52 protein-coding genes and 1 pseudogene (2 of these 53 cut by a window edge) are annotated in these 56239 nt (G+C 64.4%); 26 read left to right on the top strand and 27 right to left on the bottom strand.

The features are described from left to right. On the bottom strand, positions 1 to 1075 hold the 5' portion of the coding sequence (locus tag B015_RS0117060; RefSeq protein ID WP_018428939.1) for a PQQ-dependent sugar dehydrogenase. Its footprint begins 59 nt before the window's first position; only the first 1075 of its 1134 coding nucleotides appear in the window; the start codon lies at positions 1073 to 1075; the stop codon falls past the left edge of the window. A 275-nt stretch (positions 1076 to 1350) separates the two neighbouring features. Here B015_RS0117060 and greA point away from each other — a divergent pair, with 275 nt between their 5' ends. The 9 genes from greA to B015_RS0117015 all read left to right on the top strand — a co-directional run bounded on the left by greA (position 1351) and on the right by B015_RS0117015 (position 9334). Then, complete coding sequence (gene greA, locus B015_RS0117055; RefSeq protein WP_018428938.1) at positions 1351 to 1824, top strand: transcription elongation factor GreA; 474 nt, start codon at positions 1351 to 1353, stop codon at positions 1822 to 1824. An 88-nt stretch (positions 1825 to 1912) separates the two neighbouring features. After that, positions 1913 to 2953, top strand: coding sequence for a glycosyltransferase family 4 protein (locus B015_RS0117050; protein WP_026227392.1), 1041 nt, complete (start codon positions 1913 to 1915; stop codon positions 2951 to 2953). A 394-nt stretch (positions 2954 to 3347) separates the two neighbouring features. Next, positions 3348 to 4457: a glycosyltransferase gene (locus tag B015_RS0117045; protein ID WP_245262207.1), complete on the top strand. Its 1110-nt coding sequence runs from the start codon at positions 3348 to 3350 to the stop codon at positions 4455 to 4457. A 27-nt stretch (positions 4458 to 4484) separates the two neighbouring features. Next, on the top strand, positions 4485 to 5249 hold the full coding sequence (locus B015_RS0117040) for a glycosyltransferase family 2 protein (RefSeq protein WP_018428935.1): 765 nt from the start codon (positions 4485 to 4487) through the stop codon (positions 5247 to 5249). Then, positions 5246 to 6076: a glycosyltransferase family 2 protein gene (locus B015_RS0117035; RefSeq protein WP_018428934.1), complete on the top strand. Its 831-nt coding sequence runs from the start codon at positions 5246 to 5248 to the stop codon at positions 6074 to 6076. Before B015_RS0117040 ends, B015_RS0117035 begins: the two co-directional genes overlap by 4 nt. Further along, positions 6073 to 6921, top strand: a complete 849-nt coding sequence (locus B015_RS32230) for a glycosyltransferase family 25 protein (RefSeq protein ID WP_018428933.1) — start codon at positions 6073 to 6075, stop codon at positions 6919 to 6921. Before B015_RS0117035 ends, B015_RS32230 begins: the two co-directional genes overlap by 4 nt. Continuing rightward, on the top strand, positions 6921 to 7691 hold the full coding sequence (locus tag B015_RS31130) for a glycosyltransferase family 25 protein (RefSeq protein WP_157632773.1): 771 nt from the start codon (positions 6921 to 6923) through the stop codon (positions 7689 to 7691). The genes B015_RS32230 and B015_RS31130 overlap by 1 nt, the downstream gene beginning before the upstream one ends. Then, complete coding sequence (locus tag B015_RS0117020) at positions 7688 to 8431, top strand: hypothetical protein (RefSeq protein WP_018428931.1); 744 nt, start codon at positions 7688 to 7690, stop codon at positions 8429 to 8431. Before B015_RS31130 ends, B015_RS0117020 begins: the two co-directional genes overlap by 4 nt. 54 nt (positions 8432 to 8485) lie before the next feature. After that, positions 8486 to 9334: a glycosyltransferase family 25 protein gene (locus B015_RS0117015; RefSeq protein WP_018428930.1), complete on the top strand. Its 849-nt coding sequence runs from the start codon at positions 8486 to 8488 to the stop codon at positions 9332 to 9334. 42 nt (positions 9335 to 9376) lie between these two features. On the opposite strand, the gene B015_RS0117010 is transcribed toward B015_RS0117015, so the two are convergent. The 4 genes from B015_RS0117010 to B015_RS0116995 all read right to left on the bottom strand — a co-directional run bounded on the left by B015_RS0117010 (position 9377) and on the right by B015_RS0116995 (position 13366). Next, positions 9377 to 10216 carry a polysaccharide pyruvyl transferase family protein gene (locus B015_RS0117010; protein WP_040456285.1) on the bottom strand — a complete coding sequence of 280 codons (840 nt, stop codon included), beginning with the start codon at positions 10214 to 10216 and terminating at the stop codon, positions 9377 to 9379. Positions 10217 to 10225: 9 nt separating this feature from the next. Continuing rightward, positions 10226 to 10936, bottom strand: coding sequence for a TylF/MycF/NovP-related O-methyltransferase (locus B015_RS32225; protein WP_018428928.1), 711 nt, complete (start codon positions 10934 to 10936; stop codon positions 10226 to 10228). Between the two features lie 281 nt (positions 10937 to 11217). Further along, positions 11218 to 12804, bottom strand: coding sequence for a sulfatase-like hydrolase/transferase (locus tag B015_RS0117000; RefSeq protein ID WP_018428927.1), 1587 nt, complete (start codon positions 12802 to 12804; stop codon positions 11218 to 11220). A gap of 91 nt (positions 12805 to 12895) precedes the next feature. After that, on the bottom strand, positions 12896 to 13366 hold the full coding sequence (locus B015_RS0116995) for an Lrp/AsnC family transcriptional regulator (RefSeq protein WP_018428926.1): 471 nt from the start codon (positions 13364 to 13366) through the stop codon (positions 12896 to 12898). Positions 13367 to 13652: 286 nt separating this feature from the next. On the opposite strand from B015_RS0116995, the gene trxB reads away from it, so the two are divergent. Together trxB and B015_RS0116985 are read left to right on the top strand one after the other, a co-directional pair. Further along, positions 13653 to 14627 (top strand): thioredoxin-disulfide reductase, encoded by a 975-nt coding sequence (gene trxB / locus B015_RS0116990; RefSeq protein WP_018428925.1) that lies wholly within the window; start codon positions 13653 to 13655, stop codon positions 14625 to 14627. 33 nt (positions 14628 to 14660) lie between these two features. Next, entirely contained in the window at positions 14661 to 15557 is an 897-nt protein-coding gene (locus B015_RS0116985) for a LysR family transcriptional regulator (RefSeq protein ID WP_026227390.1), read from the top strand. Between the two features lie 9 nt (positions 15558 to 15566). Here B015_RS0116985 and B015_RS0116980 read toward each other — a convergent pair whose 3' ends face one another. The 3 genes from B015_RS0116980 to B015_RS0116965 form a co-directional block, all read right to left on the bottom strand. Then, positions 15567 to 16064, bottom strand: coding sequence for an isoprenylcysteine carboxylmethyltransferase family protein (locus tag B015_RS0116980; RefSeq protein WP_026227389.1), 498 nt, complete (start codon positions 16062 to 16064; stop codon positions 15567 to 15569). Positions 16065 to 17247: 1183 nt separating this feature from the next. Next, entirely contained in the window at positions 17248 to 18207 is a 960-nt protein-coding gene (gene msrP / locus B015_RS0116970; protein ID WP_018428921.1) for a protein-methionine-sulfoxide reductase catalytic subunit MsrP, read from the bottom strand. 388 nt (positions 18208 to 18595) lie between these two features. After that, positions 18596 to 20644, bottom strand: coding sequence for an elongation factor G (locus B015_RS0116965; protein WP_018428920.1), 2049 nt, complete (start codon positions 20642 to 20644; stop codon positions 18596 to 18598). A gap of 392 nt (positions 20645 to 21036) precedes the next feature. Between B015_RS0116965 and B015_RS0116960 the strand changes: the two genes are divergently transcribed. After that, positions 21037 to 22626, top strand: a complete 1590-nt coding sequence (locus B015_RS0116960) for an ABC transporter substrate-binding protein (RefSeq protein ID WP_018428919.1) — start codon at positions 21037 to 21039, stop codon at positions 22624 to 22626. Between the two features lie 53 nt (positions 22627 to 22679). On the opposite strand, the gene B015_RS0116955 is transcribed toward B015_RS0116960, so the two are convergent. The 3 genes from B015_RS0116955 to B015_RS0116945 all read right to left on the bottom strand — a co-directional run bounded on the left by B015_RS0116955 (position 22680) and on the right by B015_RS0116945 (position 25556). Beyond that, on the bottom strand, positions 22680 to 23594 hold the full coding sequence (locus B015_RS0116955) for a pyridoxal-phosphate dependent enzyme (RefSeq protein ID WP_018428918.1): 915 nt from the start codon (positions 23592 to 23594) through the stop codon (positions 22680 to 22682). A 120-nt stretch (positions 23595 to 23714) separates the two neighbouring features. Next, entirely contained in the window at positions 23715 to 24086 is a 372-nt protein-coding gene (locus B015_RS0116950) for a DUF4180 domain-containing protein (RefSeq protein WP_018428917.1), read from the bottom strand. Between the two features lie 48 nt (positions 24087 to 24134). Continuing rightward, positions 24135 to 25556 (bottom strand): MFS transporter, encoded by a 1422-nt coding sequence (locus tag B015_RS0116945; protein WP_026227388.1) that lies wholly within the window; start codon positions 25554 to 25556, stop codon positions 24135 to 24137. A gap of 135 nt (positions 25557 to 25691) precedes the next feature. On the opposite strand from B015_RS0116945, the gene B015_RS0116940 reads away from it, so the two are divergent. After that, entirely contained in the window at positions 25692 to 26588 is an 897-nt protein-coding gene (locus tag B015_RS0116940) for a LysR family transcriptional regulator (protein ID WP_026227387.1), read from the top strand. Here the strand turns inward: B015_RS0116940 and B015_RS0116935 are convergent. Further along, entirely contained in the window at positions 26585 to 27031 is a 447-nt protein-coding gene (locus B015_RS0116935) for an Rrf2 family transcriptional regulator (protein WP_026227386.1), read from the bottom strand. The genes B015_RS0116940 and B015_RS0116935 overlap by 4 nt on opposite strands. 201 nt (positions 27032 to 27232) lie before the next feature. On the opposite strand from B015_RS0116935, the gene B015_RS0116930 reads away from it, so the two are divergent. Then, positions 27233 to 28126, top strand: a complete 894-nt coding sequence (locus B015_RS0116930) for an NAD(P)/FAD-dependent oxidoreductase (RefSeq protein ID WP_018428913.1) — start codon at positions 27233 to 27235, stop codon at positions 28124 to 28126. A gap of 70 nt (positions 28127 to 28196) precedes the next feature. Here the strand turns inward: B015_RS0116930 and B015_RS0116925 are convergent, their stop codons facing one another. From B015_RS0116925 to B015_RS0116910, 4 genes are all read right to left on the bottom strand, one after another. Next, positions 28197 to 30086 carry an MFS transporter gene (locus B015_RS0116925; RefSeq protein ID WP_026227385.1) on the bottom strand — a complete coding sequence of 630 codons (1890 nt, stop codon included), beginning with the start codon at positions 30084 to 30086 and terminating at the stop codon, positions 28197 to 28199. A gap of 298 nt (positions 30087 to 30384) precedes the next feature. Beyond that, positions 30385 to 30555: a hypothetical protein gene (locus tag B015_RS33600; protein ID WP_018428911.1), complete on the bottom strand. Its 171-nt coding sequence runs from the start codon at positions 30553 to 30555 to the stop codon at positions 30385 to 30387. Between the two features lie 139 nt (positions 30556 to 30694). Then, positions 30695 to 31039 carry a hypothetical protein gene (locus tag B015_RS0116915; protein WP_018428910.1) on the bottom strand — a complete coding sequence of 115 codons (345 nt, stop codon included), beginning with the start codon at positions 31037 to 31039 and terminating at the stop codon, positions 30695 to 30697. Positions 31040 to 31291: 252 nt separating this feature from the next. Further along, positions 31292 to 32494 (bottom strand): pyridoxal phosphate-dependent aminotransferase, encoded by a 1203-nt coding sequence (locus B015_RS0116910; RefSeq protein ID WP_018428909.1) that lies wholly within the window; start codon positions 32492 to 32494, stop codon positions 31292 to 31294. A 287-nt stretch (positions 32495 to 32781) separates the two neighbouring features. Between B015_RS0116910 and B015_RS0116905 the strand changes: the two genes are divergently transcribed. Next, positions 32782 to 33681: an EAL domain-containing protein gene (locus B015_RS0116905; protein ID WP_018428908.1), complete on the top strand. Its 900-nt coding sequence runs from the start codon at positions 32782 to 32784 to the stop codon at positions 33679 to 33681. Continuing rightward, the gene (locus B015_RS31120) at positions 33678 to 34517 is read left to right on the top strand and encodes an EAL domain-containing protein (protein ID WP_018428907.1); all 840 of its coding nucleotides are present in this window, start codon (positions 33678 to 33680) and stop codon (positions 34515 to 34517) included. The genes B015_RS0116905 and B015_RS31120 overlap by 4 nt, the downstream gene beginning before the upstream one ends. Before the next feature lie 618 nt (positions 34518 to 35135). Here B015_RS31120 and B015_RS0116895 read toward each other — a convergent pair. Then, positions 35136 to 35345, bottom strand: coding sequence for a cold-shock protein (locus B015_RS0116895; protein ID WP_018428906.1), 210 nt, complete (start codon positions 35343 to 35345; stop codon positions 35136 to 35138). A 285-nt stretch (positions 35346 to 35630) separates the two neighbouring features. Between B015_RS0116895 and B015_RS0116890 the strand changes: the two genes are divergently transcribed. After that, on the top strand, positions 35631 to 35960 hold the full coding sequence (locus tag B015_RS0116890; RefSeq protein WP_018428905.1) for a hypothetical protein: 330 nt from the start codon (positions 35631 to 35633) through the stop codon (positions 35958 to 35960). A gap of 149 nt (positions 35961 to 36109) precedes the next feature. Here B015_RS0116890 and B015_RS0116885 read toward each other — a convergent pair whose 3' ends face one another. Next, positions 36110 to 36691: a methylated-DNA--[protein]-cysteine S-methyltransferase gene (locus tag B015_RS0116885; RefSeq protein WP_018428904.1), complete on the bottom strand. Its 582-nt coding sequence runs from the start codon at positions 36689 to 36691 to the stop codon at positions 36110 to 36112. A 174-nt stretch (positions 36692 to 36865) separates the two neighbouring features. Between B015_RS0116885 and B015_RS33890 the strand changes: the two genes are divergently transcribed. Then, positions 36866 to 37927, top strand: a complete 1062-nt coding sequence (locus B015_RS33890) for a lytic transglycosylase domain-containing protein (protein WP_026227384.1) — start codon at positions 36866 to 36868, stop codon at positions 37925 to 37927. A gap of 8 nt (positions 37928 to 37935) precedes the next feature. Beyond that, positions 37936 to 38418, top strand: a complete 483-nt coding sequence (locus B015_RS0116875) for a GNAT family N-acetyltransferase (RefSeq protein WP_018428902.1) — start codon at positions 37936 to 37938, stop codon at positions 38416 to 38418. A 223-nt stretch (positions 38419 to 38641) separates the two neighbouring features. Here the strand turns inward: B015_RS0116875 and B015_RS0116870 are convergent, their stop codons facing one another. The 6 genes from B015_RS0116870 to B015_RS0116845 form a co-directional block, all read right to left on the bottom strand. Beyond that, the gene (locus tag B015_RS0116870) at positions 38642 to 39007 is read right to left on the bottom strand and encodes a hypothetical protein (protein ID WP_018428901.1); all 366 of its coding nucleotides are present in this window, start codon (positions 39005 to 39007) and stop codon (positions 38642 to 38644) included. Positions 39008 to 39261: 254 nt separating this feature from the next. Continuing rightward, positions 39262 to 39732 (bottom strand): DUF559 domain-containing protein, encoded by a 471-nt coding sequence (locus B015_RS32600; RefSeq protein ID WP_343122985.1) that lies wholly within the window; start codon positions 39730 to 39732, stop codon positions 39262 to 39264. Positions 39733 to 40081: 349 nt separating this feature from the next. Beyond that, positions 40082 to 40456 (bottom strand): hypothetical protein, encoded by a 375-nt coding sequence (locus B015_RS0116860; RefSeq protein ID WP_018428899.1) that lies wholly within the window; start codon positions 40454 to 40456, stop codon positions 40082 to 40084. Between the two features lie 333 nt (positions 40457 to 40789). Beyond that, positions 40790 to 44284, bottom strand: a complete 3495-nt coding sequence (carB, locus tag B015_RS0116855; RefSeq protein WP_018428898.1) for a carbamoyl-phosphate synthase large subunit — start codon at positions 44282 to 44284, stop codon at positions 40790 to 40792. A 245-nt stretch (positions 44285 to 44529) separates the two neighbouring features. Further along, the gene (locus B015_RS0116850) at positions 44530 to 45531 is read right to left on the bottom strand and encodes a hypothetical protein (RefSeq protein WP_018428897.1); all 1002 of its coding nucleotides are present in this window, start codon (positions 45529 to 45531) and stop codon (positions 44530 to 44532) included. Positions 45532 to 45630: 99 nt separating this feature from the next. Continuing rightward, on the bottom strand, positions 45631 to 46635 hold the full coding sequence (locus tag B015_RS0116845) for an NADP-dependent oxidoreductase (RefSeq protein WP_018428896.1): 1005 nt from the start codon (positions 46633 to 46635) through the stop codon (positions 45631 to 45633). A 130-nt stretch (positions 46636 to 46765) separates the two neighbouring features. Between B015_RS0116845 and B015_RS0116840 the strand changes: the two genes are divergently transcribed. Continuing rightward, complete coding sequence (locus B015_RS0116840) at positions 46766 to 47362, top strand: TetR/AcrR family transcriptional regulator (RefSeq protein ID WP_018428895.1); 597 nt, start codon at positions 46766 to 46768, stop codon at positions 47360 to 47362. 12 nt (positions 47363 to 47374) lie between these two features. Here the strand turns inward: B015_RS0116840 and B015_RS31115 are convergent. Beyond that, positions 47375 to 48527, bottom strand: a pseudogene (locus tag B015_RS31115) (alpha-hydroxy acid oxidase). Between the two features lie 163 nt (positions 48528 to 48690). Between B015_RS31115 and B015_RS0116830 the strand changes: the two are divergent. After that, positions 48691 to 49368: a TetR/AcrR family transcriptional regulator C-terminal domain-containing protein gene (locus tag B015_RS0116830; protein WP_018428894.1), complete on the top strand. Its 678-nt coding sequence runs from the start codon at positions 48691 to 48693 to the stop codon at positions 49366 to 49368. Positions 49369 to 49377: 9 nt separating this feature from the next. Here the strand turns inward: B015_RS0116830 and B015_RS0116825 are convergent, their stop codons facing one another. After that, positions 49378 to 49719, bottom strand: a complete 342-nt coding sequence (locus B015_RS0116825) for a helix-turn-helix transcriptional regulator (RefSeq protein WP_018428893.1) — start codon at positions 49717 to 49719, stop codon at positions 49378 to 49380. Between the two features lie 140 nt (positions 49720 to 49859). Between B015_RS0116825 and B015_RS0116820 the strand changes: the two genes are divergently transcribed. Beyond that, complete coding sequence (locus B015_RS0116820; RefSeq protein ID WP_018428892.1) at positions 49860 to 51032, top strand: MFS transporter; 1173 nt, start codon at positions 49860 to 49862, stop codon at positions 51030 to 51032. 75 nt (positions 51033 to 51107) lie between these two features. Further along, positions 51108 to 51824: a class I SAM-dependent methyltransferase gene (locus tag B015_RS0116815; protein ID WP_157632772.1), complete on the top strand. Its 717-nt coding sequence runs from the start codon at positions 51108 to 51110 to the stop codon at positions 51822 to 51824. A gap of 9 nt (positions 51825 to 51833) precedes the next feature. On the opposite strand, the gene B015_RS0116810 is transcribed toward B015_RS0116815, so the two are convergent. Further along, positions 51834 to 53180 (bottom strand): Nramp family divalent metal transporter, encoded by a 1347-nt coding sequence (locus B015_RS0116810; RefSeq protein ID WP_018428890.1) that lies wholly within the window; start codon positions 53178 to 53180, stop codon positions 51834 to 51836. Between the two features lie 178 nt (positions 53181 to 53358). Between B015_RS0116810 and B015_RS0116805 the strand changes: the two genes are divergently transcribed. The 3 genes from B015_RS0116805 to B015_RS0116790 form a co-directional block, all read left to right on the top strand. Next, complete coding sequence (locus B015_RS0116805; protein ID WP_018428889.1) at positions 53359 to 53958, top strand: TetR/AcrR family transcriptional regulator; 600 nt, start codon at positions 53359 to 53361, stop codon at positions 53956 to 53958. A gap of 98 nt (positions 53959 to 54056) precedes the next feature. Then, positions 54057 to 55259, top strand: coding sequence for a DUF418 domain-containing protein (locus B015_RS0116795; RefSeq protein WP_018428887.1), 1203 nt, complete (start codon positions 54057 to 54059; stop codon positions 55257 to 55259). A gap of 116 nt (positions 55260 to 55375) precedes the next feature. Beyond that, a protein-coding gene (locus B015_RS0116790; RefSeq protein WP_018428886.1) for a neutral zinc metallopeptidase crosses the window boundary here: on the top strand, positions 55376 to 56239 show its 5' portion. The gene runs 48 nt beyond the window's last position; 864 of the gene's 912 nt are visible here — the first part of the coding sequence; it begins with the start codon at positions 55376 to 55378; its stop codon lies off the right edge, out of view.

Raw genomic sequence — 56239 nt, 5'->3', positions numbered from 1 at the left:
TCGCACCATCGGGTGCCTCGACCACGTCGCGGATGCGGCCGAAGCTGTCCTGCAGCATCCGTTCCTCCGACAGGATCTTTCCGCTCGCGTCGCGGTGCAGGCGGACCAGCATCTGGTACTTCAGCGCGCCCACGAGAAGGTCGCCCTGCCATTCGGGAAACATCTTGCCCCGGTAGCTGACCAGTCCTGACGGCGCGATCGAGGGGTCCCAGTAGTAGAGCGGCTGCTCGTAGCCGGGGGCGGCCGTTCCGATGCCGATCTTGGTGCCGTCGTAATCGGTGCCGTAGGTGATGATCGGCCAGCCATAATTCTTGCCGGCTTCGGGGTGGTTGATCTCGTCGCCACCCTTGGCGCCGTGCTCGACCGTCACCAGCCCGCCCATGACGGGGTCGAGCGACGCGCCCTGGATGTTGCGGTGGCCCTTGGACCAGATCTCAGGCGCCATCTTCCTGCCGTCGGGCGAGGGGTTGTCGGAGGGAATCGATCCATCTGTTTTGATGCGCACGACGGCGCCTGCGGCGTCGTGCATGTCCTGTGAGCGCATGCGCTGGCCGAGGTCGCCTGTCGTGATGAACAGCGTGCCGTCGTCATTGACGATGATGCGCGCGCCAAAATGGACCCGTGCTTGGGACTTCTTGTCGGTTGCGAAGATGACCTTGAGGTCCTCGAGGCGCGGGGCAGAGCCGTCACGCACCAGCCTGGCGCGAGCCACCGTCGTGCCGATGCCACCGGGCCCGGCTTCCGAATAGGCGAAGAAGATCGTGCCGGATGTCTCGAAGTCCCTTGAAACAGCGATGTCGAGCAGCCCGCCTTCGCCGCCGACGGCAACCTTGGGCACCCCGGCGACGGGCTTGGACAGGCCGGAATCGGTGAGGATGCGGATACGGCCGGGGCGTTCGGTGACGATGGCCCCGCCGCCGGGCAGGAAGGCGAGGCCCCAGGGATGCTCGAGGCTGTCTGTGACGACGTCGGCACGCAGCCTGACCTTGTCGGTGGCAAAGCTCAGGCTCTCGGCCTGTGCGCCCTGCAAGGACAGCGTCAATGTCATGGCAAGCAGTGAAGTCCTGAAAATCATCGCCCGTCAGTTTCCGTTGCGTCGTTGCCGGCATTGCAACGCGCCGAAGCCCTGCAAATCCAATCACAAGGGGGTGACCGCAAGCGTCTCCTCAGGCGGCTTGCCAACAGGCCGATGGCAGCCGCGTCATTTTTTGACGTGAATTCTGCTGGAGTATTGCTATATTGAGGGGACATCGATGTGAGACGGTTCCGTTGGCGAGGCCACCGGACCGTTTTCTTTTTTGTGCCTCGCGGCAGCAAAGTGCGCGGGGCAAAGGCCAGGAGAGGTCGACTATGAACAAGGTTCCGATGACGGCGGGTGGATTCGTCGCGCTGAAGGAAGAGCTGCGCTGGCGCCAGCAGGAAGAACGTCCGCGCATCATCGAGGCCATTGCCGAGGCTCGCTCGCATGGCGACCTTTCGGAAAACGCCGAATATCACGCGGCCAAGGAATCGCAGAGCCTCAACGAGGGACGTGTCAACGAACTCGAGGACCTGATCGCGCGCGCCGAGGTGATCGACGTCACCAAGCTCAATGGCGACAAGATCAAGTTCGGCGCCACGGTCGTTCTGGTCGACGAGGACACCGAAGAAGAGAAGACCTACCAGATCGTCGGCGACCAGGAAGCCGATGTGAAGCTCGGCCGTATCTCGATCTCGTCGCCGATCGCGCGTGCGCTGATCGGCAAGGAAGTGGGCGACGCCATCGAGGTCAACGCGCCGGGCGGCGCACGCGGCTACGAGATCGTCCAGGTCCAGTTCATCTGAGGCGAGGCACGGCTTGGCAGTCGCGCTGCCGGATCAGGCAAAGATGACCGAAACGAAAGCCCGCGCCGGAAACCCCGGCGCGGTCCACATGGCGCGCATCGAGGTGGTGGCGCCCAATCTCAAGAAGCGTCTTTCTGGCGTCACCAGCACCATCGTGCAGCTGGTGCCGGTGCAGGCACGCGACCTCGGCATCGCCGTGGTCGGGCCGGGCCTGCCGGACAGCCTGCCGAAGATGCGCTGGTGGCAGCTGCCGTTGCTGCTGAAGCGGCCATCCTCCGGGCGGCCACGCATCTGGCACGCCAGGCGCAATGTCGAGATGCTGGCCGGGCTGGTGCTGCGCCACGTCTTCCGTACGCCGCTCAGGCTTGTGTTCACCTCTGCCGCCCAGCGCGATCACAGGCCGTTCACCAAGTGGCTGATCCGCCGGATGGACGGCGTGATTGCGACCAGCCGTCTTTCGGGGGGCTTCCTCGAAGTGCCGCACAAGGTCGTCATGCACGGTGTCGACCTCGAAAAATTCCATCCCGCGCGCGGACCTGAAGATGAGTTCGCCGCAGCTCGCCTGCCCGGCAGATATGCCATCGGCTGCTTCGGTCGTGTCCGCCACCAGAAGGGCACGGACCTTTTTGTCGACGCCATGATTTCGCTGCTGCCCCATCACCCCGAATGGACGGCTGTCATCACCGGCCGTGTCACCGCAGAGCACAAGGGCTTTGCCGACGAGCTTGCGCAGCGCATCGCTGCCGCCGGTCTTTCGGACCGCATCCTGTTCCTCGGCGAAGTGCCCGACGTCGCGGTCTGGTATCGACGCGTCACCGTCTATGTCGCGCCTTCCCGCAACGAGGGTTTCGGCCTGACGCCGCTCGAAGCCATGGCCTCGCGCACGGCCGTGGTGGCGAGCACCGCCGGTTCCTATCAGGAGATCGTCACGCCGGGCGTCACCGGCGCCGTCGTGCCTGCGGGCGATGGCGGTGCGTTGCGCGAGGCGATCAGGCCTTATCTCGACGATCCGGCGCTGGCGGTGATGCATGGCTCCGCAGGGCTCGAGGATGTGACAAAGCGCTTCCGCCTCGAAAACGAGGCGACCGGCCTGCGCGAAGTCTACGAGCGGGTATGGGCGCAGGGCTGAAGCAACCGCCGACGCTGGGGAAAGTCACGGCCGATCAATTGCGTCAGGTTGTATTCTGGATTTGACTCAACTTCTCGCCTGGGTTGCTTGCCCGTTTTTGGGGAAATACACAGATTTCCCCACATCCTGACGGAATTCCTGATAGAGACAGGAGCTTGTAAAGCCGTCTGCTCCCGGCTTGCCGCAGGCTGACGTTTGCCGTATTGCCGCATCGGGTTCGGGGGCACGATTATGCGAGATCGTGCTTGAAAACATATTCTATCAACCTCGATGGGCTGGGCAGCCTGTCCGGGCAATGGCCAGATGCAGACGTGGTCGGCGTTGTGGCGGCCGCCTATGTCATGTCCGCCTATGTCATGTCTGGTGAAGCCTGTCAGCGCCTCGGGAGAGGCAGTTGAACGGCCGTTCTTTGACTTTCGGGCGCGTCGAGGATACGCACGGCGAGACGCATGGCGTCGCGCCGGTGGCTACAATGGATGCGATCGACGAGGGATCCGCGAGGTCTGCCCGCTCCGGCGGGTTGCTCGACTATTTGTTTGTCGCGCGCGACAACAATTATGGCCTCACACGCGACGTCAAATTGCTGGTGGAGGCAATCGGCGAGGCCGGCGGACGGTCGGGCTTTGCAGCCAGCCGCGGGCGCAGGCTGCTGGACTGGCTGCTGCGCCGGCGAGCGGCCTCGGCCATCATCCATATCGAGCGTGCATTTCCCGCCTGGTTTTCCGCCGGGGCGCGGAATTTCCTCATCCCCAACCAGGAGCGCTTTCCACGTCGGCATATCGCGAGACTTCGCAGGATCGATCGTGTCCTTGCCAAGACCAGGCATGCCGAGACCGTCTTCTCGGCGCTTGGCGTGCCGACGACCTATATCGGCTTCACCTCGGAGGATCGTCTCGAGGCGAGCGTCGAAAAGGACTGGAGCCTGTTCCTTCATCTGGCTGGGGGCAGCACGCTGAAGGGCACGGAGGATGTGATGGCGCTGTGGCGCGCGCATCCCGAATGGCCAAGGCTGATCCTGGTGCAGAAGGCCGAAAACGCGCCTGACAGCGTGCCTGACAACGTGACGCTGCTTTCCGGTCATATCGATGATGCCGAGCTGAAGCGCCTGCAGAATGCCTGCGGCATTCACCTGTGCCCGTCGCGGGCGGAGGGGTGGGGCCATCACATCGTCGAGGCAATGTCGGCGGGGGCCGTGGTGGTCACCACCGACGCGCCGCCGATGAACGAGCATATCGACGCGAGCTGCGGCGTCCTGGTGGATGTCGCGCGCTCCGAGCCACGGCATCTCGGCGAGAGTTTTTATGTCGACCGCAAGGCGCTGGAGGCGGCGATCGAGGGCTTGCTGATCATGCCGGCGGCCGAGAAGTCCGTGCTTGGGACGTCGGCACGCAGTCGCTATCGGCAAATCGATGCTTCCTTCCGCGCGCATGTGGCGCGGCATCTGGGTGACGTGTCGGCCGTCGCGCCGCAAAAGCCGGATATTGCGGCAATCCGACATCCATGACCGGGAAAGCTTAGGAGAGGCGGGGATATGGGGCTTTCGGTCATCATCATCACGCAGGACGAAGAACAGAACATCGGCCCGTGCCTGGAAAGCGTCGGCTTTGCCGACGAGGTTGTCGTTCTCGATGGCGGAAGCTCCGACAGGACGCGGGAAATGGCCGCCGAAATGGGCGCCAGGGTGCATGTCGCCAGCAACTGGCAGGGTTTTGGAGTCCAGAAGAACAGGGTCCTGGCGCTGGCGCAGGAGCAGTGGGTGCTGTCGCTGGATGCGGACGAGCGTGTTTCGCCTGAATTGGCCGATGCGATCAAGGCGGTCGTTGCGGGGCAGTCGTCGAGCGATGCTTACGAGATGTCGCGCATGACCTGGTATTGCGGCAAGTTCCTGCGCTACTCCGGTACCAGTCCCGACTATGTGCTGCGCCTGTTCCGGCGCGGCACTGCGCGCTTCAGCGATGCGCTGGTGCATGAGCGGCTGGTGCCGGATGGAGCCGTCGCACGGCTGCCGGGGAAGCTTCTGCATTACAGTTTCCGCAACTTCTCCGATGTCCTGAAGAAGACCGACGCCTATACGGAAGCCTCGGCAAGGCAGGCGCTGGAGGCGGGGCGCACATCCTCGGTCGGCAAGGCCGTATCGCGCGGCATGTGGATGTTCTTCAGGACCTATGTCCTCAAGCGCGGCTTCCTCGACGGCGGACACGGTCTTGCCAACGCCGTCTCGGCCGCGCAGGGAACCTATTATCGCTACCTGAAGATATGGAACGGTCAGCAGGCCGGCCCGAAGGCGCCGAAATGACTGGAGGTCCCGGCGTTCCGTCGATCACAGTCATCGTCAATACCTACAACTGGGTTCCGGCGCTCAACCTGTCGTTCCGCTCGCTGATGGCGCAGACCGATCGCGACTTCGAGATCGTGGTCGCCGACGACGGATCGGGAGACGAAACCAGGCAATTGGTGCAAAAGCTCGCTGCCGCGACCGATATTGCCGTCAACCATGTCTGGCACGAGGATATCGGGTTCCGGCGTACGCAGATCCTCAACAAGGCCATCGAGGCGTCGCGCGGCGACTATCTGATTTTCCTCGATGGCGACTGCATCACCCAGCCGGACTTCATCCGTCAACATCGACGCCTGGCCAAGCCCGGCTATCTGGTGACCGGAAGTCGCATCATGATGGGCCCCGACCTCAGCGCCGAACTCTGCGCGCGCGGTGACGTCGATTTCAGTGCCCTGAAACGCCATGCGCTGCGATACCGGGCGGGGGGGCAACTGGCCAAGGTCATCCCGCTGTTTGCCCGCCTTCCCGATGCCGGCTTCCGCAACTACCACAAATTCACCTGGCGGCGCGTCAAAGGCTGCAACATCGGAAGCTGGAAACGCGACGTCGTCAGGATCGGCGGTTATGACGAAGGCCTGACGGGCTGGGGGCATGAGGATGTCGATTTCGTCTTCCGCATGTATGAGGCGGGCATCGAACGCCGGTCGGGTACCTGGGCCACCGAGGTGCTCCACATCTGGCACAAGATGGCCGACCGCAGCAAAGCCGAGGGCAATTGGCAGACCGTGATGAGCCGAATACAGGCCTCGTCGCGCATCGCAGCCGGAAAGTCGAACGTGAAATGAAGGTCTATCTGATCAATCTCGACCGTTCGCCCGAACGGCTCGAATGGTTCATGGGCCAAGTGGAGGGCAAGGGCGTCGACGTCGTCAGGGTGCCTGCCGTCGATGCCCGGCAGCTGCCGAATGACGAGTTCGAACGCCTGCTGAAGCGCGCATCTGGCCATAACTCCATGTCGCCGGCGGAGATGGGCTGCCTGCTCAGCCACCGCAAAGCGTGGCAACTGGTCGTGGATGGCGCCGACGAATGGGCATTTGTCGCCGAGGACGACATTCACCTGTCCGCGGCCGCCCCACTTTTTCTGCGCCATGACGACTGGATACCGCAGGGCGCCGAAATCGTCAGAGCCGAGACCGATACCCAAAAGAGAGAGTTGTCCTACAGGGTCTGGTCGAAGCCGTTTGACCATGATCTCAGGCGCCTGAAATCGAAGAATTTCGGCTCCGGCGGCTATTTCATCTCTCGAGGGGCTGCGGCCAGGCTCGTCGAACACACAGCGCGCAAGATCGAGCCCGCGGATGTCATATTGTTTTCGCCGACGGAAGGCATGCTGCACGAGCTTGTTTCATTGCAGATCGTGCCGGCCATCTGTGTCCAGGATGTCTGGATAACGCCCGAAACGAGCGTAAACGCGCTTGCGAGCGAGATCGCGGGGAACCGTCACGCGTTTCACAGAACGGACACGCGATCGGCTCGGCGGCGTGGCATTGCAAAACTCAGGCATGAGGTGGTGCGCGTGGGGCGTCAAATCGCGGGCCTGATGTACAAGGCGCAGGCTGTCGGACTGAAAACATCCATCTTCCTGAGAGTTCCTGTTGGGACCGGTGTCTCCGCAGGCGGGCAGAAGTGATGAAGCTGCTGCTCATCAACCTGGATCGCTCGTCCGATCGGCTCACGCGCATGGCGCCGATTTTCGAGGAAGCCGGCGTCGATTTCAGCCGCGTATCGGCTGTAGACGGAAACACCTTGCCAGAAGCCTCCCTTCGTCGCCCAATCGGCAAGTTCTACCAGCTGAGGCGAGGTGAGATCGCTTGTTTTCTCAGTCATCGCCAATGCTGGCAAATTGCCGCTTCCGGGCACTCCAGACATACCGCAATCTTTGAAGACGATGTTCACTTCGGTCAGGACATCGGGCAGTTCTTGCGCGACGACATGTGGATTCCTGAAGACGCAGACATCGTCAAGCTGGAGACGACTTTCGTTCGCACCGTGTTGGATCGGCCGCATGCTGTCCATTTCGGTCGATCGCTTCGTCGCATGCGGGCCACCCATGCAGGTGGGGCGGGCTATATCGTGTCCAGCGCGGCTGCCCGAAAGCTGCTGGACTGGAGCGCCGAGTTCGTCGATCCGGTAGACCAGTTCCTGTTCAACGCCGACTGCGTCCCCTCGCAGCAGTTGCGGATCTATCAGGTTGACCCCGCGATCTGCATCCAGGACATGTTCATCGCCGAAGGTCGAGCAGAGTTGCCAAGTACGCTCGAAAGGGATCGTCCCGAGGCGAAGGCCGTGCACGGAGTTGCGAAACTGACAAGGGAACTGACGAGGCCGTTGAAGCGGGCCTGGTACTTTTGCTCGGCGTCAGTTCGGGGCGGAGATTGGAAAAGAGTCAAATTTCGATGACCGAGAAAATGTCGCGCAGAATTTTTGTTTTCTGGCCAGGCGCAAATCCCATGAGCGACAACAGGATGCGCTGTCTGGAGACGATGGGCAGCAGCGAATGCGACATCATCCTTGTCGATCGCAGCGAATTGCCTAAGTGGGTCCTGCAAGATCATCCATTGCACCCGGCCTTTCAGTATCTCAGTCCAATTCACCAGTCGGACTATCTTCGCGCCTATTTCATGCATTTTCACGGCGGCGGCTATTCCGACATCAAGAGGACAACGGCGTCGTGGGCTGAAAGCCTCGAGCGGATGGAGGCCGATGGCTCTCTGGGAGTGGGATATGCCGAACTCAGGGACGGGGTTGCTCTGGTAAACAAGTCGCACATCGATGGCGTCTATTATTACCTTGGAAGGCGCTCGTTCTATATCTTCAACAAGATCGCATATCTCCATCTCAGGAGAAATCACGCGCAACTTATCGGCAATTGCGCCTTCGCGTTCCGACCGCGAACCGAATTTACAAAGCAATGGCTTGATATCGTTGAGCGAAGGCTTGATGCGTTGCTGCCGCACCTGATCAAGAATCCGGCGCGGCATCCCAAAGAGCGGCGTGGAGTCGACTACGGCGACGGACCGTCACGATATCCTTTGGCGTGGAGCTTCCTGCTTGGTGATGTGCTCGCGCCATTGAGCTATCGCTATCGCTCCCGGCTCGGTCGCCATTTGCCGCCTCCGGATTTCCGTGACTACGAATAGCCCCGCGTCTTTCCGCTTGCGCGCCTTCTGCCATCCCGAGACCTGGAGTGTTGCTTGATCAGGGCCTATGTTATCAACCTCGACCGGTCCCCAGAGCGCATGCTGCAAATGCGCGACATGCTGCAGCAGTTGGATCTCCCGTTCCAGCGGATATCGGCCGTGGACGGAAACGCGCTGTCGCCGGAACTCATCGACGAGGTCACAAGGCTCGCACCCGGCCAAAAATCCACCACCGCAGGCCAGGTCGGCTGCTTTCTCAGTCACAGACTTGCCTGGGAGCAGATCGCCGGGGGACAGGATGACTACGGGCTGGTCCTTGAAGACGATGTGATCTTTGCCTCCAACTTCAAGCGGGTCGTGACCGACCATCAGCTCTACAAGGCAGGTGCAGACATCATACGGCTGGAAGGCTGGCCTGAGCGTGCCTGGATTTCAGCAAATGGACGGAAGGTTTGCGATGGCTACAGGGCGCATCGCCTGAGCTGGGATACATATGGAACCTGCGGATACCTGATATCCAGGCGCTGCGCGCGCAAGCTTGTCGAGGCGGCCAGACACTACTCGGCACCCATCGATCACATGATGTTCACCACGAGCGGCGATGTGTTCAAGATGGCCGATATCGAGGCGCTGGTGCCTGCCGCCTGCTTTCAACACCTGTTCTACCATGGGTACGCCGACGGTCCGATGGCCTCGACCATAACATTGGCCATCACGCCGGCCATCAAGCGCGCCAAGGGCAACTTTCCGACCCGGGTGGCGCGGGAGTTCGCGCGTCTGGCCGACAAGCTGGCGAGGCTTCTCCGCGGCGAGCGTCGCAAGGCGGTCCTGTTGCATCCTACCGGGCCGCTCGCTCTCGCCGGTGACGGCAAGGCCGAGGACGCCGGTCGTCTTCTGCAATAGGCCGCTCGCGAGGGCGAGAGAGACAAGAGCCTCCCGCTGTTGTCATGGCCTCCAAGGGGCGAGGGGAACACCCGCCAGTTCCAGTCGCTTCCTGAGGTCGGCCGCAATGGCCTGCTTTCTTTCTTTATAGCTCGGCGCCCTAAATGGCAGCGCCTTCACTTTCATTCGCCTGAACTTCGAGAAGGCGTAGCTGGGGATTCCGATGTCATTGATCAGTGCGGTGCGGTACTCGACGATCCCGCTGTAGACCGTCGGAATTCCCATTGCAAAACAGGGCATGGCGCAATGAATGCGCGATGTGACGACTGTGCCAGCCTCGCTGCGATACAGTTCGAGGAGAGCCTTCGCCGTATCGATCTTGGCATCTTGAGAGAGATGCGACCAATGGGCGGGCATTATGTGGCTTTCGTAGACGAAATTCGCTCGCTCTCCTCGATCGAAGTGCTGTCGGGGGACGTCGACCAGGACCACCTTGGGGTTCGCAGGCGCTTCCGGTCGCTCGGAAAATGTCATTGTCGCGCAGCCGCTGACATATGCCTCTACACCCCAGCCGCGAATTATCTCGGCAGTTCCCAGATCGCGGCACCCGATGGGCTGAAATCTGCGGAAGTACTCCTTGTGCTCGGAGTAGAAGGCTGCCGCCTGGGAGGTCATGTGGAAACCGAAGAAAATCGGAGTGATCTTGGGTGACGGCGGCCAATTTTGCGGTTCATGCGAGAACCAGCCATTCATTACGACGATGCATTCTTCGCCGTCGTAGCTGTTCATGTGATCGCGTTCAATAAATCCGTCATGTTTTTGAATGTGTTGAGCGACCGCAAGTGTCTGTACTACGTCTCCGATGTTGTCGGTATTGTCGTATTTCAGAAGAAGAATTTTCATTATTTTTCTTTATATCTTGCGGAGTACAGCGTGCGGCTTGACGCGGTCCAGTTTCAAGGTCTTGTCCTCGCGGAGCGCGCGATCAACGGCAAGTCGACATCCTTCGTAGTCGCTGTAGTCGTCGATCAAGACTGCGGCTCCAGAACTCAACTGAGGTGAAAGCGTCTTCAAGCAAAAGTACACCGGGTCGTGCCAGTCGCAATCGATGTGGACAAGGCTGTAGCGCTTGTGCGGATGTGGGTGAAGCGTGTCTTGGAACAGGCCTTTTTTCAGGGCGATACTGACGTCATCAACATCAAGGCCGTGCCTTGCGAATGCTGCCACGACGTCACCATACAGGTCTTTTCTGTAGCCGTAATATTCCTCGCCAGCGAGTCCCTGAGACAGCCCGTTGCGAATGACTTCATATCTGCTGTGTGCATCCGACCTGTCGGAGGTGCCTGGTTCCGGTATCTGCCCAAAGACATCGTAGCCCTCGAAGCTTCGGCTCTCTCTCAGGCTTGCGATGACGATCGCGGAGCCACCAAGGGCGACGCCGAACTCCGCAAAATCACCTGCGACATTGGACTTTTTGACGGCTTCGATCTCGCTCAGTAGCGACTGCATGCGCTCGATCGAAAGATAGGTGAGATGTTCGGCCATCACGCTCTTGGCGATGCCGGGCAACTCCCTGTAAGGGTGCGCTCGCCCCGTCAGGCGCCGAATGAGTCCGTTGAGCATTTGTAGTCCCTGGGATTGTCAGGCGCCTATTGCCACTAATCCTGACGCCATTCAACCGCCCGCGGCCAAGGACTCAAAGCGCGAGCTTTTCCCACCTCAGGCGCTTCATCACGTTTGAAACAAACCTTCCCAGGCCTCTGTTTTGTTCCGCGCTCTTTTCGAAAAGATCCGAAATCAGTCTTCTGTTGATGGAGGTGTTTCCGGCATTTTCAGAGAGGGTCGCTGAAAAATAGGTAGTGTCCCGATCGTGGGCAAATGTTGCTTCCGGGATTTTGATGGTGTCAACTCGCCTGGATCGAGTAGTTGCCGGGCCTGAGTTTTCCGCTCTCGACGAGGCTGGCAATCAATCCTTGGTATTGGGGGCTGTCAAAGCAGGCGTTCTGGGGGTCGGACTCAAGCAGCACCTGCTTGGCCTGCAAAAAGCCATCCAACGGCAGGCCCGCTGCCCGGGCAAGCAGGACGTCGACGAAAAAGATCGGGAGGCTCCCGGCTGCGCAGACTTGCGAGCCCTCAGGCGACTGCCCGATCCAGTCCACTGTCAGATAGGTCTTGAAGAGTTGTTCGGGGGAGGCGCCCTGAATGTCCGCGCAGAATGTCGGCTGATGGTCGCCGTAGTGAACAATCAGGAAGGTCTGATTGGGGTGGTTGGCGGCCAGTTTCGTCTTGAAATCATTGTAATCGTCCACCGAGGCGCGCAGTCGGCCATACCATTCGGCGGCTTGATGCAGGAGCGGGCGGTTCAAGGATCTGCAGGTGTCTGCAAACCAGTCCCTGGAGCTTACTTCGCGAGCTTCATTGGTCAGCGTCTTGGTATGCGGGCCGTGGTTGCGCATCGTCTCGACGATGGTGCAGGTTCTGCCCCGTTCCATGCGAGAGCCCAGGTCTGCGAGCGCGGCGGCGTAGACGGATGAGTCTCTCGCATACATCGTATCGACGCCATCGGCAGTCATGTAGTCGGATGCTTCGAAGACGCTGTCGATCCCGATCGTCTCGTATAAACCTCCGATGCCCATCCAGTCGCGTTGGCCAGATAGCAAGGCCGTGACGGAGTAGCCGTGAGACTTCAGGAAGAAGGGTAGGGAGACCCCGATGCGATCCCGCCAGAAGCGAGGAGCGTAGGCGCGATTCTCACCAAAAAGCAGCGTCGAGAGGCCGGTCAGGCAGCTTGTATGCGACAGGATGGTCTGGCCGCCGAAGATTTCCACCTTCAACTCGCGGAGCCCTTCCTTACCGTCGAAGAACCGGGCGATGTCAGGTTCTTCAGGGAGCTCGAAAAGCCTTGGTGGAAAGGTCGACTCTCCTCCGATCAGAATGATGTGCGGAGCTTCGTCTACCTGGCTTGCGGGTTTTCCGATATTGGCGGACGAGGGAGGCGCGCTGATTGTCAGGCGTGTCATGTCTGCCGGCCTGAAACGTTGCGCGAGCATGGTCGCAAGGAACGTCGAAATGTGCCGGCCGTCCCAGTTTGCACGCCGATATTCATTCATCGCGTAAGGCACCAGAAGCCAGGCTCCGGTCGCGCTGATCACCAATGACGAATAGACGACTGCGGGGTGGTTGTTGCTGTCTCCCGCGAAGAACAGAACCACGACGAACAGTGCAGCCAAAACGACAATCAATGCCGTGGCTGCGAATGCATCTTTTCCGTAGGTTCTGAATATGTCTCTGTAAACCTTTCTGTCGAATCCAAATATATCATTGTAGACGAGAGCAAATCTCGTGTATTTGTATTTCAATTTCGACAGGATGAACAGGCTGACGATAAAGGACACGGAAAGGCCGATCGCAACCCATCTATTTGATGTTGCGATCTCGAAGATGCCGGCAATCACCAGAAACATAAAGACCGAGAAATATCCGGTCCGCATGTTGTTTTCGGCATAGTAGATTGCGCCGCAGCAGGCGCCGGCAGCGGCAAAAATGCGATGTGCGAAATTAATTCCGGTTCCAGGAGTTGGTTCAAATCCCCACCAGTCCCTCGTCCTTCACCTGCCTGATCGTCAGCGCCGTGCGCACGGTGTCGACGTTGGGCGAGGATGTCAGTTCCTCGATGACGAAGGTCTGGAAGGTGCCGAGGTCGGGGGCGACGCAGTGGAGCATGAAGTCGGATTCGCCCGACACCATCCAGGCGCTGCGCACGATCGGCCAGCCGCGGGTGCGGTCGGCGAAGGATTTCAGGTCGACTTCCGACTGGCGGTTGAGGCCGACGAGGCAGAAGGCGACGACGTCCATGCCGAGCGCCGGTGCGTTGAGCAAAGCGCGGTAGCGCTGGATGATGCCCTCGTCCTCGAGGCGCTTGACGCGGCGCAGGCAGGGCGGGGCGGAGATGCCGACCCGGCGCGACAGCTCGACATTGGTCATGCGCCCGTCATCCTGCAGTTCGCGCAGGATCTTCCAGTCGATGGCGTCGAGATCGGCCTTGATGGGCATGGGTGCTCCGGAAAGTTTGCGCAAGAATCTTACGCTTTCTTGTAATTAAACTACTCGGGTGGACTTGGGGAAGCTCGGCCAGGCAAAATGCCCGCTTTGTTGCCCCGCTTTGTTGCATGACGAAACGGCAGGCCGAACTGTGCAGGCCGGGCGGAGCTGCGACAAAGCTTTCGGGGGAGGAACATCTTGTCGCCTTGCGCGGCAAGGGGGGGAACACCTAGATTAGGGGCTGTTGGCGCCCTGTTTTCGGGCGCTGCCCGTTTCCATTGACTGTGAAGGCTTCCAGATGACCGCCAAACATGCGCCAGTCCTCATCATCGGTTCAGGTCCGGCCGGCTATACGGCCGCGATCTATGCTGCGCGCGCGATGCTGAAGCCGATGCTCGTCGCCGGCATCCAGCAGGGTGGCCAGCTCATGATCACCACCGAGGTCGAGAACTATCCCGGCTTCGCCGAGCCGATCCAGGGCCCGTGGCTGATGGAGCAGATGCGTCTCCAGGCCGAGCATGTCGGCACCGAGATGATCCACGACATCATCACCGAGGTCGATCTCGACGTGCGGCCGTTCCGCGCCAAGGGCGATTCCGGCACGCTCTACACGGCCGACGCGCTGATCATCGCCACCGGCGCCCAGGCCAAGTGGCTCGGCCTGCCCTCCGAACAGGTGTTCCAGGGCTTTGGCGTGTCGGCCTGCGCCACCTGCGACGGCTTCTTCTACCGCGGCAAGGACGTGGTGGTGGTCGGCGGCGGCAATTCGGCCGTCGAGGAAGCGCTTTACCTCTCCAACCTCGCCAAGACGGTGACGGTCGTCCATCGCCGCGACCACTTCCGCGCCGAGCGCATCCTGCAGGAGCGGCTGTTTGCCAAGGACAACATCAAGGTGGTCTGGGATCATGCCGTCGACGAGATCGTGGGCGCACCGGCGCAGAAGCCGCTGCCGCCGTCGGTCAATGCGGTGAGGCTCAGGAACGTCAACACCGGCGCCATCACCGAAATGGCGACCGACGGCGTGTTCGTGGCGATCGGCCATGCGCCGGCGGTCGAGCTGTTCGTCGGCAAGCTCAAGCAGAAGCCGAACGGCTATCTGTGGACCGAGGCGAACTCGACGCGCACCAACGTGCCGGGCGTGTTTGCCGCCGGCGACGTGACCGACGACATCTACCGCCAGGCGGTGACGGCCGCCGGGCTCGGCTGCATGGCCGCGCTCGAAGCCGAAAAGTACCTGGCCGGCATAGAAGTGCATCGCGAAGCGGCCGAATAGGCCGACCAAACGCCTTATAAACGAGGGGAAAAAATGGCGTTGGATTGGGACAAGTTGCGCGTGTTTCACGCCGCGGCGGAGGCTGGCTCGTTCACACATGCGGCGGAGACGCTGCGTCTGTCGCAATCGGCCATCTCGCGCCAGGTCAGCGCGCTCGAACACGACATCGGCGTGCCGCTGTTCCATCGCCATGCGCGCGGCCTGGTGCTGACCGAGCAGGGCGAGATGCTGTTCCGCACAGCCCATGACGTGCTGGTCAAGCTCGAGACCATTAAGTCGCGGCTGACCGAGACCAAGGACCGGCCGTCGGGCGTGCTGCGCGTGACCACCACCGTCGGCCTCGGCGCCGGCTGGCTGACCGAGCGCATCCAGGAATTCCTCGAGCTTTATCCGGAAATCCAGCTGCAGCTGATCCTCGCCAATGAGGAGCTGGACCTGACCATGCGCCAGGCCGACTGCGCCATTCGCCTGCGCCAGCCACAGCAGCCCGATCTGATCCAGCGCCGGCTGTTCACCGTGCATTTCCATCTCTACGCGTCGCCCGGCTACATCGCCAAATATGGCAAGCCGGCCTCCATCGCCGATCTCAAGAACCATCGCATCGTCACCTTCGGCGTGCCGGTGCCGACACATCTGAGCGAACTCAACTGGCTGGAGACGGTGGGCGATTTCGAGAGCGGACAGCGCGTGCCGACATTGCAGATCAACGACATCCTGTCGATCAAGCGGGCCGTGCAGACCGGCGCCGGCATCGCCATGCTGCCCGATTATGTGGTGGGCAAGGATGCGGGGCTGGTGCAACTCCTGCCGGAGACCGAAGTGCCGTCCTTCGACACTTATTTCGCCTATCCCGACACGATGAAGGAGCAGGCCAAGCTGCATGCCTTCCGTGATTTCGTCATCTCCAAGGCGCGCAGCTGGGCCTTCTGAGACCTGATGTCAGTCGCCGCGCCACGGCGTGAGGCGCGGCAGCCAGCCCGGCACCGCTCGGCGGTAGCGCTCGTAGTCGAGGCCGTAGCGACGGGTGAGGACAGGCTCCTCATAGGCGCGCACGAAAGCCGCCATGGTCATGCCGGCCAGCACGGCGTAGGCCGCAACCAGCCAGCTCGAAAACAAAAGCGCCTGGCCGACGATGATGGCAATCACCGCCACATACATCGGGTTGCGGACGTGGCGGTAGGCGCCGCCGACCACCAGCCGTTCCGTCGGTGCGATCGGGGCAGGGGTGCCCGCGCCTTCGCGAACGAAGCGGCCAAAGGCGTGGAGCAGGACGGCCAGTCCGCCGGCGACGAGCACCGCGCCCGCGGCCGCCAGCGGCCAGGGCGCCAGTTGCCGGGCATAACCGCCAAGCAGCAGCCAGGGCAGGACGCCGGCCACCATGACCGGTGCTGCGATGAAGAAGGCGGTGCTGCCGAGGACTGCCGATGCCTTGCGCATGCCGTGCACTCCCATTCATCCGGATGCCGCCAGTTTGCCCATGGATCGATTTCTGCCGCAACAATGGACGTGGCGTGCCTGAAACGTCGTCATTGCAGTGCAGCATGAATTTCGGCCTGATATTGCCGGCAAGACGCCATGCGAATGTGCAGTGCTGCAGCAAAAATCGTCGCTTTTCAGCGAAAATTCTGGTCCTATCGCCATTCTAACAATGTTGGACCACAGCCCGCGTCTTTTTGCATGCGTGCGTTGCAAAATAGATGCTTGTTTCTTGGGCAAGGAAAGCACATATAACGATCATCTCCAGGGCGCGTTCCTCCTCCCATTAGCGCCCTCGAGTGTTCCCCTCTGGAGGTTAGCCTTAATCGGCACTTCCAAACAAACTCAGCCGGATCTTCTTGGATCCGGCTTTTTTGTTGCCTGAATTCAGACTTTTTCCCTCATCGGCCTCGATCGAACGCGCTGCTTTACGCACCATCTTGCGGCGCAGGGCGGCAGCCAAAATCCACCGATCGATCTTCCACTGCTCGGCCTCGGCTCGAGGGTGTCGGGTGGCCGCCAGGTCCCGAGATGTATCTGCGCTATCAGGCCTTGGAGCACCGATGTCGTGGACGATGGATGCCCGGACCAGGGCCGTGTTGAAGTTTGCGTTGGCGTTTCGACGACGCTCGGCGTGAGCCCGTCGAACCACGTAGTGCCGGGCATGGAGCCGGGAGGGGAGGCGGCCCTTCCCAGGGTGCTGCGTGCGGCCCGGCTGCCGCACGGCACGAGCACCGTCATTTCCGGTCGGCCGTCAGGGCATGCGCAACCACTGGTCAGAATGCCCCGCCGCACGCATTTTCGTTTCCGGTTCTGGAGGCGACGGCGCCGGCCGACATGGGGTTAACGCCCGGTAAAGCTGCATGGCCGCCCCGCGTAACAGTGACATGTAACATCGGGTAACGTTCCCCGAACCCACTGATGCGCCTAGCTTTTACTTGGACGCGGTGATGGCGCGCCGGGAGATGGGGGCATCACCCGAACGTGCCGGGCTTAGGCAACGCGCCGCGTCCAGCAGATTGCCGATGGATCAAACGTCGGCCACGAAGCGGCGGACCTGCCGTCCCGCCTCCCGCGGAACGGTCCGCAAAAAGCGGTGTCCAGGGATTTCCTTGGACGCCGCTTTTCTTTTGCCCCTCCAAGATCACATATAGAGCGTTGCCGGATCCTTGCCGGCATAGATCTGGCCGACCTCTTGGGCATAGCCGTTGAACAGCTGCGTCGGCACCAGTTCGCCCGTATGCAGCACGCGTTCCTTGGCCTGGCTCCAGCGCGGATGCGGCACCTCGGGATTCACATTCGCCCAGAAGCCATACTCGCTCGGCTGGATCGCCTCCCACAGCCCTTGCGGCTGCTCGGCGACGAAGTCGATCTTGCGGATCGACTTGATCGACTTGAAACCGTATTTCCACGGCAGCGCCAGCCGGATCGGCGCGCCGAACTGCTTTGCCAGCGGCTTGTCGTAGGCGCCGGTGACGAGGAAGGGCAGGTCGAGCGCCGCCTCCTCGATGGTGACGCCTTCGATGTAGGGCCAGGGATAGACGAAGTCGTTCTGACCCGGCGCCATCTTGGGATCGAGGAAGGTTTCGAAGCGGATGAATTTTGCGTCTGCCTTGGGGTTCGCCATGGCGACCAGCGCCTTCAGCGGAAAGCCCGTCCACGGGATGGTCATCGACCAGGCCTCGACGCAACGGTGGCGATAGAGCCGGGTTTCCAGCGGGAACTTGCGGATCAGCTCGTCGATGCCGAGCGTCAGCGGCTTGTCGACCAGCCCGCCGATCTCGATCTCCCAGGGCCGCGTCTTCAGCATCTGGGCGCTCGCCGCGATCTCCTTGTAGGTCCCGTATTCATAGAAGTTGTTGTAGTTGGCGTTGATCTCCTCTGGTGTCAGCGAGCGGTCGAGCTTGTAGGCCGCGTTCGGCCTGGCCGGGTAGAGATCGGCTGTCGGGTCGGCGTCCTCGGCGCGGGCAGGGCGGGGCATGGCCGCGGTCGCCAGCCCAAGCCCCATGCCGGCGAGAATGGTACGGCGGTTGAGGAAGATATGCTCAGGCGTGGCCTGCGCTTCCGATATCGCCCATGTCGGACGACGATGTATCACTGCCATTCGTGTGCTCCTGTCGGCCGCAAGGTTTGCCCTGCGCGGCGGCGAAATCAATCTCTGCCTGTTCACATACGCGTGCGGGATGCCAGGTGTTTCGTCGCGAGGGCAGTGGTCACGGGAGTTTGATAGTGCGTGAGGCGTTCGCTTGCGTGGTCCGGGAAGACGAGATGGCGGTCCGCAGGCATCCTCGCCTCCCGAGGCGCGACCCGCTCGTCCTGTCTCTGCGGGCGCCCGGGGCAACGGTTCTGGACTGTGGCAGCAGGCGACCGCTGGCAGCCGACATCGACGAAGACACCGGCCTGTCTCTGGCGGCGCCAGGCCGGCACGAACCGGGTCGAGGCGGCACGCCAGTTGATGCCGGGCGACCCCGATGGATCGCCCGGCATGGCTGTCACGCGGCCTTGCCGGCCTGCTGCATGGCCTCGTCGGCGAGGCGGCCGGTGAGTTCGGCCATATGATCGAACTCGGCGCGGTAGGTGGCGACGCCTGCGGTGGCCGAGCGCAACTCGATGATGAGGTCGCCGATCTCCGATTGCGGCATGGTCGCCTCGACCACGTCCCAGCCGGGCCAGCCGTCGCGGGCATCGTAGCCGAGGATCTGGCCGCGGCGCTGCGGCACCAGTGCGATGATGCGGGCGGTGGCGTCGGACGGGGTGACGATCGAGACCTTCATGATCGGCTCGAGCAGCACCGGCGAGCAGGCCGCCATGCCTTCCTTCATGGCGATCTTGGCCGCCATCTGGAAGGCCATGTCGGAGGAATCGACCGTGTGGAACGATCCGTCGGACAGGTTGACCGCGACGTCGACCACGGGGAAGCCGAGCGGGCCGGTCTTGAGGAAGTCGCGCGCGCCGGCCTCGACCGACTGGATGTACTGCTTGGGCACCACGCCGCCGGTGATGGTGTCGGTGAACTCGAAGCCCGAGCCGCGCGGCAGCGGCTTGATCTCGATGACGACGTCGCCGAACTGGCCGTGGCCGCCCGACTGCTTCTTGTGGCGGCCACGCTGCTGCACGCCTTTGCGGATCGTCTCGCGATAGGGCACGGCGGGCGCATGGCCCTCGACGGCGATCTGGTTGCGGCCTTCGAGGCGTTCGCGCACGACCCGCAGATGCATCTCGCCATGGCCAGACAGCACCGTCTCTGCCGAATCCTGGTTGTGGTGCAGGGTCAGCGAGGGGTCCTCCTCGGCAAGGCGCTGGATTGCCGCCGACATCTTGACGTCGTCCTTGCGCTCCTTGGGGCGCAGCGCGAAGGCATAGACGGGCTTGGGCGGTTCTAGGGTTGCCAGCTGCCTGGTGCCACCCTTGGCAGTCGTCAGCGTCTGGCCGGTCGCGACATGGTCGAGTTTGCCGAGCGCCACGGTGTCGCCGGCGGCGGCACCCGATTGTTTTGCCTGGTCTTTCCCGAGCATGCGGTAGATGCCGGACACTTTGGCGGTGTCGGTGGCGTTGAGCCAGAGTTCGGCGCCGTCGGAGACGCTGCCGGACAGGATGCGCGACACCGACAGCTTGCCGCCATGGGAGGTGTGGATCGTCTTCATCACCTGCACGATCGTGCCGCCGTCGGGCGCGCCGAGCCGCTTGCGCGTCGCCTCGACATCGGGTGCGTCGTGGCGGATGGCCTTGAGCAGGCGCAGTGCGCCATTGCCCTTTTCAGCCGAGCCGATCAGCACCGGCGTGACCGAACCGTCGCGCAGGTCGGCAGCAAGGTCGTCGAAGATCGCGTCCTTGGGCGGCTCGATCTCCTCGAGCAACTGCTCCATCAGCTGGTCGTCATGGTCGGCCAGCGTCTCCAGCATGGCGAAACGGGCCTCGAGCTCACGGGCCTTCTCGTCGCCGGGAATGTCGGCGATCTCGCTCTCGGCATATTCGCGGTAGATGTAGGCGCGCTCGAGCGCCAGGTCGATCGAGCCGACGATGACGCCGTCCTTGCGCAGCGGGATCTGGCGCAGCAAAAGCGGCGTGCGGCTGACGGGCTGCAGCAGCTTGAGCGTGTCGCGAATGCCGGCGGATGCCTTGTCGATCTTGTTGAGGAACAGGATGCGCGGCACGCCCATTTCATCAAGCTTGCGCATGATCAGCTGCAGTGCCGGAAATTTCTTCTCGTCGGGCTCGGCAACCACGACTGCGAGGTCGCAGGCCGTGAGCACCGGTTCGGCCTCGAAGGCAAATTCGACCGAGCCGGGACAATCGATGAAGGTGATGCTCTCGCCCATGAACTGGGTCGTGGCGAAGACGGCCTCGACGCTCATGGCGTGGGCCTTGGCCTCGGGGGAGTGGTCGGAGATCGTGTTGCCGGAGGCGACCGGCTGCTGCTTGGGGATGGCGCCCGTGCGGGCGAGAAGGGCTTCAAAGAGAGTGGTTTTACCGCTGGCGTAGGGACCGACGATGGCGATGCATTTCGGTCCCGTACGCCTTCCTCCGGCGCGATTACCCATGACGAGCTGACCTCCACTCAGGCATCTTTCCCTGAAGCGGCGGCCGGCCTGTTCGGCCGTCGCGGGCACTCAAACTCTGTTCAGACCTCCTCGCGCAACGGCCCGGAAATCGGCAGGTCCGATGCACAGTTTCAACAAGCGGGAGCCTCCTTGGCACGTCCACAGGGACGCCGGCAACTCCAGGATTCAGCCTATCGTCACACGGCTTTGCGGGTTGGGCAAGGGGGAGAACGCGGTCGGGCGCACCGGTCACGGACATTTGCCGGCTGTGCCGGAATGCGGCGGAAAATGTCGCATCCAGAGCCCTTACGCTGGGGCATGCCCAATCACTATTCCGGAGGGAGCAGCAACGACGGCGATCATGCCGCGCATAACCGGAGGATTTCTCTCGCATGTCGAACGAACTCGATCACCTGAGCCACCTCGTCGCCAGCGGACGGCTGTCGCGCCGCGATTTTCTCGGCCGCGCGGCTGCGCTTGGCGTGACGGCGCTGACGGCCAACAGCCTGATTGCAGGCGCAGCCAGGGCGCAGGCGCCGGCCAAGGGCGGCATCCTGCGCGCCGGCATGGTCGGCGGTGCGGCCACCGACAGCCTCGACCCGGCCAGCTGGGCCAGCCAGGTGCCCTATACGCTCGGCCGCAGCTGGGGCGAACAGATGCTCGAGGTGTCGCCGGCGGGCGAGATCGAGCCCCGGCTGGCGGAGTCCTACGAGGCTTCCGACGACGCCAAGACCTGGCATTTCAAGATCCGCAAGGGCGTGACCTTTCACAATGGCAAGGACCTGACGCCCGCCGATGTGGTGGCGACGCTGGAGCGCCATAGCGACGAGAACTCGAAATCGGCCGCGCTCGCCTTCGTCAGCCAGTTCGACAGCGTCAAGACGGACGGCGACTATGTCGTCATCACGCTCAAGGAGCCGAACGCCGACCTGCCTTACGTGGTCAGCGACTATCACCTGATGATCCAGCCCAATGGCGGCAAGGACAACCCGACCGCCGGCATCGGCACCGGCCCCTACAAGGTCGCCGTCAACGAGCCCGGCGTGCGCCATGTCGGCGAGCTGCACAAGGGCTATTGGGGCTCCGACAAGCGCGGCCATGCCGACCAGATCGAGATCGTCGTCATCAACGACGCCACCGCCCGCACCGCAGCGCTCCAGGGCGGCCAGGTAGACCTGATCAATCGCGTCGAGCCGAAGATCGTCGACCTCATCAAGCGCGTGCCGGGCGTCGAGATCCGCAACGTGCCGGGCAAGGGTCATTATGTCTTCATCGCCCATTGCAACACCGCGCCCTTCGACAACAACGATCTGAGGCTGGCGCTCAAATACGCCGTCGACCGCGAGGAGATGGTCAAGAAGGTTTTGAGCGGCTACGGCTCGATCGGCAACGACATGCCGGTGACCAAGGCCTATGCGCTGTTTTCCGACGACATCGAGCAGCGTGCCTACGATCCCGACAAGGCAGCGTTCCACTACAAGAAGTCGGGTCATTCCGGCCCGGTGCTGCTGCGCACCTCCGACGTCGCGTTCCCCGGCGCGGTCGATGCCGCCCAGCTCTACCAGCAAAGTGCGGCCAAGGCCGGCATCACGCTCGAGGTCAAGCGCGAGCCCGGCGACGGCTACTGGTCGGAGGTGTGGAACAAGCAGCCTTTCTCCATGTCCTACTGGACCGGCCGGCCGACGCAGGACCAGGTCTATTCCATCGCCTATCTCTCAAAGGCCGAATGGAACGACACGCGCTTCTTCCGCGACGATTTCGACAAGCTGATCCTGTCGGCGCGCGGCGAGCTCGATCAAGTCAAGCGCAAGGAACTCTATCGCCAGGCGGCGCTGATCCTGCGCGACGAGGGCGGCGTCATCGTGCCGATGTTCAACAACTACATCGACGCCTCCGGCCCCAAGCTCGGCGGCTGGGTGGACGACCCCAATGGGGAGCTGATGGGCGGCCACGCGCTGACCAAGTGCTGGATCAACGCCTGATCTTTTTGTCCTTGCCCTTTTCCCGTTCGCGGGAAGAGGGCCTGCAGGACCCTTCAGGCGACCTGCCAGGCCTGAAGCTGAGCGAGCGAGGCCGTTGCCCCGCCGCAGGCGATCATCAGCACGCGGTCGAAGCGCGCCAGCGAGGCCGAATGCGTATAGGCAAGCGCAAGCGTCGCGCCGCAGGCCGGCTCGACCAGCACGCGGTGATCGTCGAGAAAGCGCAGGCACGCGTCGACGGCGGTGCGGTCGCTGACGACCACGCTGTCGATGGGCCGGCTTTGCGTCAGCTCGAAAGCGTGCGCGCTGACCATGCGGGCGCCGAGAGAGGTGGCGATGCTGGTGATGGCGGGCAGCTGCACCCGTTGTCCGGCCCTCATCGCAGCGGCCAGGGAGGCTGCGCCTTCGGTCTCGACGGCGACGATGGGGATATGTTCGAGACCGTTGCGCGCGAGGCCCTCGACGATGCCCGACATGAGCCCGCCGCCGCCGACCGACACGGCGACGGCGTCGAAGGAGACGCCCTCGGCGACCACCTCGTCGATCATCGTCGCATGGCCGGTCCACAGCAGCGGATCGTCGAAGGGGTGGATGAAGGCGGCATCAGCGTCGAGCGCCGACAGGGCGCGCTCGTTGGCCTCCTGCCAGGACGCGCCATGGACGATGACCTCGGCGCCCTCCTGCCGGATCAGGGCCTTTGCCTTGTCGGTCGTCGTCTCGGGAACGAAGACCGAGACGGGGAGCGACAGCCTGCGTCCGGCATAGGCGACAGCGATGCCGGCATTGCCGCCCGAGGACGAGACGAAGCGGCTCTTGCCCGCCTTGGCGTGATGCTCGCAGGCCGCGCCGATGCCGCGGATCTTGAACGAGCCGGAAGGCTGGAGCGCGTCCATCTTCAGCCAGATCGAACGCCCCGCCGTCAGGCTCAGGGGGCGGGATTCGAGCAGCGGCGTGTTGAGATGCAGGGCCATTGTTGTCGACCTCAAGGAAAATGGGTTCGGTGCTTATGGGCCAATTCTTCGGACGGCGCCAGCGCGCCGCATCGGCCGACGCCGGAGGGCGTGTTTGCCTCGCCCGGCCCAGCCTGCTGCTCAGGCCGCCTTGCCGGCGAGCCTGTCGCGAAGGCCGTCCATGTCGGGCACGAACCAGATCGAGTTGCCCGCGTTGGTTTCGCGGACGAAGTCGCGCAGCGCCTTGCTGTTATCGAGCTTGGCTGTGATGTCGCCGACAATGGCGCAGCGCAGGCGGTAGTTGACGAATTTCTGGAACACCTCGCCGGCGACGCCGGTGCCGAGCTTCAGGAAATCCGGCCCGAGCCGCGCCAGCGGAATGGCCAGCATGTCGGCCTGGTGCGCCCATGCGTCGCCGATGAAGTCGTTGGCATCGCCCGCCACGCGGATGACTTTTTCGTCGCCGGCAAAGCTGAGGACACGCAGGGTCCCGATTTCGATCAACTGGGTCATGCCGCGTGAGTAGCTTCGGCTGCGCGGCCGGGCAAGGGGCACCGGGATTCAGCGCCTCGCCCTGTCGGCCGAAACCGCCATCGCCATAGCCAACGCTGCGACGACAAGGACCAGGGCCGCGCCGAATGTCGCCCGCATGCCGCTGGCCGCGGCTGTGGCCGATATCTCGGCAGCTCCCGATGTCGCGGATGCAAATGCGAACACCGCGCCCATCACCGCGGCCCCGGTGACCAGTCCGAGATTGCGCGCGAGGTTGAGCATGCCGGAAACGACGCCGCGCCGATCGGCACTGACGTCGGCCATGACGGCCGTGTTGTTGGCCGTCTGGAACAGCGCATAGCCTGTCGTCGTGACGATGATGGGCACGACATAGCCGGCGACACCTGCCGCCAGAGGCATCAGCGCGAGAGCCAGCGTTCCCATGGCCATGCCGGCAAGGCCGGCAATCGTCATGCGCCGGGCGCCGAAGCGGTCGGCGATGCGGCCTGCCGGGATGCTGGTCAGCGCCGTGACCACGGGGCCGGCCGAGAGCGTGAGGCCGACGAGTGCGGCGTCAAGCCCGAGACCACGCGACAGGTAAAATGGCCCGACTACAAGCGTTGCCATCATCACGGTGGAGACGAGCCCGCTCATGGCCAGGCTCGCGCCAAAGGCGGGCTCCCGGAGCAGGGAGAGCCTGACCAGTGGCGCTGCGGCTCGCGTCTCGACCCGCAGGAAGAGTGCGACACCAATGCCGGCGGCGACCATCAGGCCAAGGTTCAGCAGGCCGAATTGCCCACGGCCAAGCGTCATCGACAGGGCATAGGCGGCAAGCGTCACGGCCAGCAGCGCCGTGCCCGCAATGTCGAAGCGAGGCCGTTCTGCCGTCGCCTTGTCCGCCGGCAGGTGACGGTATGCCAGCAGCAGGGCGATCAGGCCGAGCGGCACATTGACCAGGAAGATCATGCGCCAACCCGGCCCCGCTATGAGCAGGCCGCCGAGCGAAGGGCCAAGTGCGGTGCCGATTGCCGACATGGCGCCGAGCAGCCCCATGGCGCTGGCGGTGCGCGCCTTGGGCACGGTGTCGCCGACGAACGCCATGGCAAGCGCCATCATCGCGGCGGCGCCCAGTCCCTGCACGGCGCGGGCGGCGACCAGAACCCGCAGACTGGGTGCCGCCGCTGACAGCGCCGAAGCCAGGATGAACAGGGCGATGCCGGCGATCAGCAGACGCCTGCGGCCGATCAGGTCGCCCAGTCGGCCGACGCCGACGACCAGCGTGGTGACCGCCAGCAGATAGGCGAGCACCACCCATTGGACCTGCTGGAACGATGCATTGAAGGCCTGTGCCAATGTCGGCAGCCCGACATTGGCAATGCTGGTGCCGAGGGACGAGAGCAGGATGGACAGCGACAGGCTGGCCAGTATCCAGCGGGTCGCTGCCGACTGCCCGCTTCCCGTCTGCTCGTATTCCGCCGTCGCCGAGTTCATCGCGCTCTCCATCCAGGTCGCTCCCCGGGGGAGCAGTGGAAAGATAGCTTCCGACCTGACATGGCGGAACACGCAGCATTTGCACTTCATCAGTGCGTTTGACGCCATGTCATGGCCATGCCTATGCTCGGCGTCATGCCCATGCCCGACCTCAACCTGCTGGTGACCCTCGATGTCCTTCTCGCCGAAGGCAGCGTTGCCCGCGCCGCCAGGCGGCTGCAGCTCAGCCCCTCGGCGATGAGCCGCGCGCTGGCGCGGCTGCGCGAAACGACAGGCGATCCGCTGCTGGTCAGGGCAGGGCGCGGACTGGTGCCGACGCCGCGTGCGCTCGAACTGCGCCAGCGGGTCGCACAACTCGTCGAGGAAGCCGAGGCGGTGCTGCGTCCGGCCGAGGACCTGGATCTGGCGCGGCTTGCCCGGACCTTCACGATCAGGACGCGCGAGGGCTTCGTCGAGAATTTCGGCCCCGCCCTTGTCGACCGCATCGCCCGCCAGGCCCCCGGCGTGCGGGTGCGCTTCATGCCCAAGCCCGACAGGGGCAGCGAGCCGCTGCGCGACGGCAGCGTCGACCTGGAAACAGGCGTGGTCGGCAAGGCGACCGGCCCGGAAGTGCGCGCGCAGGCGCTGTTCCGCGATCGTTTCGTCGGTGTCGCGCGATCAGGCCATTCCATCAGCGAAGGCGAGGTCACGCTCGCGCGTTATGCCGCCTGCGGGCACATCGCGATTTCGCGCCAGGCGCCCGACCGTGGTTTCGTCGACGAGGCGGTGGAACAGCAGGGCTTCGAACGGGAGACCGCCGTGGTGGTGGCAGGTTTTTCCGCCGCCCTGGCGCTGGCGCGCGGCAGCGATCTCGTCGCCACCGTTCCCGAACGCCACACCGGCAATCTGCGCGCCGGCATGTTCACCTTTGCGCTGCCGTTCCATCTGCCCGAGATCACCGTTTCGCTGCTCTGGCATCCGCGCCTGGATGCCGACGCCGCCCATTGCTGGCTGCGCGGTTGCGTCAAGGATGTCTGCGCCCAAGCAGCCTAGAAATGCTCCATGGTGAGCTTGCCGCTGGAGGCTTTTGCAGCACCCTCGGCGAGTTCGGCCAGCGTCACCTTGCCGAAGCGGGCAAGCAGGATCGCCTCGGCCTCGTCCATCGCCTCGGCGAGCGAGATGTTGACCGCCTGCTCGACGACGCAGTTGGGGTTGTCGCCGGCAAGGCCGATGGCGAAGAGCTGCGGCGCGCCGAGCGCCTTGTGGATGTCGAGCAGCGTTATCTCCTCCAGTGGGCGCGCCAGAACCCAGCCGCCGCCATGGCCTTTCTCGGAGCGGACATAACCCTGGTCGCGCAGGCCGGCCATGGTCCGGCGCACGACGACGGGGTTGGTGCCGAGCATGGTGGCGATGGCGTCGGAGGTGGCGGTGCCCTCGTGGTGCTGCATGTGGATCAGCACATGCAGCATGCGGGAAAGGCGGGTGTCGGGTCTCATTGAACTGCTCTCTGGCGCTGGTCTTTTGGGCGCGGCCTTAGCCGCCCCGGCGTTGGAACAGGCCTAGCAGAGGCGCGCTTACGCAACAACAGGAGTTGCGTGAAACTTGACGATCGATATCACGTAACATAATAAGTGTCGTGATATCCCGAAAGGCCTGCGGGGCCGTCGGGCAGACGCAACGCAGCAAAGGATTTTGTCATGAACCACGACGTGATCATCGTCGGCGGCAGCTATGCGGGGATTTCCGCCGGTTTGCAGCTGGCCCGGGCCAGGCAGAAGGTGCTGGTGGTCGATGCCGGTGAACGCCGCAACCGCTTTGCCGCCAGGTCGCACGGCTTTCTCGGCCGCGACGGCGTCGATCCCGGCGCGATCGCGGCGGAGGCGCGTGCGCAGCTCGAGCTGTACCCGACGGTCCGCTGGATCGAGGGCAGGGCGGAGGGTGCAAGGCGGATCGCCGGCGGTTTTGCCGTCGATCTCGGCAACGGCGCGACGGAGACGGCGCGGCGGCTGGTTCTCGCGGGCGGCGTTTCCGACAGCCTGCCCGACATAACCGGCCTCAGGGAGCGCTGGGGCCGCTCGGTGTTCCATTGCCCCTATTGCCACGGCTACGAACTGAACCAGGGCCGGGTCGGCGTGCTCGCCGTGTCGGAGCATTCCATGCATCACGCGCTGATGCTGCCCGACTGGGGCAAGACCACGCTGTTCACCAACGGCGCCCTTTTTCCCGACGCGGGGCAGTTGCGGCAGCTCGAGGCGCGCGGCACAGCGGTCGAGACAACGCCTGTCCGCGAGGTCAGGGGCGAGCGGGCCGACGTCGTTTTGGAAGATGGCCGCGTGATAGCGCTCGACGGGCTGTTCACCATGCCGAAGACATCGCTGCAGATCCCCTGGGTCGAACAGCTGGGCTGCGAGCTGGAGGTGGGGCCGATGGGCAGCTTTATCAGGACGGACGCGATGAAGCAGACGAGCGCGAAAGGCGTGTTCGCCTGCGGCGACATTGCGCGTGCGGCCGGCTCGGTGGCGCTGTCGGTCGGCGACGGCGCCATGGCCGGTGCGGCCACGCACCGCTCGCTGATGTTCGAGGCCGACTGAGCGCGAATGTTCCAAAAGAAAAGCCCGGCAGGCTCGCGCCTGCCGGGCTCTCGCTTGGGATGGACCGAGATCAGTCCTTGGCGTTGAGGTCGGTGCCGAGCGTGTCCTTGACGAAGATCACACCGATGATCAGCGTCATGGCGGCAATCGCGATCGGGTACCAGAGGCCGTAATAGATGTCGCCGGCCGCGGCACTCATGGCGAAGGCGGTTGCCGGCAGCAGGCCGCCGAACCAGCCGTTGCCGATGTGATAAGGCAGCGACATGCCGGTGTAGCGGATGCGGGTCGGGAACATCTCGACCAGGATCGCGGCGATCGGGCCATACACCATCGTCACGTAGACGACGAGGATGAACAGGATGCCGATGACCATCGGCTTGTTCACGCCTGCCGGGTCGGCGACCATCGAGAAAGCGCCGCCGCCTGCGATCGAGAAGACGCTGATGTCGGTGGCGCTGCCTGCCTCTTCAGCCGTCAGCAGCTTGTCCTTGATTGCCTGTGCGACCGGAACGGTGGCCTTTTCGCCGCCGCGGATGGCTGCAGCATCGAGCTTCAGCTCCGGATTGGCTGCCACGAAGGCGTCGAGCTTCTGGTCGGCAACCTTGGCTGCGCCACGGACCAGCGGGTAGCCGCCGTCATGGAGCGCGATGTTGACTGCCTTGACGAAGGCCGCGTCCTTGGCCTTGGCCTGATCGCCGGCTGCAATGGCGTCGTAGGATTCGACGGTCTCGTTGCCGATCTTGACCGTGGCTGCGGTGCCGGGTGCTGCCGTGGTGACGACGTCATAAGGAACCGAGTTGCGGGTCAGGAACGAGGTGGCGATATCGCAGGACGTGGTGAACTTCGCGGTGCCCACCGGGTTGAACTGGAAGCGGCAATCGCCGGGTGCTGCGGTGACGGTGGCGCGAACGTTCTGCTGTGCGGTGGCGAGTGCCGGGTTTGCGGCCCAGGTCAGCGCCTTGAACAGCGGGAAGTAGGTGACGATGGCGAGCGCCAGGCCGGCCATGATGATCGGCTTGCGGCCGATCTTGTCGGAGAGCCAGCCGAACAGCACGAAGAAGCCGGTGCCCAGGATCAGGGCGATGGCGATCATGATGTTGACCGACTGGCCGTCGACCTTGAGCACGTTCTGCAGGAAGAACAGGGCGTAGAACTGGCCGGTGTACCAGACCACGGCCTGGCCGGCGGTGAGGCCGAGCAGCGCCAGCAGCGCGATCCTGGCGTTCTTCCACTGGCCGAAGGCTTCCGACAGCGGCGCCTTGGAGCCCTTGCCCTCTTCCTTCATGCGCTGGAAGGTCGGCGATTCGTTCAGCGACAGGCGAATCCAGACCGAGATGCCGAGCAGGACGAAGGAGAGCAGGAACGGCACGCGCCAGCCCCAGGCGGCGAAGTCTTCCTTGCCGAGCCAGCTCTGCACGATCAGGATCACCACCAGCGACAGAAACAGGCCGAGCGTTGCCGTCGTCTGGATCCACGAGGTGTAATAGCCGCGGCGATCGTCGGGCGCATGCTCGGCGACATAGGTCGCGGCACCGCCATACTCACCGCCGAGCGCCAGGCCCTGCAGCATGCGCAGCACGATCAATATGATCGGGGCGGCGATGCCGATGGTGGCCGAGCCGGGCAGCAGGCCGACCAGGAAGGTCGACACGCCCATGATCAGGATGGTGATGAGGAAGGTGTATTTGCGGCCGACGAGATCGCCGAGACGGCCGAAGACCAGCGCACCGAACGGGCGCACCAGGAAGCCGGCGGCGAAGGCGAGAAGGGCGAAGATGTTGCGGGTGGCCTCGGGGTAGGAGGCAAAGAAGGTCGCGCCGATGAAGGCTGCGAGTGAACCGTAGAGATAGAAATCGTACCATTCGAAAACGGTACCGAGCGACGAAGCGAAGATGACCTTCTTCTCTTCGCGCGACATGCCTCGCCCGCGTCGGGCGTCGGCGGTTGCCGAGATTGCCATATATGTCTCCTCCCAGAGTGCCGGCGGTCAGGGCCTGGAGACCTGTCTCCGGGAATCCGCCGAACCTTACGACGGACGAAGTGATAACGCCGGGAGGCGGCCGTTATCCATCGCTGCTTTGGGATTATGACCTTAGTCGTATAAGCAGTCCAGCGGCGTGTTTTCAGCCGCTGGAGCCGGTTTCCGGCCTGCCTGGCAGGGCGCCTCTTGTCCGGTCGGACCTGGTCGGGCGCCCCGCGGGTTCATGAGGACGCATGGCGTCCCCGGCGAGAGCCCGGACGGCTCTCGCGGCAGCCGGTCAGGCCGCCCTCTCTTCCTTCTCGACGAGATAGCCGCGGTCGCGCAGCCAGCGTGCGATGATGATTTCCACCATCGACGACACCGAGCGGTGGTCGTCCTTGGCGGCCTTGACCAGGGCTTCCTTGAGATCGCGTTCGATACGGAATCCGAGTGGGTGTGTCTTGGACATTGGTACTTCCTGGGACTGTTTCGGGACGCATTCGTCCCTGTGAGGAGGACCGGCTGGCGACAGATCAATTTGGGGCGACAGATCGCCTGGGGTGTCGCGCGATGCCGGTCAGGCGGCGCAGGTGGGGCGCGTTGCGCCGTCAGGCCTGCGCCGGAGGCGCGCGCGGGGCCTTGGTCCTGTGGCGCAGGAAGCTGAAAAGCGGGCCGGCAGGGGACGTGGCGGCATCAATGACCGCAGCGGGCATGCTGTGCCGCGCCGGGACCACCGGACTGTCGTCGCCGCCTTCACATTCGGCAAGCACGAGGCGCTTGTCGTCCTCGGCAAAGAGCACCAGCAACTGGTCGTCGGAAGTAGGCCCGCCATTGCTGGCCATGCGGACGTGTACGTCGCCAATGGCTTGATGCGGCTGGGCGAGAGCAACCGAAGTCGCCTGGGCAGCAAAAACCGAAAACAGCACCAGCAACAGACGCGCGAGCACGTACATGCTCCTTCGCTCCTGCTGATTCTGTCTAGGTTGATACAATTGATGCCTCTGAATACGTCCGTCCATTCCGACGGATATAGTTTGGTCAGAGTAGCAGCATTCGGGCCGGAACAGCAATATGCAATTCTATAACAGCGTATGAGAATCAAAGATTCTCGTCGGCTCCAGCGATCACTTTTTGCCCGTTTGCGGACGCCGGCAAAGAAAAAACCCGGCCGAAGCCGGGTTTCTCAACACTTGAAGCGCAGGCGCTCAGGCGAGCGACGCGGTGAAGCGCTGGATGCGGGTGCAGGCCTCTTCCAGCAGCGCCTCGGAGGTGGCGTAGGAGATGCGGAAGTTCGGGCCAAGGCCGAAGGCCGATCCGAAGACCACGGCCACGCCCTCGGCTTCGAGCAGTTCGGAGCAGAAGGTCTCGTCAGTGTCGATGACCTTGCCGCCTTGCGTCTTCTTGCCGATCAGCCCGGCGCAGGACGGATAGACGTAGAAGGCGCCTTCCGGCGACGGGCAAGTGATGCCGCGCGCCTGGTTCAGCATCGACACGACGAGGTCGCGGCGGGCCTGGAAGATCGCCTTGTTCTTGAGGATGAAGTCCTGCGGACCGTTGAGCGCTTCGACCGACGCCCACTGGGCGATGGTGCAGGCGCCCGAGGTCTGCTGGCCCTGGATCATGTCCATCGCCTTGATCAGCTGGATCGGGCCGGCGGCGTAGCCGATGCGCCAGCCGGTCATGGCATAGGCCTTCGACACGCCGTTCATGGTCAGCGTGCGGTCATAGAGCTTGGGTTCGACCTCGGCGATGGTCTTGAAGACGAAGTCGCCATAGGTCAGGTGCTCGTACATGTCGTCGGTCAGCGTCCAGACATGCGGATGCTTGAGCAGGACGTCGGCGATGGCGCGCAGCTCGGCCTCCGTATAGGCGGCGCCCGACGGGTTCGACGGCGAGTTCATCAAAAGCCACTTGGTCTTCGGCGTGATCGCCTTTTCCAGCACTTCCGCCGTCAGCTTGAAGCCGTTGTCGATCGAGGTGTCGGCAAACACCGAGGTGCCGCCGCAGATCGCCACCATCTCGGGGTAGCTGACCCAGTAGGGGCGGGGGATGATGACCTCGTCGCCGGGGTTCAGTGTCGCCATGAAGGCGTTGAACAGGATCTGCTTGCCGCCGGTGCCGACAATGGTCTGCTCGGGCTTGTAGTCGAGATTGTTCTCGCGCTTGAACTTCCTGGCGATGGCCTCGCGCAGCGGCACGATGCCCGAAACCGGCGGGTACTTGGTTTCGCCGCGGCGGATCGCCTCGATCGCCGCATTCTTGATATTGTCGGGCGTGTCGAAATCGGGCTCGCCGGCGCCGAGGCCGATGATGTCACGGCCGGCATTTTTCAGCTCGCGCGCTTTCTGCGTGACCGCGATGGTCGCGGAAGGCTTAACGCGGGAAAGGGCATCGGCAAGAAAGGCCATGACTTCAAGTCTCCGGTTCGGAAAATGACGCGGTCCGCGACCGCGGGGCTCTTGGTGCGCGTCCGATGGGGCGCGCGGCGCTGTAATGTCGCATGACGCAGGGAATCGCAAGCGGATTGAGGCTTTCGGGGCCTCTCACTTGCTGGTCCAGTCGGCTCGCCTTCTGTGCATAACGTCGGCGTGCCGGCCGGCTGGCTCAAGTTTGAGGCATCCCGTTAACCGGCGGTCAAACCTTCAATGTGATTTTGGCTCGGCAATTTCGCCAGCATTCCGGAATAGGACGGACCGTGTCGAAGAGCATCGGGCTCGCCCAATCAATCCGGCACGACGACGGTTCCGTGACCGGCGTATGGGGGGCGTTTGCCCTGCGCAGCGCCTTTCAGCCGATATTCTCGTTCCAGGGCAGCAGGCTTCTGGCCAGCGCTTATGAGGGGCTGATCCGGCCCTTTCGTGACGACGAGCCGGTGCCGCCGGGCGTCTTTTTCGGCGCCATCAGCGGTATCGAGCGGCTGCAGGTGGAAACGCTGACGCGCACGCTGCACCTCAGGAATGCGGCGGTGTTCCTGCCGCAGGATGCCGCGATCTTCATCAATTTCGATCCGTCCGTCTTCATCGACCGTTCGATCTCGGAGCATGCTCTGCACGACATGCGGCAGGTGCTCAACGAGGCCGGCGTCGACCCGCGCCGCATCGTCTGCGAAGTGACGGAGAAGAAGGCCGCCTCGGAGCAGGCGCTGTTCGACTTCGTCGATGCACTGAAAGCCAATGGCTTCCGCATCGCGGTCGACGATTTCGGATCCGACGAGTCCGACATCAAGCGGATCCGCGACATCAAGCCCGACATCGTCAAGTTCGACGCGCACTGGATCAGCCGGCTGATGGAATCGGGCGCTGGTCTTGCCCTGCTCAAGGAGATGGTGGCGAATTTCGAAGACAAGGGCATTCGCACGGTCTTCGAGGGGCTCGAGGAAAGCTGGCAGCTGGAGCTGGCGGAGCGGTCCGGCGCCTCGATGGTGCAGGGCTTTGCGCTCGCATTGCCTGAAATCGTGCCGGCCCGCTTCGACCAGTTCGACACAGCCATGCCGGGAGCAGCCCATCGCGCGGCCGTCCCGGCGACCGGCGAGCCGGCATTGGCCGGCCGTACGCAGAGATCAGGCCGAAGCTTCGGCAAAAGGACATTTTCATGACTGACGGGTTTTTCGGATTCGGCGCGCTGCCCCAGGCTGTTGCAGGAAAGATCGTGGCCGACGAGGTCGGGCTGGAATACGGCATCCATGGCGACTATCGCCTGCGCTGCACCGTCCAGCCGATCTTCAGGCATGAGGACGGCCAGCTCACGCCCATCGCCGTTTCCGGCCAGACGGTGCCGTATCTCCGCAACGTGCCGGTCGCCCTGTCGGAGTTCCTGGCAGGTGTCGCGGCCGAGGATCGCGGCCTCGTCGCGCGTGTCTGCGCGGTGCTGCCGCTCGCCAACGTTCACAACATCGGCGTCGACGACGTCTCGCTGATGTTCCGGCACGATGCCGCCGCCGGCACGGGGGCTGTCGAGGACCTGCGTTTCATGGTCGAGCGGCTCGGCGGCGAGGGCTTCGAGCCGTCGCGGCTGATCTGCGAGGTTCCCGGCGGCGACCATGCGCTTGCCGCCGAATTGAAGGCGCTCGGGCTTCACGTCGCTTTGGGCGTCTACGGCGCCGGGCTGCCCGATGTCGATGTCGTCAAGCGGATGGATGCCGACATCGTGCGTCTCGACCGTGGCTCGTTCGAGCGCTTCTGCGCCGATGTCGCCACCGGCCGGCTGCTGCGGCCGGTGGTCTCGGAGCTCAAGGCGCAGGGCGTGCTGGTGCTGGTCGAGGGCATCGACAGCGAAAGCCGGCTCGAAATCGCGCTTGCCGCCGGCATCGACCTTCTGCAGGGCGATCTGCTCGAACCGGCAATGCTGGTCGGCAGCCTGTTCGAAGAGCAGCCGCGCGAGGCTGCCGACTTCCGCCACGGCGACTGCGTCGTCATTCCGCTGTTCGGCTGACGTCAGCAGGCCTTGGTTCAGCTGACAGCGGCCCGCCCGCGTTCGGCTGACAGCTGCCCTGTCCGCAGTCGCGACCGCCATGTCGCAGTGCTGCGCTCCTGTCGCCTGTTCTGAAAGAGTTGCGCAGGCAGCGCCTGTGCGGGCGGCATCGTTGCGCGAGGCGGTATGGGCGTGCAGCTGACCAGAACGGCGTTTCTGGCGGCAATATGATCATTGTCGCTGACATTACGCGCAATGCCTGCGCGCATGAACGCGATGCCTGCACGCATGAATAGGCGGCGGTCGCTGCGATATGGGAGCGGTGGTGCCTTGCCGCGCGGGCAAGGGCCGAACCGGCCATGTGCCGATGAGCGGGGTCGGCAGGCCTGTCTTTTGGGGGAGGGCCCTGTGGGGCAGGGACCGTGGTCCCGGAAAACAGAAAAGGCCCGGAAAAACAAAAAGGCGGGGTGAAACCCCGCCTTCCGTTTCGGCAACTGATTCTGGATCCTCAAACCTGGGGCTCGCGGCAATCCGCCGTATCGTCCTTTCAGGTCCCGGTCCCGGCGCGCTTAAAGCGCAGCCGCCAGTACATCCGTGACTTGCAGCGCAATCGGAGCTTCCGCTCCTGCGCGCCCTAAATCAGATTGCCTGCAGAGCACCGGCAGACGACCGGCCGGTACGGCGGTCCTGCTCGATCTCGTAGCTGATCTTCTGGCCGTCGGCCAGCGAGGTGAGGCCCGAACGCTGCACAGCGGAGATGTGGACGAAAATGTCCGCGCCGCCTGCGTCAGGCTGAATGAAGCCGAAGCCCTTGGTTGCGTTGAACCACTTAACGGTGCCAGTTGCCATTGCGATAATCCTTGTCGTCTGCAGTTGGTCTTGATCGAGCTAAAATGCCAGACCTGTGGTATCGAAATTTTGGAGATAGACGTCTGCAAACGCGATGGTGTCGCGGGGCACGGATCTGTCGGCCGAAATATCAACGATGCCGATATAGGCGAGCTCGTCCGATTTTGCAAGTACTTGGCAGATGCTGCTGCCGTTACGGCATCGCGCCGGCCCTGCTCGTCGTGCAACGTCAAGCCAGAAGGGTGCTATAGTGCGATGCTGCTGTGCCGTTTGAAGGAGGTCCCCATGAAAGCTGTCCTTATCGCCGCCTGCCTGACGCTGGTCGCAGCGGAGGCGCAGGCCATCTCGCGCTACAATTCGATGAGCATGAGCTGCACGCAGGCGCAGGCCGCGGTGCGTAACCAGGGTGCGGTGATCCTGCGCTGGACGTCGCCGAGGTCGGGTGTGCCGATCTACGACCGCTATGTCCGCAACGATCGTTTCTGCCCGTCCGGCCAGGAAGCGCGGCGCGCCTTCGTGCCGACCGCCGATGCCAGCTCCTGCCCTGTCTACAACTGCAAGCAGATCGAGCGCGATCGCTTCTTTTTCAAGCGCCGACTGTTCGCGCCGAACTGAGCTTTGCCTGCGTCGGTCATTGCGACAGGCATAGGCATGGCGACCAGGCATGGCGACGGAGATTGGGGGGATGCGCCGGCGTTTGAGACTGCGCATCCTGTTCCTGCGGAAGCCCTATCCTGATTTTCGGGCCGGGCGCCCGTCGCGCGTCAGAAGCCGAACGACGCCTGGGTCGATGGCGGCGGGCTGACGCGCACGCCCTCGAGTTCCAGCATCCTCTCCTTGGTAACCGAACCGCCGGTGGCCGAGAAGCCGCCGATCTTGCCGCCTGCGGCGAGGATGCGATGGCAGGGAATCACCAGCGGCACCGGATTGGCGCCGAGTGCAGCACCGGTCTCGCGGAACAGCCCCTTGTGACCGGATTTTTCGGCCAGGCCGCCATAAGTGGTCGTCTCGCCGTAGCGCAGCGCGCGCGCCGCCGCATAGATGTCGAGCCGGAAATCGTCGACGCCGCTGAGATCGACCGGAACCGAGGTGAAGTCGACGTCCTCGCCCGCGGCATAGCGGCGGATGTCGGCGATGAGCAAAGCCACCCACTCCGGCACGACGCGGCCGCCCGAAACGTCGACCTCGCCTGCGAGCCGCAAAAGGCGGCGTTCTGCCGCAGCATGGGTTTTCTCCGGCAGGCAGAGACGTTTCAACCCCGTCTCGCTCCAGGCCAGCGCCATGAAGCCGAGGGCCGTTTCGAAGACGGCATGACCGGGAAGAGGCAGGGAAATGGCGGTGTCCATGATTGCTCCTCTCATGCACGGCTGTCGCGACAAATTGGTACAAATCAGGAACATCTTCGCATGTTCCGCGGGCGCCTGCCACCCGAAAAGCATATTCGCCTGTGGATTGCCCGGGGCACGTTCCTTGTTGTAAGGAGGGACGGGCGGGACGACAACCATAACCAGAGCGTGGATTTGCCGGCAATCAAGACCCATCTGCTGATCTCGGCGGCATTCTCCGTGGCCCTGCTTTCGGGCTGCCAGACCAATACGGCCGCACTCAGCACCGATCTTTCGACCGGCGCCGACGTTGCGCTGAGCACTGACGCGAGCCTGGCGCCATCCTCCACGGAAGCCGATATTGCGCTGCCCGAGACGGTGGCCGTGGTGCCGACATCGTTCGCCGGAACCGAGGCCTCGCCGGCCACAGCCATTCTCGCTGCCGCAGCTGAAGTGCCGGCCGCACCAGTCGCCCCGACCTCCGAAAGCCAGCCCGCCGTGGCCGCTGCTTCTCCGGCCGCTCCTGCACAGGACGCCGGCCAGGCTGTTGCCTCGGCCGAGGTTGTGCCGGTTCCCCAGGCCGCTCCGGCAGCGGCTGCAGCCGCTGCGCCTGCTGCCGCCGCGAAAGCATCAGTCCCTGCAAAGCCGACGACGCCCGTCGATCCCGCTTTCGTGCCGATGGCCGGCGGCGATGTTATTGCTGCCGCCGATGCACCCAAGCTGGCCGGCGCCTTCCCGCCGGCGCCGATCATTCCCGACTACGCCCTGCCGGCGAGCGCTCCGGTGCCCGGCAGCTTCCAGGTCGCCTCGCTCGGCAATGTCGCGCCCGAAAGCTTCGCCACCTCGTCCTACGCCGCGCCCGATACGCCGGCACTTGCCTCGCGCGGCAAGATCGACGAGCTGATTACCAAATATGCGGCGCTCTACGAGGTGCCGGAACGGCTGGTGCGCCGCGTGGTCAACCGCGAAAGCACCTTCAATCCGATGGCCTACAACAGGGGTCATTGGGGGCTGATGCAGATCAAGCACGCAACCGCACGCGGCATGGGTTATGACGGTCCGGCCAACGGCCTGTTCGACGCCGAGACCAACCTCAAATTCGCCATCAAATATCTGCGCGGCGCCTGGCTGGTGGCCGACGGCGACGAGGACCAGGCCGACAAGCTCTACCAGAGCGGCTATTATTACCACGCCAAGCGCAAGGGCCTGCTCGACGAGACGGGCCTGGGACGCGACCGCGTCCGCCACCGCGGCTGAGCTTGCCGATGCCCGCGCCGCAGGGGGAGAACGACGTCCGCCTGCGCCGGGTCCTGCCGGGCGAGCTCAGGCCGCCGCATTGGCCCGACGGCTTTGCGATGCGGACGTTTCAGGCCACGGATGCGCCTGTTCTCCACGACCTTCTGGAACTCGTCTTCGACGACGGCATGAACGGGCCGTTCGACCAGTGGTGGTCGCGACTGGCTGGCGATTCCGAATTCGATCCCGAACTTTGCTTCCTGGTTTTCGACAGGGACGGCCGGCTGGCCGGGGCTGCCCTGTCGTGGACCTCCGGTTTCCTCAAGGACCTTGCCGTCCATCCCGACTGTCGCGGCAGGGGCATTGCCGAAGCTCTTCTGTGGCACGTCTTTGCCACTTTCGCCGCGCGCGGCACGAGCCATGTCGACCTCAAGACCAGCCTGGTCGCCAACGCCGCCGCAGTTAGGCTGTATCGCCGGCTCGGCATGGTCGAGGTGGACTGGGAGGGGTAGTGCTCACGCCATTGTCGTCCGGCCGCCTCGGCGCGTCGGGAGCTGTCGGCCAGTCATCGCCGGCGACGTACACCGGCTTTGTCAAACACGCCGCCCATGAGTTCAGGCCTGGCCGCGCCAGCCGGGGGCTAGGGAGGAAGGGAAGGCGGTCGTGCGATTGATGTTTCGTGCGGTCCCGAGGCCTGTTCGCCCGTGATGCAGACATAATCCCTGCAGAGCGGCGTCAGAGGACGGCGTTTATCCGCCCCTTCATCTCCAGCGCCCATGCGCGCCCTTCGTCGCCACCCCAGAGCAGCCAGGCGATGTGGCCGGCTGAGGGGTTCTGCTCATTGCCAAAATTCCTGCCGCGCTTGTCGACTTCGTGGCGGGCGAAGTAGCTGACCATGCGCTTGATGGTGTGGGGCGTAAGTTCCGTTCGGGCGACAAGCTCCTCGGCACGGCCGACGCCGATCTCGGTGCCGCCGCGGCCGAATTTTTTTCTCAGCGCAAGGCCCCTGGCGGCGTTGTCGGCCACCACCTGCGGCGGGATCAGGCTCGTGCCCGATGCCTCGCGGCGAATCTCGTCGAACGGGTCGTAGGCGTGGGGCATGCGGCGATTCCTGACTGACGGGGCAGGGTAGCCCGATGGGGGCGGGATGACGAGGGTGCGAGGCGGTGATGCCTTCTCCCTTGTTGGGAGGGCCAGGAAAAGCCACGCCCGGAGCCTTGGCGGAGGCCGGGGCGTTCCCTTCTCCCCTTGTGGGAGAAGGTGCCCCGAAGGGGCGGATAAGGGGTGTTGGAAGACGCGCTGCGTTTCAGGAGAGGCGCGCCAGCTTTGGTCCGCCTTACTCCCTCCAGCATCCCTCATCCGTCTCGGCGCTGCGCGCCGATCCACCTTCTCCTACAGGGGGAGAAGGGGCCTTTAGGCCGGTCCTTCGAAGAGGAGAAGGTTTGGCTGCCTGCTTCAGCGCCAGGGCTGCAAGCCGGTATCCCTGACATAGGCGAGGATGGTGGCGCAGACGCTGCGCATGTCACGGAGGACGCGTCGTTCCAGAAACGGAGGACGCGGAAGCCGAGCCGGTTGAGTTCGGCGGTGCGCTTGTCGTCTCGCATGGACCCTGCATGTTGGCTGCCGTCGACTTCGACGATCAGCATGGCATCGGAGCAGAGGAAATCGGCGACGAAACGGCCGACGGGCACCTGTCGGCGAAACTTGATGCCGTCGAGGCGTCGGCCGCGTAGTTCTTGCCACAGCCTGTCCTCGGCCTCCGTCGCCTCGCGGCGCAGGGTCCTGGCGAAGGCGCGTCTGCGGGCAGGGACGGATTGGTGCGGCATGTGCCTTGAGCGAGCGGCGATGGGAAGGAAGGGGGCGAGGCGGCGATCCCTTCTCCCCTTGTGGGAGAAGGGATCGGCACGCAGCGCCGAGACGGCGCTGGACGGAGTGCGCCGGACCGAGAGCCGGCGCCTCTCCTGAAGCGCCGCGCTTCTTCCAACACCCCTCATCCGCCCCTTCGGGGCACCTTCTCCCACAAGGGGAGAAGGGAAGACGGGGGACTCCCGGCCCTCTGCCAGGGCTCCGGGCGTTCGTGGTTGGAAAAGCCAAACCGTTGGCTTTTCCTGGCTTTTGGCCATCACTCATCACCCCGCAAGGGGAAAACGTATCAATGCCGGAGCGCCGCGCCTCTTACTTCGAAGCGTAGATGGCGCAGTTGCCGGTCGTTTTCATCTTGTACTTCTTGCCGACCGAGTTGCAGCGTTCCAGCGCCTGCTTTTCGGCTGCTGCCTGGGACGGCGCGTTGAGGGACGCGCCGCAGTAAAAGGCTTCAACGGCGCCCAGATGCGTCTGGGCATAGGCCGAGTGACCCGCTGCTGCGACATACTTCTTGTAGCCGTCCTGGCACGACCCCTTGGTCTGCTGGAACTGCAGCGGATAGCGCTTGTTGCCTTCCTGGCCGGCCAGCGAGCCCTTGTCCTTGGCCATCGCCGCGCCGGGCACGGCTGCAACCAGAAGTCCTGCCAGCACAGATGCCAGTGCCAGCCGCACAGTGTTCAACTTCATTGTCGAGTACTCCCCACCTGATGGTGAAGAATTATCTGCAATTAATGCGAGTGAAAAGGTGGAGGCCAAGAAAATCGTGCGACTTCGTTAAGACGAGGCCCTGGCATATTAGATTTTGCTTTTGCAATTTGCCGGGCGCGGGGGCTGCTGCGGCCCTTCTTCCGGGCTGTTGTGGTGTCTGCCGGGCGAGGGGGGCGAGCGCTGGCGTTGCCCTCATGCGCCTGCCGACATTCGATGCCCGAAAGCCAGGCAGCTGGCGTCTCATTCGCTGCGCGGCCGCATCTCACCTCGCCGTAGAACGGCAAGGTGAGATTTTGTGGCGATGTGCTGCCTTTACTTGAAGTAGTCCTGCAGCGGACGCACCTCGAGCGAGCCGGCCTTGAGCGCGGCGATGGCTTCGGCGACGGCGGCGGCACCTGACAGGGTGGTGTAGTAGGGCACCTTCTGCATCAGGGTGGCGCGGCGGATCGACTTGGAGTCCGACACAGCCTTCTGGCCGTCGGTGGTGTTGAAGACGATCTGGATCTGGCGGTTGCGGATGGCGTCCTCGATGTGAGGGCGGCCTTCGAGCACCTTGTTGATCTTTTCCGCCGGCACGCCGTTTTCAACGAGGAAGCGCGCGGTGCCCGACGTTGCCAGCACCTTGAAGCCGAGGCCGGACAGGCGCTGGACGGCACCCAGGATGCCGGCCTTGTCTTCGTCGCGGACCGAGACGAACAGCGTGCCCGAGCGCGGCAGGTCGACGCCGGCGCCGAGCTGGGCCTTGGCGAAGGCGAGCGCGTAGTCGCGGTCGAGGCCCATGACCTCGCCGGTCGACTTCATTTCCGGTCCGAGCAGGATGTCGACGCCGGGGAAGCGGGCAAACGGGAACACTGCTTCCTTGACGGCGATGTGGCCGGGATTGCGGGCATCGGGCTTGGCGCCGTAATGGGCGAAGGCCGCGTCGAGGCTCTCGCCCGACATGATGCGGGCGGCGATCTTGGCGATGGGCTTGCCGACGGTCTTGGCGACGAAGGGCACCGTGCGCGAGGCGCGCGGGTTCACTTCCAGCACGTAGATTACGCCATCCTTGATGGCGTATTGCACGTTCATCAGGCCGCCGACATTGAGGGCGCGCGCCATGGCCGAGGTCTGGCGCTCGAGCTCGTCGACGAGCTCGGTCGACAGCGAGTGAACCGGCAGCGAGCAGGCGCTGTCGCCCGAGTGGATGCCGGCTTCCTCGATGTGCTCCATGATGCCGGAGACGAAGGTCTCCTTGCCGTCGCAGAGGCAGTCGACGTCGACCTCGATGGCGCCCGACAGGTAGGTGTCGAACAGAAGCGGGTTCTTGCCGAGCAGGGTGTTGATCTGGCCGGTCTTGTCGTTGGGGTACTTCTGCTTGATGTCCTCGGGCACCAGGCCCGGCACGGTGTCGAGCAGATAGGACTGCAGCATGCCCTCATTGTGGATGATCTGCATGGCGCGGCCGCCGAGCACGTAGGACGGGCGCACGACCAGCGGGAAGCCGAGTTCGCCGGCCACGGTGCGGGCCTGCTCGACGGAATAGGCGATGCCGTTCTTGGGCTGCTTGAGGTCGAGCTTGTGCAGCAGCTTCTGGAAGCGGTCGCGGTCCTCGGCGAGGTCGATCGCGTCGGGCGAGGTGCCGAGGATCGGGATGCCGGCCTTTTCGAGCGCGTCGGCGAGTTTCAGCGGGGTCTGGCCGCCGAACTGGACGATGACGCCGTGCAGCGTGCCTGCCGCCTGCTCGGCGCGCAGGATCTCCAGCACGTCTTCCGCCGTCAACGGCTCGAAATAGAGCCGATCCGAGGTGTCGTAGTCGGTCGACACGGTCTCGGGGTTGCAGTTGACCATGATCGATTCATAACCGGCCTCGCGCAGCGCATAGGCGGCATGCACGCAGCAATAGTCGAACTCGATGCCCTGGCCGATGCGGTTGGGGCCTCCGCCGAGGATGACCACCTTCTTCCTGTCGGAGATCTGGGCCTCGTCGGCGAGCGCGCCGGCAAAGGGGACCTCGTAGGTCGAATACATGTAGGCGGTGGGCGAGGCGAACTCGGCAGCGCAGGTGTCGATGCGCTTGTAGACCGGGTGGACGCCGAGCTTTTGACGAGTCTTTTGAACGGCTTCGGCCTCGGACTTGGTGAGCGAGGCGAGGCGGGCATCGGAGAAGCCCATCGACTTCAGCATGCGCAGGTTTTCGGCATCCTCAGGCAGGCCGTGCTCGCGCACGCGGGCCTCCATCGAGATGATGCCCGCGATCTGCTCGAGGAACCACGGGTCGATCTTGCACATGGCGTGCACGTCTTCGAGCGAGGTGCCCATGCGGATCGCCTGGGCGACCATGCGCAGGCGGTCGGGCGTCGGCGTGCCCAGGGCGGCACGGATGGCGTTGCGGTCGTCGCCGCTGTCGCCGTCGGCGCCGATGCCGGGGATCTCGATCTCGTCGAGGCCGGTGAGGCCCGTTTCCAGTCCACGCAGCGCCTTCTGCAGCGATTCCTGGAAGGTGCGGCCGATGGCCATCACCTCGCCGACCGACTTCATCGCGGTGGTGAGCACGGGCGAGGCGCCGGGGAATTTTTCGAAGGCAAAGCGCGGGATCTTGGTGACGACATAGTCGATCGACGGCTCGAAGGAGGCAGGCGTCGCGCCGCCGGTGATGTCGTTCTCGAGCTCGTCGAGCGTGTAGCCGACGGCAAGCTTTGCGGCGATCTTGGCGATCGGGAAGCCGGTGGCCTTGGAGGCAAGTGCCGAGGAGCGCGAGACGCGCGGGTTCATCTCGATGACGACGAGACGGCCGTCGGCCGGATTGACGGCGAACTGGACGTTGGAGCCGCCGGTCTCGACGCCGATCTCGCGCAGCACCGCGATCGAGGCGTTGCGCATGATCTGGTATTCTTTGTCCGTCAGCGTCAGCGCCGGGGCGACGGTGATCGAGTCGCCGGTGTGGACGCCCATCGGGTCGATGTTTTCGATCGAGCAGATGATGATGCAGTTGTCGGCGCGGTCGCGCACGACCTCCATCTCATACTCCTTCCAGCCGAGCACCGATTCCTCGATAAGGACTTCGGTGGTGGGGGAGGCGTCGAGACCCGATTGGACGATGTCGAAGAATTCCTGGCGGTTGAAGGCGATGCCGCCGCCGGTGCCGCCCATGGTGAAGGACGGGCGGATGATGGCGGGCAGGCCGACATGGTCGAGCGCCTGGGCGCCGATGGCCATGCCGTGGTTGATGTAGCGCTGCTTGCGGTCGCCTTCGCCGAGGTTCCACTGGGTTTCGAGCGCGTCGAGCGCTGCGTCGAGATTTTCAGGGTTCTCGGCCTTCAGCGCGGCGCGCTCGGCCTCGTGGCGCTTGCGGTCGGCGTCCTTGACGTCGGAGGCGTTGGCCAGCATCGAGCGCGGCGTTTCCAGCCCGATCTTGGCCATGGCCTCGCGGAACAGCGAGCGGTCCTCGGCCTTGTCGATGGCGTGCGCGTCTGCGCCGATCATCTCGACATTGTAGCGCTCGAGCACGCCCATGCGGCGCAGCGAAAGTGCTGTGTTGAGCGCGGTCTGGCCGCCCATGGTCGGCAGCAGCGCGTCGGGGCGTTCCTTGGCGATGATCTTGGCGACGACCTCGGGCGTGATCGGCTCGATATAGGTGGCGTCGGCGAGCTCCGGGTCGGTCATAATGGTCGCCGGGTTGGAGTTGACCAGGATGACCCGGTACCCCTCTTCCTTCAGCGCCTTGCAGGCCTGGGTGCCGGAGTAGTCGAACTCGCAGGCCTGGCCGATGACAATGGGACCGGCGCCGATGATCAGGATGGACTTGATGTCGGTGCGTCTTGGCATGGCGTGCGTCCGTAAGTAGGCCTGCGCGAAGAACCGGGACGGGGCGTTCCCCGGCCGGTGCGCAAGTGAGATTCGAGTATCAGGCTAGGCGCGCCTTATAGGGGAAGGATGGGGAGGGGGGAACCCCGAAAAATGCTTTTCCTGTGCCGGGACGCGGGTTTGGCGCGCGTCGGACGGTCGCGTGGCAATCCGACAGGCTGGAGGCAGCCATCGTTTGCGGCGGCTGCCTGCGGATCGGGTTCGATTTAGGAGGCTTGCGCGATGCGGGCGCCGAACGCCTTGAAGCGCTCGACGGCATGGTCCGCCTCGATCAGGCTTTCGGCGAAGTAGAGGCCGGGTGCGGCAGGCCCCTTACCGTCGAGGCCGAGCAGCCGTTCGACCGCCAGCGCCACAGACAGCGCCGTGACAGGCGCCTGGCCTTCGGGATGGACGAATTCGTAGCGGCTGCGGCCCGAGGTGCCGTCTTTCCTTCTGCCGGAGATGGCGATGGTGATCTCGGTGGAGAAGGGCTCGCCGCGATGGCGGCTTGCGGTTTCGCCGAGCGCGAAATCGAACCGCACGGTCCTGGCGCCCGTGGTGACCGGCAGGCTGAAGACGTCGAATGGTGAATAGGTCATGCCGGGGACCTGCCTGCCGTCGATGCTGGTCACGGTGCGGCCCTGCTCGCCCGTTGCGGTCCAGTGCCATTTGCCGTCGGCGAGCGCCATGGTGTTGGGCACCATGGTCAGGCGGTTGAAGTCGGCCTCGGCGGCGGGGCCGCCCATGTCGTGCTCGTCGAGTAGGGCCGCGATCTCGATCGATTCCACCGTCTCGAAATGCCTGGCGAAATGGACGATGGCGAGGCTTGCCGCACCGCCGAGCCAGCTGCTGCCCATCAGGAACGGCGCGCTAGCCTTGTGGGCATAGATCGCAACCTCCGGCCCGATCTCATGGATGCCGGTGGAGAGGCTGAGATAGGGAACGGCGTTGTCCTGGGCGTAGTGCAGGGCATTGAGCGTGTCGTCGTAGACGAACATGGCGATGGCGCTGAAGGCCTTGCCGGCGGAGAGGCCCAGATCCCGGCGGGTTAGGTCGATGACGACGGCTTCGGCATTGCCGATCTCGCTGGCGATCGCTTCGGCCTTCTCGAGGTTGCGTCCGCCGATGGCGATGGGAACGGCGGGGTGAAGCTTGCGCAGGGTGCGGGCGGCGTAGGCGCCGACAAAACCTGAGCCGCCGATGATGAGGACGGGCTTGTGCTGTGACATTTGGGCAAAACTCCTCTGTGGCCGCGCGAGGGCGGCGCAATCTTTTTTGACTTGAAAGAAGGGCAGGAGGGCAGGCGGCGGCGCGTGTCGCTGCCGGGATCAGGCGAGCTTGACCAGCATCTTGCCGAGATTTTCGCCGGAGAAGAGACCGATGAAGGCCTGCGGCGCGTTTTCGAGGCCCGAAACGATGGTGTCGCGGGAGGTGACGCGACCGTCGGCGAGCCAGCCGGTCATATCGGCGATGAACTCAGGCAGGATGTCGAAATGATCGAGCACCAGAAAACCGCGCATGCTGATGCTCTTGGTGACGATGGCCGCGAGATTGTCGGGGCCGGGAACGGGCTTCTCGTCATTGTAGCCGGAGATCATGCCGCAGATGGCGAAGCGGGCGCGCGGCTTGGCGACTTCGAGCGCCGCCCTGAGATGGTCGCCGCCGACATTGTCGAAATAGACGTCGATGCCTTCGGGCGCCGCTTGTCTCAGCGCTTCGGTCAGGTCGGGGGCCGTGCGGTAGTTGATGACGGCGTCGGCGCCAAGTTCCTTGACCCAGCGGGCCTTCTCTTCCGAGCCGACTGAAGCGACCACCCTGGCGCCATTGAGCCTGGCGATCTGCACGACCATCGAGCCGACGGCGCCGGCGGCAGCCGAGACGAAGACGGTTTCGCCGGCCTTGAGCCCGGCGATCCTGGTCAGGCCGACATAGGCGGTGTGGCCGGGGATGCCCAACGGCCCGAGCCAGGCTTCGGCCGGAGCCTTGGCGGTGTCGATCCTGGTTGCGGTCGCGGCGTCGACAAGCACGCGGTCGCGCCAGCCGGAGAAGTGGCTGACCAGATCGCCGGCCTTGAAGTCGGGATGGGCTGAGAGCTCGACGATACCGACGGCGGAGCCTTCGAGCGGCTGGCCGATCTCGAAGGGGGCGATGTAGCTCGGCCGGTCGATCATGCGGCCGCGCATGTAGGGGTCGACCGACATGAACAGCGTCTTGACCAGCAACTGGCCGGCGGCGGGGGCCGGCAGGCTGCGTTCGACAAGCTGGAAATTGTCGGTCGCCGGCAAACCTGCCGGGCGGCTCTTCAGGTGGATTTCGCGGGCTGCAATGGACATTGAATTCCCCTATATGTGTGGTCATCTACCACGCGTAGCTTACTACTTGTAAGTTACTGATGGTAACATATGTGGCGCGCGGCGATGTTCAAGCCGCGGGCCGAAAAATTTCAGACCGGATGCGAAGGCCATGACGACTGCTAGCTCGACGAAAAAACTGCCCAAGGCCGAACGGCGCGCGCAGTTGCTGGAGGCCGCGCAGGAGTTGGTGCGCGAGGAAGGCACCGATGCGCTGACGCTCGCCCGGGTGGCCGAGCGGGCGGGGGTGAGCAAGCCGATCGCCTATGAGCATTTCGGCACGAGGGCGGGGCTGCTGATGGCGCTGTTCTCGTCCTACAATGACATGCAGTTCAAGACGCGGCGCGAGGCGCTTGCCAGTTGCGGCAAGACGCTGCGCGATGTCGCCGGCATCCTGGGCGAAGCCCATGTGCTCTGCGCCAGCCGGACCGGGCCCGAGGCCGGCGCGGTGTTTTCAGCGCTTTCGGGCACGGAGGAGATGGACGAGTTTCGCCAGACGCTGCGCGACGGCTATCTCGCCGAGTATCGGGACGCTGTTTCGCGCTTCGTCGATCTGCCCGCCGATATTGGCGAGACTGTGCTGTCGGGGCTCCTCGGGGCGGCGGAGGCCGTGTCGCGGGATGCGGCGGCGGGCCGTATTTCATATGACGATGCGGTTGCCGGCCTGGCCGAGCTGTTCACCGCGACGCTGGAGCGCTTCAAGCGCTGACGGCCGTCGCCGTCAGCGGTAGCGGAGATTGTCGCGCGACAGCTGGTCGAGGCGGCTGACGCCCATCAGCTTCATGTCGCGCTCGATCTCGCCGCGCAGATTGCCGAGCGCCTTTTCGACGCCCGTCTGGCCGCCGGGCGGCCAGCGCATAGAGATAGAAATGGCCGCCGGAGCAGGCGGTGGCGCCGGCGGAAATGGCTTTCAGGACATGGCTGCCACGGCGGATGCCGCCATCGCAGATGATGTCGATGCGGCCGCCGACGGCGTCCGCTATCTCGGAGATCTGGTCGAAGGGCGCGCGCGCGCCGTCGAGCTGGCGGCCGGCATGGTTGGAGACCATGATGGCGCCGGCGCCGATGTCGACGGCGCGCCTGGCGTCGGCGACGCTCATGATGCCCTTGAGGCAGAACGGGCCGCCCCAGCGCTTGCGCACCTCCTCGGCGTCGCTCCAGTCCATCGACTGGTCGAGCATCCTGGTGAAATAGTCGCCGATGGAAATGGCGATGTCGGTGCCTTCGCTGACATGGCCTTCGAGCTGCGGCAGGCTGAATTTTTCGCGCAGCAGATAATTCAAGGTCCATGACGGGTGCAGGGCGAAGCTGGCGAGACTGGCCAGCGTCAGCTGCGGCGGGGAGGTGAAGCCGGTGCGCAGGTCGCGTTCGCGGTTTCCGCCGGTGATGGAATCGACCGTCAGGGTGAGCACCTCGAACTTCGCCTCGCGGCAGCGTTCGACCATGCTCCAGTTCAGGCCCTGGTCCTTGTGGAAATAGAGCTGGAACATCTTGGGCGCCGAAATGGTGCGGCCGATCTCCTCGATGCCGACTGTGCCGAGTGCCGAGACGGCGAACATGGTGCCGAATTTCTGCGCTGCCCGGCCGACCGCACGCTCGCCGTCATGGTGAAACAGCCGCTGCAGGGCGGCGGGCGCGCAAAACAGGGGCATCGCCAGCTTTTGACCCATCATGGTGACCGACATGTCGACGTCCTTGACGCCGGCGAGCACGTTGGGCACGAGGTCGCAGGACTGGAAGGCCTCGGTGTTGCGGCGGTAGCTGGTTTCGTCCTCGGCCGCGCCGTCGATGTAGTGGAACACAGGCGAGGGCAGGCGGCTTTTGGCGAGGGCGCGGAAGTCCTCGACATTGCGGCAGCGATCGATGCGCGACATCAGCTGTCCCCCATCAGCTCTGTTGGCTCCCAGGCCGGGGCCAGAAAGCGAGATTAGGCCAAGTCGGCGCCGGCAAACAGCCGGTGCGGCGCGATCGTGCTTGTAGGGAACTGGACCGACCAGTACGTATTGTACGATCAGGTGGCTTGCGGGACAGGGCCGGATGGCGAAGATGACTTCATCGGGGCAGGGCACGTCGGGTCAGGGCACCGGTGTGAAACAAGACGGCCGCTCGGCGCGCAAGCGCCGCGCCATTCTGGAGGCCGCGACCGAAGTGTTCCTGCGCAGCGGCTATCTCGGCACCAATATGGACGAGATCGCAGCCCTGTCGGAGGTGTCGAAGCAGACCGTCTACAAGCACTTCTCCAGCAAGGAGGCGCTGTTCATCGAGATCGTGATGAGCATGACCAACCGCGCCGGCGACATGGTGCATGACGAAGCGCCGCGACTGCCGGAACGCGGCGAGGTCGAGGCCTATCTCTTCGACTACGCCCTGCGCCAGCTGACCGTGGTGGTGACGCCGCGCATCATGCAGCTGAGGCGGCTGGTCATCGGCGAGGTCTCGCGATTCCCCGACCTGGCGCGGGTGCTCTACGAACGCGGACCGGCACGCGCGCTCGGCATGCTCGCCGGCATCTTCAGGCAGCTGGACGAAAAGGGTGTGCTCGACGTCGACGACCCCGACACCGCGGCAACCCATTTCAACTGGCTGGTGATGTCGGCGCCGCTCAACCAGGCGATGCTCTTGGGCGACAGCGCCATCCCCGGACCGGATGAAATGCGCCACCATGCGAGAGAAGGCGTGCGCGTGTTTCTCGCCGCCTATGGCAGGAAGGACTGAGCGGCGAGGTTAGCCTTCGTCCTTGAGGCGTTCGAGCTGCGGAAGCTCCTGGGCGGCGGTGATGATCGAATCGAGCAGGCCGGGAAAACGGCCGTCGAGCTCGCCGCGCCGCAGCGTGATCAGCCGGCTGGTGCCGGAGACTTCCGTGCTGGTGATGCCGGCCTCGCGCAGCTTGGCCAGATGGTAGCTGAGATTGGTCTTGGAGCCGAATTCGAGGAACTGGCCGCAGCTCATCGCCACGCCTTCGTTGCGCGCCAGATAGCCGACGATGGCAAGGCGCGTCTGGTCGCCGAGCACCGAGAGCACGTTGGCGAGGCTGATCTGGTCGGGGTTGGGGTGCGGCAGTGACATGATCCGAAGGTAGACGTGGCAAGGACGGGCTTCAAGCGGCCCGTGCTGACATGAGGCTGGCAGGAGCCGACGAAAGCCACATTGACATGTCGTCGGGTTAAGTTCAATAGTTCAACGAATTTTGAACTAAGGACAGCGTCATGGACAAGCGCCTTATCTGGCTGGCGGTCGGCTCATTCGCCATGAGCACCGTCGGCTTCGTGTTTTCGAGCCTGCTTCCGGCGATTGCCGGCGACGCGCATGTCTCCATACCCTTTGCGGGTTACCTGATCATGGCGTTCTCGCTCGCCTATGCCATCGGCGCGCCGGTGCTGTCGGCGCTGGCCGGCGAGATCGACCGCCGGCGCATCCTGGCCGCCACCATGCTGGTTTTCGTCGCCGGCAACCTGGTGGCGGCGTCGAGCTCGTCGTTTTCAGGGCTGCTGCTGGCACAGATCATGATGGGCATGTCGGCCGGCCTCTACGCCGCCACCGCCCAGGCGACGGCGGTGTCGCTGGCCGGGCCCGAGCATCGGGCGCGCGCCATCGCCGTTGTCGTCGGCGGCACGACATTCGCCGTGGCGCTGGGCGCGCCGGTCGGTTCGCTGATCGCCACCATGTGGGGCTGGCGCGGCACATTCGTCGCCATCGCCTTCCTGGCGCTGGTCTGCGCCGCCATCCTGTGGGTGCGGCTGCCCCGGGGATCGCGCGGCATCAAGCTGACGCTCGGTGAGCGCTTCACCGCCGTTGCCCGGCCGGGCATCCTGCCGTCGCTTCTGGTGACGCTGCTCTATCTCGCCGGCGGCTTCACCGTCATCTCCTACATCGCGCCGCTGGCGTTGGAAGGGGCGGGCCTGCCCGTCATCGCCCTGCCGGGCATGCTGCTTGCCTTCGGTGCGGGTGCCGTCATCGGCAACCTGTCGAGCGGCTATCTCGCCGACCGGATCGGGGCGACGCGCATGGTGGTGATCTCGCTTCTGATGTCGTCGGGCTTCTGCATCGCCATTGCGCTGACGCTGAAGCTTCTGCCGCACCATCTGGCCGGGCCGGTGCTGATCGGCCTGATGGTGCCGTGGGGCATCATCGGCTGGGCCTTTCCGCCGGCGCAGGCGAGCCGCATCGTCGGTTTCGCGCCCGAGCTTGCACATCTGACCCTGTCGCTGAACGCCTCCGCACTCTATTTCGGCATCGCCTTCGGTACGGTCATCGGCGGGCGCGTGCTGGAATTCGCCCGGCCGTCCGATCTCGGCCTTGTGGCGGCGGCGTTCCCGCTGGTGGCGCTGGCGGTGCTGGCACTGTCGCGCCGGTCGGCGCGCGTTGCGGTGGCACGCTGATTTCCGTTGCCGTGGCAGTGGGGGAGATCGGAGCTCGATGGCATAGACCTCGCTTTGGAAATGCGCGAGGCGGCCATGCAGCAGGACGAGAAACACTGGAGCGATGTCGCCGCGCAATGGATCGCCTGGGCGCGTGCGCCGGGACATGACGCCTTCTGGGCCTATCGCAAGGGGCTCGTCGATTTCATCGGCAAGGGATCCGGCCGGGCGCTGGAGGTCGGCTGCGGCGAGGGCCGGGTTTCCCGCGAACTCAAGGCGCTCGGCTACCATGTGACGGCGACAGACGCCGTGGCGGCCATGGTCGAGGCGGCGCGTGAAGCCAGCTCGGCCGACGACTATCATGTCGCCGGCCTCAGTGACCTGCCTTTCGACGATGCCTCGTTCGACCTGGTCATGGCCTACAACGTGCTGATGGATGTCGAGGACGTGCCAAGTGCTGCGCACGAGATCCGCCGCGTCCTGAAGCCTGAAGGCACGCTGTTCGTCTCGCTGGTCCATCCGTTCCGCGACCGCGGCCGCTTTGCCGGGCGCGCACCCGATGCGCCGTTCGTGATCGACGGCAGCTATTATGGGCGCGACTATTTCGAGGGCGAGGAGGCCAGGGACGGGCTGACGATGCACTTCGCCGGCTGGTCGCAGCCGCTCGAGGACTATATGGCGGCGTTCGAGGCGGCGGGGCTGGCGATCACGGGCCTGCGCGAACCCATTCCCGACACTGCCGACACCGACCAGCTGCGTCAGTGGTCGCGCATCCCGCTGTTCCTGTGGCTGAAGGCGCGGATCCTCGCCTGAGGACCGGCGTCAAACCAGGACGAAATCGAGCAGCAGCTTGACGTTGAGGGCGGCGATCACGACCGCGATCAGCATGGCGATGGATACCAGCCAGCGCGGGGCGACGAGGTCGCCCATCTTCTTCCTGTTGGCGGTGAACAGCACCAGCGGGAAGACGGCGAAGGACAGCTGCAGGCTGAGCACCACCTGGGTGAGGATCAGGAGCTTGGCGGTGCCGACTTCGCCGAACCACAGCGTGACGGCTGCGGCCGGCACGATGGCGATGGCGCGGGTGACGAGGCGGCGCAGCCATGGTGGCAGCTTGATGCGGAGAAAACCCTCCATCACGATCTGCCCGGCAAGGGTGGCGGTGACGGTGGAGTTGATGCCGCAGCAGAGCAGGGCGATGCCGAACAGCGTCGGCGCGATGGCGATGCCGAGCAGCGGCGCGAGCAGCGCGTGGGCTTCGCCGATCTCGATCACGTCGGTGCGTCCCTGAGCGTAGAAGGTGGCCGCGGCCAGGATCAGGATCGAGGCGTTGATGAGCAGGGCGAACATCAGCGCGATGGTCGAATCCCACGTCGCGTAGCGCAGCGCCTGGCGCTTTTCGACCAGCGTTTCGCCATAGGCGCGCGTCTGCACGATGCCGGAATGCAAATAGAGATTGTGCGGCATGACGGTGGCGCCGAGAATGCCGAGCGCGAGATAGAGCATCTCGGGATTGGTGACGATCTCGGTCGTCGGCGCAAAGCCGGTGACGACGGCGCCCCAGTTCGGGTCGGCAAGCGCCACCTGGATGGCGAAGCAGACGGCGATGACGCCCAACAGCGTGATGATCAGCGCCTCGACCCAGCGGAAGCCGAGCTTCTGCAGATAGAGGATCAGGAACACGTCGAGGGCGGTGATGATCACGCCGAGTTCGAGGGGAATGCCGAAGATGAGGTTGAGGCCGATGGCCGTGCCGATGACCTCGGCGATGTCGGTGGCGATGATGGCGACTTCGGCCATGAACCACAGCACGAAGGCGACCGGGCGCGGGAAGGCATCGCGGCAGGCCTGGGCGAGGTCGCGGCCGGAGCCGATGGCGAGGCGGGCGCAGAGCGCCTGCAGGACGATCGCCATGACGTTGGAGACGAGCGCCACGAACAAAAGCGTGTAGCCGAACTTCGAACCGCCGGCGATCGACGTCGCCCAGTTGCCGGGATCCATGTAGCCGACGGCGACGAGATAGCCGGGGCCGATGAAGGCGGCGGCCTTGCGCCAGGTCGGGCCGTCGCTGCGGACGGCGACCGAACGGTGGACATCGGAGAGCGACCCTTCGCCTCGCGCCGTCCGCCAACCTTCAGTGTCTTCGGCCGGCCGGGTGTAGGAGTCCACCTGAGTTTCCTAGTCGCAGTTGCAATTCATTTGCAAGAATACCGCAAGGCGGCGGTTTGGCAAGCCCCCGGCCGCGGGGATTTGAACGGGCCGGTCTCCGGCGCGGCCGCGCCGGTTGACTCCGTTCGTCGTGCCAGTTAATAGATCGACTAGTCTATTAATTAATGATGAAAAAAAGATGCGGAAGGTCGATCCCGAAAAGCACGCGGCGAGGCGGCAAGCTATCCTCGACGCGGCCAAGGCGTGTTTTGCCAAGAAGGGCTTTCACCAGACGAGCACGGCCGAGATCTGCGCCGCCGTCGGCATGAGCCCGGGCAACCTGTTCCATTACTTTCCCAACAAGCAGGCGATCATCGGCGCCATCGTCGACCAGGAAGGGGAGGAGACGGCGGCCTTCTTCCGCGATCTCGGCGCGCGCGACGATCTTTATGGTGCGCTGGTCGAGTTCATGGATGTGGTGCTGGACCTGGCTGGCGACGTCGATTTCGCGTCACTGGCGCTGGAGATCTCGGCCGAGGCCGGCCGCGAGCCGACGATCGCCGCCCGGGTCGGACGCAACGACCGCGAGCTGAGGGCGGCACTGGAACAGCTTTTGACCGACGCTGGTGCGCGCGGCCAGGTCGATCCGACGCTCGACATCGCCGACACCGCGACCTGGATCGCGGCCCTTGTCGACGGCGTGTTCAACCGCGTCGCCGTCGATCCCGACTTCAAGCCTGAGAACCACCACAAGACCATGCGGACCTTGCTTGGCCGCTACCTGAGGCCACAGGCCTAGACCAAGAGCCCGAGGCCGCAGGCCGAGACCGAGAGCATGCGGCCGCAGGCCGAGACCGAGAACATGCGGCCGCAGGCCGAGACGGAGAGCACCAAATCATGAGTACGCTTGCCCTGAAGCCGACCAGGCAGGAGCGCATCGTCAATGTCGATGCGCTGCGCGGCTTCGCCTTGTTCGGCATTCTCGTCGTCAACATCACCGCATTCTCCTCGCCCTTCTACGGGCTGGGCGTCGCCGATCCCGCCTTTTCCGCACCGCTCGACAAGATGGTGCAGTTCGTGATCGCCTTGCTGTTCGAGACCAAGTTCTACCTGCTGTTCTCGTTCCTGTTCGGCTACAGCTTTACCTTGCAGATGCAGTCGGCCGAGCGCGCCGGCGAGGCCTTCGTGCCGAGGCTGCTGCGGCGGCAGGCCGGACTGTGGGCCATCGGGCTTTTGCATGCCATCCTGCTGTTCCACGGCGACATCCTGACCACCTATGCCGTGCTCGGCATGGTGCTGCTGGTGCTGCGCGATATCGAGGAGCGAACGGCGCTCCGGCTTGCCTTCTGGCTGGTCGCGGTGACGGCGCTGGCCTGGGCGGCGCTGAGCACGCTGGCAGCGCTCGATCCGGTGGCGATCGATCTGGCGTCCGCGCGGGCAGAAGGCGAAGCGGCAATGGCCGCCTATCGCGGCTCGCCGTCGACAGTCGTCGGCCAGCATCTCCAGGAGCTCGGCACCGTCTGGGTGGTGATCGGGCTGATGCAGGGACCATGCGCGCTGGCGATGTTTTTGGTTGGGCTGGTGGCCGGCAAGCGCGAGCTGTTCGTCAGGCTCGACGACTACAGGCCGCTGATGCGGCGTCTGCTGGTGGCCGGGCTGCTCGTCGGCCTGCCGGGTGCCGCCGCCTATGCCTTCTGCTCGATCTATTTGGTCGGCACCTTCTGGGAGCTGCCGGGGCTGGCGATCGGGCTCGCCACCGCGCCGCTGCTGACCGGCGCCTATGTGGCGCTGGCGATGCTTGTCTTCGAGCGCTTCAAGGCCGTGCCGCGGCTCCTGGCGCCGGCCGGGCGCATGGCGCTGTCCAACTATCTGCTGCAGTCGCTGGTCTGTTCGGTGCTGTTTTACGCCTATGGCTTCAGGCTGATGGGCGAGGTGTCGCCGCTGGGCGGCGCGGCGGTTGCGGTTGCGCTGTTCGGTTGCCAGCTGGTGCTGAGCCGCTGGTGGATGGGGCGCTTCGCCTATGGGCCTCTGGAATGGCTGCTGCGGGCCATCACCATCGCCGCATGGCCCAGATGGCGCAAGCCGGCGATGGCTTCGTGACGGCTGTCGGCAAGGGTCAGAAATCCTGTGACTTGCTGCAACCGTTGCGATAATCCTTGGGAACCGGAAGCACATTGCCGTCGTTTCCGCCGCAACGAAGCATCGAGGGATTGCCTATGCGCTGGAGAGGCCGCCGCCAGAGCGACAACATCGAAGACGTGCGCGGCCAGGATGGCGGCGGCGGCATGGGCGGCGGGTTCGGCGGGGGCGGCGGACGCCTGCCGATCGGACCGCGCGTCGGCGGCGGCGGACTGTCGGGCATCATCATCCTGGTGATCCTGTTCTTTGCGCTGCGCGCCTGCGGCATCGATCCGATGCAGGTGCTTGATGGCGGCGACGGCTCGATGTCGGGCGGCGGCGGCCAGGTCAGCCAGGGCGGCGCGCCTGCCAATGACGAGATGACCCAGTTCGTTCGCACCGTGCTGGCCGAGACCGAAGACACCTGGAACGGCATCTTCCAGGCCGAGGGCCTGAAATACCAGGAGCCCAGGCTGGTGCTGTTCTCCGGCCAGGTGCGGTCGGCCTGCGGCTTCGCCTCGGCGGCGTCGGGCCCGTTCTATTGCCCCGGCGACCAGAAGGTCTATCTCGACACCTCCTTCTTCAACCAGCTGGCCAAGCAGTTCGGCGCCGCCGGCGATTTCGCCCAGGCCTATGTGATCGCCCACGAGGTTGGCCACCACGTCCAGAACCTCACCGGCATCCTGCCCAAGTTCAACCAGATGCGGCAGCGCATGAGCGAGGCCGACGCCAACGCCATGTCGGTGCGCGTCGAGCTGCAGGCAGACTGCTTCGCCGGCGTCTGGGGCCATTTCACCGACCAGAAGGGCCTGCTCGAACAGGGCGACGTCGAAGAGGCGCTGAACGCCGCCCAGCAGATCGGCGACGACACGCTGCAGAAGCGCATGCAGGGCTATGTCGTGCCCGAAAGCTTCAACCACGGCACCTCGGCCCAGCGCCAGCGCTGGTTCGCCCGCGGTTTC

Origin of the sequence: Hoeflea sp. 108 (assembly GCF_000372965.1) — a bacterium.
Classification (GTDB): Bacteria; Pseudomonadota; Alphaproteobacteria; order Rhizobiales; family Rhizobiaceae; genus Aminobacter.
Note: the sequence above shows the minus strand (reverse complement) of the source record. Positions and strands in the feature narration are given on the sequence as shown.

Coding starts and splice junctions, on each gene's coding strand:
- greA (WP_018428938.1), top strand. CDS start 1,351: ATGAACAAGGTTCCGATGACGGCGGGTGGATTCGTCGCGCTGAAGGAA.
- B015_RS0117050 (WP_026227392.1), top strand. CDS start 1,913: ATGGCGCGCATCGAGGTGGTGGCGCCCAATCTCAAGAAGCGTCTTTCT.
- B015_RS0117040 (WP_018428935.1), top strand. CDS start 4,485: ATGGGGCTTTCGGTCATCATCATCACGCAGGACGAAGAACAGAACATC.
- B015_RS0117035 (WP_018428934.1), top strand. CDS start 5,246: ATGACTGGAGGTCCCGGCGTTCCGTCGATCACAGTCATCGTCAATACC.
- B015_RS32230 (WP_018428933.1), top strand. CDS start 6,073: ATGAAGGTCTATCTGATCAATCTCGACCGTTCGCCCGAACGGCTCGAA.
- B015_RS31130 (WP_157632773.1), top strand. CDS start 6,921: ATGAAGCTGCTGCTCATCAACCTGGATCGCTCGTCCGATCGGCTCACG.
- B015_RS0117020 (WP_018428931.1), top strand. CDS start 7,688: ATGACCGAGAAAATGTCGCGCAGAATTTTTGTTTTCTGGCCAGGCGCA.
- B015_RS0117010 (WP_040456285.1), bottom strand. CDS start 10,216: ATGAAAATTCTTCTTCTGAAATACGACAATACCGACAACATCGGAGAC.
- B015_RS32225 (WP_018428928.1), bottom strand. CDS start 10,936: ATGCTCAACGGACTCATTCGGCGCCTGACGGGGCGAGCGCACCCTTAC.
- B015_RS0117000 (WP_018428927.1), bottom strand. CDS start 12,804: ATGCGGACCGGATATTTCTCGGTCTTTATGTTTCTGGTGATTGCCGGC.
- B015_RS0116995 (WP_018428926.1), bottom strand. CDS start 13,366: ATGCCCATCAAGGCCGATCTCGACGCCATCGACTGGAAGATCCTGCGC.
- trxB (WP_018428925.1), top strand. CDS start 13,653: ATGACCGCCAAACATGCGCCAGTCCTCATCATCGGTTCAGGTCCGGCC.
- B015_RS0116985 (WP_026227390.1), top strand. CDS start 14,661: ATGGCGTTGGATTGGGACAAGTTGCGCGTGTTTCACGCCGCGGCGGAG.
- B015_RS0116980 (WP_026227389.1), bottom strand. CDS start 16,064: ATGCGCAAGGCATCGGCAGTCCTCGGCAGCACCGCCTTCTTCATCGCA.
- msrP (WP_018428921.1), bottom strand. CDS start 18,207: ATGGCAGTGATACATCGTCGTCCGACATGGGCGATATCGGAAGCGCAG.
- B015_RS0116965 (WP_018428920.1), bottom strand. CDS start 20,644: ATGGGTAATCGCGCCGGAGGAAGGCGTACGGGACCGAAATGCATCGCC.
- B015_RS0116960 (WP_018428919.1), top strand. CDS start 21,037: ATGTCGAACGAACTCGATCACCTGAGCCACCTCGTCGCCAGCGGACGG.
- B015_RS0116955 (WP_018428918.1), bottom strand. CDS start 23,594: ATGGCCCTGCATCTCAACACGCCGCTGCTCGAATCCCGCCCCCTGAGC.
- B015_RS0116950 (WP_018428917.1), bottom strand. CDS start 24,086: ATGACCCAGTTGATCGAAATCGGGACCCTGCGTGTCCTCAGCTTTGCC.
- B015_RS0116945 (WP_026227388.1), bottom strand. CDS start 25,556: ATGAACTCGGCGACGGCGGAATACGAGCAGACGGGAAGCGGGCAGTCG.
- B015_RS0116940 (WP_026227387.1), top strand. CDS start 25,692: ATGCCCATGCCCGACCTCAACCTGCTGGTGACCCTCGATGTCCTTCTC.
- B015_RS0116935 (WP_026227386.1), bottom strand. CDS start 27,031: ATGAGACCCGACACCCGCCTTTCCCGCATGCTGCATGTGCTGATCCAC.
- B015_RS0116930 (WP_018428913.1), top strand. CDS start 27,233: ATGAACCACGACGTGATCATCGTCGGCGGCAGCTATGCGGGGATTTCC.
- B015_RS0116925 (WP_026227385.1), bottom strand. CDS start 30,086: ATGGCAATCTCGGCAACCGCCGACGCCCGACGCGGGCGAGGCATGTCG.
- B015_RS33600 (WP_018428911.1), bottom strand. CDS start 30,555: ATGTCCAAGACACACCCACTCGGATTCCGTATCGAACGCGATCTCAAG.
- B015_RS0116915 (WP_018428910.1), bottom strand. CDS start 31,039: ATGTACGTGCTCGCGCGTCTGTTGCTGGTGCTGTTTTCGGTTTTTGCT.
- B015_RS0116910 (WP_018428909.1), bottom strand. CDS start 32,494: ATGGCCTTTCTTGCCGATGCCCTTTCCCGCGTTAAGCCTTCCGCGACC.
- B015_RS31120 (WP_018428907.1), top strand. CDS start 33,678: ATGACTGACGGGTTTTTCGGATTCGGCGCGCTGCCCCAGGCTGTTGCA.
- B015_RS0116895 (WP_018428906.1), bottom strand. CDS start 35,345: ATGGCAACTGGCACCGTTAAGTGGTTCAACGCAACCAAGGGCTTCGGC.
- B015_RS0116890 (WP_018428905.1), top strand. CDS start 35,631: ATGAAAGCTGTCCTTATCGCCGCCTGCCTGACGCTGGTCGCAGCGGAG.
- B015_RS0116885 (WP_018428904.1), bottom strand. CDS start 36,691: ATGGACACCGCCATTTCCCTGCCTCTTCCCGGTCATGCCGTCTTCGAA.
- B015_RS0116875 (WP_018428902.1), top strand. CDS start 37,936: ATGCCCGCGCCGCAGGGGGAGAACGACGTCCGCCTGCGCCGGGTCCTG.
- B015_RS0116870 (WP_018428901.1), bottom strand. CDS start 39,007: ATGCCCCACGCCTACGACCCGTTCGACGAGATTCGCCGCGAGGCATCG.
- B015_RS32600 (WP_343122985.1), bottom strand. CDS start 39,732: ATGCCGCACCAATCCGTCCCTGCCCGCAGACGCGCCTTCGCCAGGACC.
- B015_RS0116860 (WP_018428899.1), bottom strand. CDS start 40,456: ATGAAGTTGAACACTGTGCGGCTGGCACTGGCATCTGTGCTGGCAGGA.
- carB (WP_018428898.1), bottom strand. CDS start 44,284: ATGCCAAGACGCACCGACATCAAGTCCATCCTGATCATCGGCGCCGGT.
- B015_RS0116850 (WP_018428897.1), bottom strand. CDS start 45,531: ATGTCACAGCACAAGCCCGTCCTCATCATCGGCGGCTCAGGTTTTGTC.
- B015_RS0116845 (WP_018428896.1), bottom strand. CDS start 46,635: ATGTCCATTGCAGCCCGCGAAATCCACCTGAAGAGCCGCCCGGCAGGT.
- B015_RS0116840 (WP_018428895.1), top strand. CDS start 46,766: ATGACGACTGCTAGCTCGACGAAAAAACTGCCCAAGGCCGAACGGCGC.
- B015_RS0116830 (WP_018428894.1), top strand. CDS start 48,691: ATGGCGAAGATGACTTCATCGGGGCAGGGCACGTCGGGTCAGGGCACC.
- B015_RS0116825 (WP_018428893.1), bottom strand. CDS start 49,719: ATGTCACTGCCGCACCCCAACCCCGACCAGATCAGCCTCGCCAACGTG.
- B015_RS0116820 (WP_018428892.1), top strand. CDS start 49,860: ATGGACAAGCGCCTTATCTGGCTGGCGGTCGGCTCATTCGCCATGAGC.
- B015_RS0116815 (WP_157632772.1), top strand. CDS start 51,108: ATGCAGCAGGACGAGAAACACTGGAGCGATGTCGCCGCGCAATGGATC.
- B015_RS0116805 (WP_018428889.1), top strand. CDS start 53,359: ATGCGGAAGGTCGATCCCGAAAAGCACGCGGCGAGGCGGCAAGCTATC.
- B015_RS0116795 (WP_018428887.1), top strand. CDS start 54,057: ATGAGTACGCTTGCCCTGAAGCCGACCAGGCAGGAGCGCATCGTCAAT.